54 protein-coding genes, 1 tRNA gene and 1 other RNA gene (1 of these 56 running past the window's edge) are annotated in these 56606 nt (G+C 57.4%); 27 read left to right on the forward strand and 29 right to left on the reverse strand.

Going from position 1 to position 56606, the window contains the following annotated elements; all coding sequences use genetic code 11:
- Positions 1 to 201 precede the first annotated feature (201 nt).
- Positions 202 to 277 (reverse strand) — tRNA-Phe (locus ABLX76_RS18420).
- A gap of 105 nt (positions 278 to 382) precedes the next feature.
- The gene (locus ABLX76_RS18425; RefSeq protein ID WP_064155583.1) at positions 383 to 1096 is read right to left on the reverse strand and encodes a DUF554 domain-containing protein; all 714 of its coding nucleotides are present in this window, start codon (positions 1094 to 1096) and stop codon (positions 383 to 385) included.
- Between the two features lie 419 nt (positions 1097 to 1515).
- Between ABLX76_RS18425 and ABLX76_RS18430 the strand changes: the two genes are divergently transcribed.
- Positions 1516 to 3654 (forward strand): ornithine decarboxylase, encoded by a 2139-nt coding sequence (locus ABLX76_RS18430; RefSeq protein ID WP_261902032.1) that lies wholly within the window; start codon positions 1516 to 1518, stop codon positions 3652 to 3654.
- 43 nt (positions 3655 to 3697) lie between these two features.
- Here the strand turns inward: ABLX76_RS18430 and ABLX76_RS18435 are convergent, their stop codons facing one another.
- From ABLX76_RS18435 to mutY, 4 genes are all read right to left on the reverse strand, one after another.
- On the reverse strand, positions 3698 to 4951 hold the full coding sequence (locus tag ABLX76_RS18435; protein ID WP_023291005.1) for a nucleoside permease: 1254 nt from the start codon (positions 4949 to 4951) through the stop codon (positions 3698 to 3700).
- Between the two features lie 190 nt (positions 4952 to 5141).
- On the reverse strand, positions 5142 to 6224 hold the full coding sequence (mltC, locus tag ABLX76_RS18440) for a membrane-bound lytic murein transglycosylase MltC (RefSeq protein WP_002916629.1): 1083 nt from the start codon (positions 6222 to 6224) through the stop codon (positions 5142 to 5144).
- A gap of 48 nt (positions 6225 to 6272) precedes the next feature.
- Positions 6273 to 6548: an oxidative damage protection protein gene (locus ABLX76_RS18445; protein WP_004105744.1), complete on the reverse strand. Its 276-nt coding sequence runs from the start codon at positions 6546 to 6548 to the stop codon at positions 6273 to 6275.
- A gap of 27 nt (positions 6549 to 6575) precedes the next feature.
- On the reverse strand, positions 6576 to 7634 hold the full coding sequence (gene mutY, locus ABLX76_RS18450) for an A/G-specific adenine glycosylase (protein WP_348875040.1): 1059 nt from the start codon (positions 7632 to 7634) through the stop codon (positions 6576 to 6578).
- Positions 7635 to 7770: 136 nt separating this feature from the next.
- Between mutY and trmB the strand changes: the two genes are divergently transcribed.
- The 4 genes from trmB to ABLX76_RS18470 all read left to right on the forward strand — a co-directional run bounded on the left by trmB (position 7771) and on the right by ABLX76_RS18470 (position 10704).
- The gene (trmB, locus tag ABLX76_RS18455; RefSeq protein WP_004205192.1) at positions 7771 to 8490 is read left to right on the forward strand and encodes a tRNA (guanosine(46)-N7)-methyltransferase TrmB; all 720 of its coding nucleotides are present in this window, start codon (positions 7771 to 7773) and stop codon (positions 8488 to 8490) included.
- A complete protein-coding gene (locus tag ABLX76_RS18460) occupies positions 8490 to 8816 on the forward strand; it encodes a YggL family protein (RefSeq protein WP_023291003.1) in 327 nt (108 codons plus the stop codon). The genes trmB and ABLX76_RS18460 overlap by 1 nt, the downstream gene beginning before the upstream one ends.
- Before the next feature lie 50 nt (positions 8817 to 8866).
- The gene (locus ABLX76_RS18465; RefSeq protein WP_032428990.1) at positions 8867 to 9586 is read left to right on the forward strand and encodes a DUF2884 domain-containing protein; all 720 of its coding nucleotides are present in this window, start codon (positions 8867 to 8869) and stop codon (positions 9584 to 9586) included.
- Positions 9587 to 9696: 110 nt separating this feature from the next.
- Entirely contained in the window at positions 9697 to 10704 is a 1008-nt protein-coding gene (locus ABLX76_RS18470) for a DUF1202 family protein (RefSeq protein WP_048335279.1), read from the forward strand.
- Between the two features lie 178 nt (positions 10705 to 10882).
- On the opposite strand, the gene ABLX76_RS18475 is transcribed toward ABLX76_RS18470, so the two are convergent.
- The 8 genes from ABLX76_RS18475 to ABLX76_RS18510 form a co-directional block, all read right to left on the reverse strand.
- Positions 10883 to 12184 carry a TRAP transporter large permease subunit gene (locus tag ABLX76_RS18475; protein WP_117136308.1) on the reverse strand — a complete coding sequence of 434 codons (1302 nt, stop codon included), beginning with the start codon at positions 12182 to 12184 and terminating at the stop codon, positions 10883 to 10885.
- 10 nt (positions 12185 to 12194) lie between these two features.
- Entirely contained in the window at positions 12195 to 12686 is a 492-nt protein-coding gene (locus tag ABLX76_RS18480; RefSeq protein WP_048298272.1) for a TRAP transporter small permease, read from the reverse strand.
- Positions 12687 to 12732: 46 nt separating this feature from the next.
- Positions 12733 to 13719: a TRAP transporter substrate-binding protein gene (locus ABLX76_RS18485; RefSeq protein WP_060590320.1), complete on the reverse strand. Its 987-nt coding sequence runs from the start codon at positions 13717 to 13719 to the stop codon at positions 12733 to 12735.
- 304 nt (positions 13720 to 14023) lie between these two features.
- Complete coding sequence (gene hemW / locus ABLX76_RS18490) at positions 14024 to 15160, reverse strand: radical SAM family heme chaperone HemW (protein WP_023319135.1); 1137 nt, start codon at positions 15158 to 15160, stop codon at positions 14024 to 14026.
- Complete coding sequence (locus ABLX76_RS18495) at positions 15153 to 15746, reverse strand: XTP/dITP diphosphatase (protein ID WP_023290995.1); 594 nt, start codon at positions 15744 to 15746, stop codon at positions 15153 to 15155. The genes hemW and ABLX76_RS18495 overlap by 8 nt, the downstream gene beginning before the upstream one ends.
- Before the next feature lie 12 nt (positions 15747 to 15758).
- On the reverse strand, positions 15759 to 16049 hold the full coding sequence (gene yggU / locus ABLX76_RS18500; RefSeq protein ID WP_004205183.1) for a DUF167 family protein YggU: 291 nt from the start codon (positions 16047 to 16049) through the stop codon (positions 15759 to 15761).
- Positions 16046 to 16612, reverse strand: coding sequence for a YggT family protein (locus tag ABLX76_RS18505; RefSeq protein WP_002916613.1), 567 nt, complete (start codon positions 16610 to 16612; stop codon positions 16046 to 16048). The genes yggU and ABLX76_RS18505 overlap by 4 nt, the downstream gene beginning before the upstream one ends.
- Before the next feature lie 20 nt (positions 16613 to 16632).
- The gene (locus ABLX76_RS18510; protein ID WP_004205181.1) at positions 16633 to 17334 is read right to left on the reverse strand and encodes a YggS family pyridoxal phosphate-dependent enzyme; all 702 of its coding nucleotides are present in this window, start codon (positions 17332 to 17334) and stop codon (positions 16633 to 16635) included.
- Between the two features lie 16 nt (positions 17335 to 17350).
- Between ABLX76_RS18510 and ABLX76_RS18515 the strand changes: the two genes are divergently transcribed.
- A complete protein-coding gene (locus tag ABLX76_RS18515) occupies positions 17351 to 18331 on the forward strand; it encodes a type IV pilus twitching motility protein PilT (RefSeq protein WP_044524702.1) in 981 nt (326 codons plus the stop codon).
- Between the two features lie 348 nt (positions 18332 to 18679).
- On the forward strand, positions 18680 to 19333 hold the full coding sequence (locus tag ABLX76_RS18520; protein WP_032454048.1) for a LuxR C-terminal-related transcriptional regulator: 654 nt from the start codon (positions 18680 to 18682) through the stop codon (positions 19331 to 19333).
- 51 nt (positions 19334 to 19384) lie between these two features.
- On the opposite strand, the gene ruvX is transcribed toward ABLX76_RS18520, so the two are convergent.
- The 9 genes from ruvX to ABLX76_RS18565 all read right to left on the reverse strand — a co-directional run bounded on the left by ruvX (position 19385) and on the right by ABLX76_RS18565 (position 26962).
- Entirely contained in the window at positions 19385 to 19801 is a 417-nt protein-coding gene (ruvX, locus tag ABLX76_RS18525) for a Holliday junction resolvase RuvX (protein ID WP_004205178.1), read from the reverse strand.
- The gene (locus ABLX76_RS18530; protein ID WP_002916603.1) at positions 19801 to 20364 is read right to left on the reverse strand and encodes a YqgE/AlgH family protein; all 564 of its coding nucleotides are present in this window, start codon (positions 20362 to 20364) and stop codon (positions 19801 to 19803) included. The genes ruvX and ABLX76_RS18530 overlap by 1 nt, the downstream gene beginning before the upstream one ends.
- A 174-nt stretch (positions 20365 to 20538) precedes the next feature.
- Positions 20539 to 21489: a glutathione synthase gene (gene gshB, locus ABLX76_RS18535; RefSeq protein ID WP_004205176.1), complete on the reverse strand. Its 951-nt coding sequence runs from the start codon at positions 21487 to 21489 to the stop codon at positions 20539 to 20541.
- Positions 21490 to 21509: 20 nt separating this feature from the next.
- Complete coding sequence (gene rsmE, locus ABLX76_RS18540; protein WP_086074961.1) at positions 21510 to 22241, reverse strand: 16S rRNA (uracil(1498)-N(3))-methyltransferase; 732 nt, start codon at positions 22239 to 22241, stop codon at positions 21510 to 21512.
- Positions 22242 to 22332: 91 nt separating this feature from the next.
- The gene (endA, locus tag ABLX76_RS18545; protein ID WP_086074962.1) at positions 22333 to 23040 is read right to left on the reverse strand and encodes a deoxyribonuclease I; all 708 of its coding nucleotides are present in this window, start codon (positions 23038 to 23040) and stop codon (positions 22333 to 22335) included.
- A 94-nt stretch (positions 23041 to 23134) separates the two neighbouring features.
- The gene (locus ABLX76_RS18550; protein WP_032428989.1) at positions 23135 to 23635 is read right to left on the reverse strand and encodes a SprT family zinc-dependent metalloprotease; all 501 of its coding nucleotides are present in this window, start codon (positions 23633 to 23635) and stop codon (positions 23135 to 23137) included.
- A 77-nt stretch (positions 23636 to 23712) separates the two neighbouring features.
- A complete protein-coding gene (locus tag ABLX76_RS18555; RefSeq protein ID WP_004205171.1) occupies positions 23713 to 25107 on the reverse strand; it encodes a sugar porter family MFS transporter in 1395 nt (464 codons plus the stop codon).
- A gap of 382 nt (positions 25108 to 25489) precedes the next feature.
- Positions 25490 to 26644, reverse strand: a complete 1155-nt coding sequence (metK, locus tag ABLX76_RS18560; protein WP_004205170.1) for a methionine adenosyltransferase — start codon at positions 26642 to 26644, stop codon at positions 25490 to 25492.
- 159 nt (positions 26645 to 26803) lie between these two features.
- Positions 26804 to 26962, reverse strand: coding sequence for a hypothetical protein (locus ABLX76_RS18565; RefSeq protein WP_032428987.1), 159 nt, complete (start codon positions 26960 to 26962; stop codon positions 26804 to 26806).
- Between the two features lie 382 nt (positions 26963 to 27344).
- Here ABLX76_RS18565 and yqgB point away from each other — a divergent pair, with 382 nt between their 5' ends.
- The 3 genes from yqgB to speB all read left to right on the forward strand — a co-directional run bounded on the left by yqgB (position 27345) and on the right by speB (position 30616).
- The gene (gene yqgB, locus ABLX76_RS18570; protein ID WP_002916578.1) at positions 27345 to 27476 is read left to right on the forward strand and encodes an acid stress response protein YqgB; all 132 of its coding nucleotides are present in this window, start codon (positions 27345 to 27347) and stop codon (positions 27474 to 27476) included.
- A gap of 8 nt (positions 27477 to 27484) precedes the next feature.
- On the forward strand, positions 27485 to 29461 hold the full coding sequence (gene speA, locus ABLX76_RS18575) for a biosynthetic arginine decarboxylase (protein WP_004205167.1): 1977 nt from the start codon (positions 27485 to 27487) through the stop codon (positions 29459 to 29461).
- A 234-nt stretch (positions 29462 to 29695) separates the two neighbouring features.
- Complete coding sequence (gene speB, locus ABLX76_RS18580) at positions 29696 to 30616, forward strand: agmatinase (protein WP_004205166.1); 921 nt, start codon at positions 29696 to 29698, stop codon at positions 30614 to 30616.
- A 132-nt stretch (positions 30617 to 30748) separates the two neighbouring features.
- Here the strand turns inward: speB and ABLX76_RS18585 are convergent, their stop codons facing one another.
- Positions 30749 to 32017 carry an OprD family outer membrane porin gene (locus ABLX76_RS18585; RefSeq protein ID WP_023290988.1) on the reverse strand — a complete coding sequence of 423 codons (1269 nt, stop codon included), beginning with the start codon at positions 32015 to 32017 and terminating at the stop codon, positions 30749 to 30751.
- 377 nt (positions 32018 to 32394) lie between these two features.
- The gene (locus ABLX76_RS18590; protein ID WP_348875044.1) at positions 32395 to 33153 is read right to left on the reverse strand and encodes a M48 family metallopeptidase; all 759 of its coding nucleotides are present in this window, start codon (positions 33151 to 33153) and stop codon (positions 32395 to 32397) included.
- A gap of 279 nt (positions 33154 to 33432) precedes the next feature.
- Here ABLX76_RS18590 and tkt point away from each other — a divergent pair, with 279 nt between their 5' ends.
- The 7 genes from tkt to ABLX76_RS18625 all read left to right on the forward strand — a co-directional run bounded on the left by tkt (position 33433) and on the right by ABLX76_RS18625 (position 41901).
- On the forward strand, positions 33433 to 35424 hold the full coding sequence (tkt, locus tag ABLX76_RS18595) for a transketolase (RefSeq protein WP_044524697.1): 1992 nt from the start codon (positions 33433 to 33435) through the stop codon (positions 35422 to 35424).
- A 385-nt stretch (positions 35425 to 35809) separates the two neighbouring features.
- Positions 35810 to 36838 (forward strand): erythrose-4-phosphate dehydrogenase, encoded by a 1029-nt coding sequence (gene epd / locus ABLX76_RS18600; protein WP_004205289.1) that lies wholly within the window; start codon positions 35810 to 35812, stop codon positions 36836 to 36838.
- 39 nt (positions 36839 to 36877) lie between these two features.
- Positions 36878 to 38041: a phosphoglycerate kinase gene (gene pgk / locus ABLX76_RS18605; RefSeq protein ID WP_348875046.1), complete on the forward strand. Its 1164-nt coding sequence runs from the start codon at positions 36878 to 36880 to the stop codon at positions 38039 to 38041.
- Between the two features lie 97 nt (positions 38042 to 38138).
- Positions 38139 to 39218 (forward strand): class II fructose-bisphosphate aldolase, encoded by a 1080-nt coding sequence (fbaA, locus tag ABLX76_RS18610; RefSeq protein ID WP_008806452.1) that lies wholly within the window; start codon positions 38139 to 38141, stop codon positions 39216 to 39218.
- 190 nt (positions 39219 to 39408) lie between these two features.
- Positions 39409 to 40266 (forward strand): small-conductance mechanosensitive channel MscS, encoded by an 858-nt coding sequence (locus ABLX76_RS18615; RefSeq protein WP_023290985.1) that lies wholly within the window; start codon positions 39409 to 39411, stop codon positions 40264 to 40266.
- 151 nt (positions 40267 to 40417) lie between these two features.
- On the forward strand, positions 40418 to 41053 hold the full coding sequence (gene argO / locus ABLX76_RS18620) for an arginine exporter ArgO (RefSeq protein WP_048298259.1): 636 nt from the start codon (positions 40418 to 40420) through the stop codon (positions 41051 to 41053).
- A gap of 89 nt (positions 41054 to 41142) precedes the next feature.
- Positions 41143 to 41901: an oxidative stress defense protein gene (locus ABLX76_RS18625; RefSeq protein WP_023290983.1), complete on the forward strand. Its 759-nt coding sequence runs from the start codon at positions 41143 to 41145 to the stop codon at positions 41899 to 41901.
- Between the two features lie 54 nt (positions 41902 to 41955).
- Here ABLX76_RS18625 and argP read toward each other — a convergent pair whose 3' ends face one another.
- Complete coding sequence (gene argP / locus ABLX76_RS18630) at positions 41956 to 42849, reverse strand: DNA-binding transcriptional regulator ArgP (RefSeq protein WP_002916497.1); 894 nt, start codon at positions 42847 to 42849, stop codon at positions 41956 to 41958.
- Positions 42850 to 43016: 167 nt separating this feature from the next.
- Between argP and rpiA the strand changes: the two genes are divergently transcribed.
- Both rpiA and serA read left to right on the forward strand, forming a co-directional pair.
- Complete coding sequence (gene rpiA, locus ABLX76_RS18635; RefSeq protein WP_002916495.1) at positions 43017 to 43676, forward strand: ribose-5-phosphate isomerase RpiA; 660 nt, start codon at positions 43017 to 43019, stop codon at positions 43674 to 43676.
- 269 nt (positions 43677 to 43945) lie between these two features.
- On the forward strand, positions 43946 to 45178 hold the full coding sequence (gene serA / locus ABLX76_RS18640) for a phosphoglycerate dehydrogenase (RefSeq protein WP_008806446.1): 1233 nt from the start codon (positions 43946 to 43948) through the stop codon (positions 45176 to 45178).
- An 83-nt stretch (positions 45179 to 45261) separates the two neighbouring features.
- On the opposite strand, the gene ABLX76_RS18645 is transcribed toward serA, so the two are convergent.
- From ABLX76_RS18645 to zapA, 3 genes are all read right to left on the reverse strand, one after another.
- Positions 45262 to 45858 carry a 5-formyltetrahydrofolate cyclo-ligase gene (locus ABLX76_RS18645; RefSeq protein WP_348875048.1) on the reverse strand — a complete coding sequence of 199 codons (597 nt, stop codon included), beginning with the start codon at positions 45856 to 45858 and terminating at the stop codon, positions 45262 to 45264.
- A gap of 99 nt (positions 45859 to 45957) precedes the next feature.
- A non-coding RNA gene (gene ssrS, locus ABLX76_RS18650) (6S RNA) lies at positions 45958 to 46141 on the reverse strand.
- A 41-nt stretch (positions 46142 to 46182) separates the two neighbouring features.
- Entirely contained in the window at positions 46183 to 46512 is a 330-nt protein-coding gene (gene zapA / locus ABLX76_RS18655; RefSeq protein ID WP_004205298.1) for a cell division protein ZapA, read from the reverse strand.
- Between the two features lie 166 nt (positions 46513 to 46678).
- Here zapA and ABLX76_RS18660 point away from each other — a divergent pair, with 166 nt between their 5' ends.
- The 8 genes from ABLX76_RS18660 to ABLX76_RS18695 form a co-directional block, all read left to right on the forward strand.
- On the forward strand, positions 46679 to 47257 hold the full coding sequence (locus tag ABLX76_RS18660; RefSeq protein ID WP_002916486.1) for a YecA family protein: 579 nt from the start codon (positions 46679 to 46681) through the stop codon (positions 47255 to 47257).
- A gap of 23 nt (positions 47258 to 47280) precedes the next feature.
- The gene (gene pepP, locus ABLX76_RS18665; protein WP_004205299.1) at positions 47281 to 48597 is read left to right on the forward strand and encodes a Xaa-Pro aminopeptidase; all 1317 of its coding nucleotides are present in this window, start codon (positions 47281 to 47283) and stop codon (positions 48595 to 48597) included.
- Positions 48594 to 49772 (forward strand): 2-octaprenyl-6-methoxyphenyl hydroxylase, encoded by a 1179-nt coding sequence (gene ubiH, locus ABLX76_RS18670; protein WP_218810592.1) that lies wholly within the window; start codon positions 48594 to 48596, stop codon positions 49770 to 49772. Before pepP ends, ubiH begins: the two co-directional genes overlap by 4 nt.
- Positions 49773 to 49782: 10 nt before the next feature.
- Positions 49783 to 50985 (forward strand): FAD-dependent 2-octaprenylphenol hydroxylase, encoded by a 1203-nt coding sequence (ubiI, locus tag ABLX76_RS18675; protein WP_348875050.1) that lies wholly within the window; start codon positions 49783 to 49785, stop codon positions 50983 to 50985.
- A gap of 422 nt (positions 50986 to 51407) precedes the next feature.
- Positions 51408 to 52502 carry a glycine cleavage system aminomethyltransferase GcvT gene (gene gcvT / locus ABLX76_RS18680; protein ID WP_086074968.1) on the forward strand — a complete coding sequence of 365 codons (1095 nt, stop codon included), beginning with the start codon at positions 51408 to 51410 and terminating at the stop codon, positions 52500 to 52502.
- Between the two features lie 24 nt (positions 52503 to 52526).
- Entirely contained in the window at positions 52527 to 52916 is a 390-nt protein-coding gene (gene gcvH, locus ABLX76_RS18685; RefSeq protein ID WP_348875052.1) for a glycine cleavage system protein GcvH, read from the forward strand.
- A 145-nt stretch (positions 52917 to 53061) separates the two neighbouring features.
- Positions 53062 to 55935, forward strand: coding sequence for an aminomethyl-transferring glycine dehydrogenase (gene gcvP, locus ABLX76_RS18690; protein ID WP_023290978.1), 2874 nt, complete (start codon positions 53062 to 53064; stop codon positions 55933 to 55935).
- Between the two features lie 61 nt (positions 55936 to 55996).
- Positions 55997 to 56606, forward strand: partial view of an SDR family oxidoreductase gene (locus ABLX76_RS18695; protein WP_023290977.1) — the 5' portion only. Its footprint extends 134 nt past the window's final position; the window shows 610 of its 744 coding nt (coding positions 1-610); it begins with the start codon at positions 55997 to 55999; the stop codon falls past the right edge of the window.

The raw sequence follows: 56606 nt of genomic DNA on the forward strand, positions 1-56606 counted from the left end.
AAGCAAAAACCCAGCCATAGGCTGGGTTCTTTAAATAGTGGTGCCCGGACTCGGACTAACGCCGCAGGCGTTGAACAGCGCGCGTGTCGCGCTGGCCCCGAAGGGGTGAGCCGCTGTGCGGCGAATAATCGAACGGAGTTCGATGAAGAGTCCGGATGCAGAAAAGCAAAAACCCAGCCATAGGCTGGGTTCTTTAAATAGTGGTGCCCGGACTCGGAATCGAACCAAGGACACGGGGATTTTCAATCCCCTGCTCTACCGACTGAGCTATCCGGGCAACGGGGCGCATTAAACCGTAATCGCCGCGCCTCGTCAACGAAATTTATCTGTTTTGCAGCAGACTGAACAATCTATCACCACATTGCGCTAAAAGCACGCGTCTTCAGGCAAAAAACAGCGTCCAGGCCGCTGAAATCGGCATCGCCAGCACCAGCGCAGGCAGCATATTCACCACGGCAAACATTTTTATTCCGCAGATGCGCAGCCCGGTGGCCACCAGCAGCATACCGCCGACGGCGCTGAAATCCGCCAGCATCATCGGCGTGGTGAGCGGCATAATGATCGCCGCGCAGGCCGCGAGGGTCAGCTGGATAAGCAGCATCGGCACGCTGATGGCGGCGACGGCAATGCCCAGGGTGCAGGCGAAAATGGTGGCGGTGAAAAAATCAAGAAACGCTTTGGCAATCAGAATGCTGGCGTCGCCGGTCATCCCTTCGCGCATGGCGCCGAAGACGCCGGTGCCGCTGGCGCAGAACAGGACGATAATCGCCACATAGCTCTGAATATAGGAGTCATGAGCCGAGGCCTTTTTCTTACCCTTCGATGACAGCAACTGCTGAAGCTGACTGACCAGCGTATTTATGCCTTTTTCCATATTGCATATTTCGCCGAGCAGCGTTCCCACCAGGGTCGACAGCACCATCACCGGCAGATTGGCGCATTTAACCACCAGTAAAATACCGATGCCTAATGACGCCAGGCCAAAAATTGAGGTCATGGATGTGCGGATCCGTTCCGGCAACCGCTGGCTGAGTAAGGCGCCTAACACGCCGCCGACCAGCACCGCGCTGGCATTAATAAAAGGTCCTGTAACCACGCTGACTCCTGTTAAATATCCCTGATAACCGACTGATTATGACGTTAACCCGCCGTGAAAGCTTGTGTATCCGTGATATAAGTGCATACGGTTTTCATCTTGCGCCTGCCAGGGAAAGGTGCCATGATTGCGCGAATTTTCTCCTCCCTGATATGAGGCCGCCGATGACGACACTGCCATTACCTCGCCAGCGACGCCGCGCACAGATGCGTGGGCTGCCTCATCTTGCTACGCTTACCCCTCCGTTCACCATGCGGTGAAGGACACGTATGCTCACTGTAGGGCAACAGTAAGATCGGACGCGTCTGCTTTTACTGATGTCCGGCGGTCGGAGCTGAATCCGTCAGACCCGGACACATCGTTGGGCAAGGTTTCTCTTGTCTGAGATTTTTACACTCCCGATACGGGCATTTGCGCTTATGAAATCCATGCACATTGCCGCCAGCTGCGAGCTGGTCACCCGCTTGTCCACCCACCGTCGCGTTGTGGCGCTGGACAGTACCGATTTTACCGATGTGGCGGCAGTCGTCATCACCGCGGCGGACAGTCGCAGCGGTATCCTTGCCCTCCTCAGGCGTAGCGGATTTAACCTGCCGGTCTACCTGCTGAGCGAGACGGCGGTCGATAAGCCGGAGGGGGTACAGGCGGTGATCGCCGGTAAAGATCAGGAGTGGCTCGAGCTGGAAGCGGCGGCCTGCGATTATGAAGCGCGTCTGCTGCCGCCGTTTTTCAATACGCTGACCCAGTACGTCGAAATGGATAACAGCACCTTTGCCTGTCCGGGACACCAGCACGGGGCCTTTTTCAAAAAGCACCCCGCAGGCCGTCAGTTCTATGACTTTTTTGGCGAAAACGTCTTTCGCGCCGATATGTGTAACGCCGATGTAAAATTAGGCGATCTGCTGATCCACGAAGGGTCGGCCAAGCATGCGCAGAAGTTCGCCGCGAAGGTCTTTAATGCGGATAAAACCTACTTCGTCCTTAACGGCACCTCGGCGGCCAACAAAGTTGTGACCAACGCGCTGTTGACCCGCGGCGATCTGGTGCTGTTCGATCGCAACAACCACAAGTCAAACCATCACGGGGCGCTGATTCAGGCAGGGGCGACGCCTGTCTATCTTGAAGCCGCGCGCAATCCGTTCGGCTTTATCGGCGGCATTGACGAGCGTTGCTTTGATGAGCGCTACCTGCGGGATCTCATCCGTGAAGCGGCGCCAGAGAAAGCCACGGCCTCTCGCCCGTTTCGTCTGGCGGTGATCCAGCTCGGAACCTATGACGGCACGATCTATAACGCCCGCCAGGTGGTCGATAAAATCGGCCACCTCTGCGATTACATCCTGTTCGACTCGGCGTGGGTGGGCTATGAGCAGTTTATCCCGATGATGGCCGACTGTTCGCCGCTGCTGCTGGAGCTGACCCCGGACGATCCGGGCATTTTTGTCACCCAGTCCGTTCACAAGCAGCAGGCCGGTTTCTCGCAGACGTCGCAGATCCATAAAAAGGATAACCATCTGCGCGGCCAGGCGCGCTTCTGTCCGCATAAGCGGCTGAATAACGCCTTTATGCTGCATGCCTCTACCAGCCCGTTTTATCCGCTGTTCGCCGCACTGGACGTCAACGCCAAAATCCACGAAGGCGAGAGCGGCCGCCGCCTGTGGGCCGAATGCGTGGCGCTGGGCATCGAGGCGCGCAAAGCGATCATCGCCAACTGTAAGTTGATTCAGCCCTTTATTCCGCCGATGGTGGCGGGGCGCCCGTGGCAGGATCACCCGACCGAAGCGATCGCCCGGGAGCGTCGTTTCTTCAGCTTCGAACCGGGCGCGCGCTGGCATGGTTTCGAGGGCTATGCCGACGACCAGTATTTTGTCGATCCGTGCAAGCTACTGTTGACTACCCCTGGCATCGACGCGGAGAGCGGGGAGTACAGTGAGTTCGGCATCCCGGCGACCATTCTGGCGCATTACCTGCGGGAAAACGGCATCGTGCCGGAGAAGTGCGATCTCAACTCGATTCTGTTCCTGCTGACGCCGGCGGAAAGCGCCGAAAAAATGGCGCAGCTGGTGGCGATGCTGGGGCAGTTTGAACAGCATATTGAAGCGGATACGCCGCTGGCCGATGTGTTGCCGACCATCTACAACAAATATCCGGTGCGCTATCGCGACTATACCCTGCGCGAGTTGTGCCAGGAGATGCACGATCTGTACGTCAGCTTTGACGTGAAGAGCCTGCAAAAAGAGATGTTCCGTAAACGGAGCTTCCCGCGGGTGGTGATGAATCCCCAGGATGCCAACCGCGAATTTATCCGCGGCGACGTGGAGCTGGTGCGTCTGAGCGAGGCGGAGGGCCGCGTCGCGGCGGAAGGGGCGCTGCCGTATCCGCCGGGGGTATTATGCGTGGTGCCCGGTGAGGTCTGGGGGGGCGCTGTGCTGCGCTATTTCCTCGCGCTGGAGGAGGGGGTCAATATGCTACCGGGCTTCTCGCCGGAGCTGCAGGGAGTATATAGCGAGACGGATCCGGACGGCATTAAGCGGCTGTATGGCTACGTGTTGAAGGGATAAAAAAACGCCCCGCCGAACAGGCGGGGCGTTTTACTTTTGCCGATCACGCGCTCTGCTGCGCGGCGGTCGGCTGTCTGACGTGTTTGTATTTGAACAGCGCCACGAAGGCAAAAGCCAGCGCCAGCGAATAGCCGGCGAAAATCAGCCACACGCTCTGCCAGTTAGTGATCCCTTCGACGGTAAAGTGCTCCACCACTTTGCCGCTCACCATGCCACCGAGAATACAGCCGAAGCCGTTGGTCATCATCAGGAACATCCCCTGGGCGCTGGCGCGGATTTCCGGGCGCACCTCTTTCTCAACGAACACTGAACCGGAGATGTTGAAGAAGTCGAAGGCGCAACCGTAGACGATCATCGACAGTACCAGCAGCACGGTGCCGAACGGCGTCGGGTCGCCAAAGGCGAACAGGCCGAAGCGCAGCATCCACGCCACGATACTCATCAGCATGACGTTCTTAATGCCGTAGCGGCTGAGGAAGAACGGGATGGTCAGGATAAACAGGGTCTCGGAGATCTGCGAGATCGACATCAGCACCGAGGCGTGTTCGACGATAAAGCTGCCGGCAAACAGCGGATCTTTATCGAAGCTGTGCAGGAAGGTATTACCGAACATGTTGGTGATTTGCAGCTCGGCGCCGAGCATCATTGAGAAGATAAAGAAGATGGCCATGCGCTTGTTTTTAAACAGCGCGAAAGCGTTAAGCCCCAGCATCTCCGTCCAGCTTTGATTACGCTGGGCGTTAGCCACCGGGATCGTCGGCAGCGTCAGGGTGAACAGCGCCAGCAATACCGACAACGTCGCACCGATGTACAACTGCATATGGCTCAGCTCAAAGCCGGAGAAGCTGACGCCCCACATGGCGAAGATAAAGCCGATAGTGCCCCAGATACGGATCGGCGGAAAATCGGTAACGATATCCAGCCCCGCCGACTGCAGGCGATAGTAAGAGATGGTGTTAATCAGCCCCAGCGTCGGCATATAGGCCAGCGAGTTAAGCAGGATCACGAGGAACATTTCGCCCGGCGTGGTGACCTGCGCCGCCAGATACAGCGTCAGCGCACCCACCAGGTGACAAACGGCATACACCCATTTGGCGCTAATCCACTTGTCGGCGACGATGCCGAGCAGCGTCGGCATCAGCACCGCGGCGATACCGAGCGAGCTATAAACCGCGCCGATTGCTGCGCCGTCAAACTTCAGGGTGACAAACATGTATGAGCCAAGCGTGGTAAGCCAGCTCCCCCAAAGACAGAACTGCAGGAACGACAGTATTTTGAGCTGCAGCTTAAGATTCATGTAGTTATCCTCACGAATATGGGCTTGTTATGTTTTTAAAATAACATTAAACCCGTTATTTTGATGCGATTCTATCATTCGCCAAGCGAAGGCTTCTGTTAACTGCCGCAGAAAACCGAAAGATATTGCACCGTATGGCGCAGAAAAAACGCGGCCTCAGCGCGGGGCTGAGGCCGGTGTCAGGAGGGGGTTATTTACGGCGGTAGCTTTTCTGCGCCGTGTTAACTTTATACAGATAGCGGCGCGATTCCGCCGAAGGATGACGGGTAGTCAGGGTCTGGTAGACGTCCCCTGGCGCCATGCTGTTGATGATATTCGCCGCCTGGACTTTATCGCTGGAGAAGACCCGCAGCACGCTGCCGGCGCCGCCGTTATAGGCGGTGATCACCGCGTAGCGACGCGAGGTGGGGTTATCGATGCCGGCGAGGTAGACATTGTTCAGCATCGCCAGGTAGGCGGTACCGGTGTCAATGTTATTCGCCGGGTCGAACAGATAGCTGCGGCTTGGCAGGCCCGATTTACCCTGGGAACGGAAGACGTCTCTGCCGGCGCTGTGCTGGACCACCTGCATCAGCCCCATGGCGTCGGCATGGCTGACCGCATAAGGGTTAAAGGAGGATTCGGTCTGCATAATCGCGAGGATCAGCGACTCATCAACCCCATACTTACGCGAGGCCTGACGCACCATGCCGAGGTATTTATGCGCACGTTTGTCGAGGTGGTTCGGCACCAGGTTAATGGTGATGCTGTAGACCACGCGCAGGCCGTTGTTGCGGCTCTTCAGGCGGGTTTGCAGCAGATAGTCGGCAAAGCGCGCGGCGCGCCACTCCCAGCGAATCGATGCCCCGGTGTTATCCACCACCTGGCCATAGAGGAACGGCTCTTTGGAGATCTGAATGTCATCGACATCGGAATAGAGGTCGATGGAGTTGGGGTCATCGCCCATCAGCAGGGTTTTGACGATCGCCTGGCGCAGTCGTCCGCGCGGATCGGTGCCGGCGATGGTCTCGACGGTGATTGTCCCTTCATCGAAGTTGATGTGGCTGCGGGTTTGATACTGGTCGGTGTATTTGACGTAGTCCTTCGGCCCGGCGAGCAGGACTTCGTTGTACCCCCAAATGTTCTCGATGTTGTGGGCAAACTGGCCCATCAGGATATCAAAACCGTTGGTATCCTTGACCCAGGCCTCGTTGTATTCGGCGCCTTTTTTATTGGAGCTGGAACACGAAACGAGCAACGGCGCAATCAGCGCGAGCGCTAAGTATTTTTTCATCATTCCGGGCGTGCGTGTTGTGTTTGTTTTTAAAAGGCCGCAGGGCCCTTACTGTTTTTCCGGCGGCGTATAGCCTTCGATGTGCACGTCTTTCCCTTCAAACAGGAACTGCACCATCTCCTGCTCCAGCAGCTTGCGGTGCTCCGGGTTCATCATGCTGAGCTTTTTCTCGTTGATCAGCATGGTCTGCTTGTGCTGCCACTGCGCCCAGGCTTCTTTGGAGATTTCGTTGTAAATGCGCTTCCCGAGTTCGCCCGGATACAGCTGAAAATCCTGGCCGTCCGCTTCACGCTGCAGGAAGGTACAAAAAATGGTTCTGCTCATAATCAATCCTCTTTGATAGCCGAAAATTTATACCGGCGTTCCGGCTTTTAACTGTTGCAACAAACGCTCCACGGGGGCCGCCAGACCGACCGACGGCGGCTGCGCTAAGTTATACCAGAGTGCGTTGCCTTCATCCATGCATGCGCCAGATGAGTGCACTGTAAGCCACATCGGCACAATATCCAGATGGAAATGGCTGAAAGTGTGGCGAAAAGCGGTGAGCTGCGTCAGATTATCGGCCTTAATCTGGCGCTGTGCCAGCCACTCGCGCAGGCCCGCTTCGTCGGCAAACTGCGGAAAACAGAACAATCCGCCCCACAGGCCCACCGGCGGACGCTGGGCGAGAAACACCTCGTCGCCGTGCTGCATCAGCAGAAAATAGCCGGTGCGTTCCGGAATGGTCTGCTTCGGTTTTTTGCCCGGATATTCTGCCCATGAATGATTGGCGTAGGCCACGCAGCCGTTGCTCAGCGGGCACAGTTCGCACTTCGGCTTCGAGCGGGTGCAGACCATCGCCCCGAGATCCATCATCGCCTGGTTAAAGCGCTCCACGCCCTTCGCCGGCGTGACCGCTTCGCTGATCTCCCACAGCCGTTTTTCCACCTCTTTTTTCCCCGGCCAGCCGCTGACAGCATAGCAGCGGGCGAGCACGCGCTTCACGTTGCCGTCGAGAATCGGATAATGCTGACCGAGCGAAAGGGATAAAATGGCCCCCGCCGTTGAGCGCCCGACGCCGGGAAGCGCCGCCACTTCGTCAAAAGTTTGCGGGAATTCGCCGCCGTGCTGCGTCGCCACCTGCTGCGCCGCTTTGTGTAAGTTGCGCGCCCGCGCGTAGTAACCCAGTCCGGTCCACAGATGCAGCACCTCATCCAGCGGCGCGTTGGCGAGATCGACCACCGTGGGGAAACGCGCCATAAAGCGATCAAAATACGGGATAACCGTGGTCACCTGGGTTTGTTGCAACATCACTTCGGAGAGCCATACTTTGTAGGGCGTCTTGGCGATTTGCCAGGGCAGGGTTTTACGCCCGTATTTGTCGTACCAGTCCAGGACCTGGGCTGAAAATTGCGTGGCGAGAAAAGTCAAAGCTACGGCTCCGGGATCGCGATTACAGGGTGGCAGATTGCAGCACAAGGCCGAGTGGCTGTAAACCCTTGCATCCGCCGGGTAACTTTGGATAATGCCCGTTTTCCGAACACTTTCACTAGCAGACCTAACTTTTATGAAAAACGACGTCATCTCTCCGGAATTTGATGAAAACGGCCGTCCGCTGCGCCGTATTCGTAGCTTCGTCCGTCGCCAGGGCCGCCTGACGAAAGGGCAGCAGCATGCGCTGGATAACATTTGGCCGGTGATGGGCGTTGAATTCAACGATGCGCCGCTCGATTTCGCCGCCCTGTTTGGCCGCGAAGCGCCGGTCACTCTCGAAATTGGCTTCGGGATGGGCGCCTCGCTGGTGGCGATGGCAAAAGCCAAACCGGAGCAGAATTTCCTCGGCATCGAAGTACACTCCCCGGGCGTCGGCGCCTGTCTGGCCTCGGCCGAAGAAGAAGGTGTGCAAAACCTGCGCGTGATGTGTCACGATGCGGTGGAAGTACTGCACACTATGATTCCGGATAACTCGCTGAATATGGTGCAGCTGTTTTTCCCTGACCCGTGGCACAAAGCGCGCCATAATAAACGTCGTATCGTGCAGCCGCCTTTCGCCGAGCTGGTGAAAAGTAAACTGAAGCTCGGCGGCGTCTTCCATATGGCGACCGACTGGGAAGCCTATGCCGTCCATATGCTGGAAGTGATGTCCTCGCTGGAAGGATACCGTAACCAGTCGGCAAGCAACGATTACGTACCGCGCCCGGAATCGCGCCCGGTAACCAAATTTGAACAGCGTGGCCATCGTCTCGGCCACGGCGTATGGGACTTAATGTTCGAGAGGGTGAAATAATGGCCAAGAATCGTAGCCGTCGTCTGCGGAAAAAAATGCATATCGACGAGTTTCAGGAGTTAGGCTTCTCCGTCGCCTGGCGTTTCCCGGAAGGGACCAGCGAAGAGCAGATCGACCAGACGGTCAACGATCTGATCGAAGAGGTGATTGAGCCGAACAAGCTGGCCTTTGACGGCAGCGGCTATCTCTCCTGGGAGGGGCTGATCTGCATGCAGGAGATCGGTAAATGTACCGAAGAGCATCAGGCCATCGTGCGCCAATGGCTGGAAGCGCGTAAGTTAGAGGATGTGCGCACCAGCGAACTTTTTGACGTCTGGTGGGACTAAGTTTGACAAGGGTCGGCGACTGCCGGCCCGTTTTGTCTTAAGGGAGTTTTATGATGCGTAAAACGCTGCTGGCGGTGGCGCTCTCCGTCACCGCTTTGTCTGCCCATGCAGACTACCAGTGTAGCGTCACGCCGCGTGACGATGTGATCCTCACCCCGCAGCAGGTCCAGGTGAAAGGGGAAAATGGCAATCTGGTGATCAAACCGGACGGTAACCTGACCTTTAACGGCAAGGCCTATGCCCTCAGCGCCGCCCAGCGCGAGCAGGCCCAGGATTATCAGGCCGGTCTGCGCAGCAGCCTGCCGTGGATTGACGAAGGCGCGCGTTCGCGAGTCGAAAAAGGCCGCAAGGCGCTGGATAAAATCATTACCGAACAGGTCGGCGCCGACAGCAGTATGCACGGTCGTCTGACTAAGCTGGACGCGCAGCTGAAAGAACAGATGAACCGCATCATTGAGCGCCGCAGCGATGGCCTGACCTTCCACTATAAAGCCATCGACCAGGTGCGCGCCGACGGCCAGCAGCTGGTGAATCAGGCGATGGGCGGCATTCTGCAGGACAGCATTAACGAGATGGGGGCGAAAGCGGTGCTCAAAGGCGGCGGCAACCCGCTGCAGGGCATTCTCGGCAGCCTCGGCGGTCTGCAAACCGCGATTCAGGACGAGTGGAAAAACCAGGAGGCCGATTTCCAGCAGTTTGGTAAAGACGTCTGCAGCCGAGTGGTCTCCCTTGAGGACAGCCGCAAAGCGCTGGTGGGCTCGTTAAAGTAAGCGACATCCCGCTACCTGCGTCCGCAGGTAGCAAAATCAGATTTCATTTATCCTGCCTGCGGTGGCGAACGCCTTATGATGCCTGCTGTATTCATAAAAGGAATTTGCTGATGAAAGAGGCATGGAAAACGCTCACCGTCCTGATGATCGCTTCCCCTTGTTACGTGCTGGCGGATGCCAACACGCCAACAGACGACGTGGTAAAACAGCAGTTTGCTGAACAGACTGGCGGGGTTATGCGCTTGCAACGTGTGACGCTAAAGCAGCTCGACGCCAGGGGAAATCAGGCGACCTATATGCTGGAAGGCGATATGGCCGCCGCGGAAGATCTCTATATTCGCGTCGGCGTCGCGGGAGATTACTTTTTTTATGAGCGAGTCTGGACCAGGGGGCGGCCGGTAAAGTTCTCCGCCATGATGACCGCGGTAGGGACCAAAGACTCCGGCTGGCAGACCGAATTCTTTTCGCTGCAGATGGCGGCGAAGAGGGGCGGGAGAACCTTTAAGGAAATCGGAGGGGATGAAAGTAAAACCCTGATCGTCAATGACCACAAATTTATGGCGCAATTTGCCAAAATTGACGCCAGCTTTGCCGCCAGCAAAGCCACGATGAAGACGCTGCAAGGGCAACAGGATGCGCTGAAAACCGAGATCGCCGCGTTAGAGGAGCGGATTAACCGTTCATGGGGTACGGATGCGAACGGCAAGCCGCTCGATCGCAGCGACGTGCAGCAGGCGATGCTGGAAAAAATGTATGAAGTAGACCGGCAAAACGATCCGCTGAAATTCGAGAATCATTACTACAAAACTATCTATGAACCCGCCCTGACCGCCTGTCAGAAAAAAGCGGTTTGCGATGCCGGGCCGCTGCGCGCCGAGCGCGATGCTGTGCTGAATGAGCAGAAGCGTAACTATTATCGCCAGCATAAAGAGATGAGTGAAAATATCAAAGCGGAGATGGCCGCGCGCGATAAAAAGATAGCGCCGCTGCAGAAGCAAAAAGGCGAACTGAGCGCTCAGCTGATGGCGCTGGAGATACGCTATCGGGATTTGGCTCGCGACGAAAAATACTGGCAGGAGGGGCTGGAGAAGATGCGCCGCGACGGGGTCCTTAAGTAGCCGAATCAGGTTCGGAATGGCCCGGCTGCGCCTGGCGGGTATAGTGACACAATGTTCTGATACTGAAGATTTTTGCCTGACGGGCAGGGCGCTAAGCGCCGCCCGGGCAGAAGCGTTAGCACGGGGGCTAACGCTCGTTTTTCCTCAGGGAGGAGAGCCCCTTCTCCTGGGCAAAACCCTACATCAGCCCCAGCAGCTGTGGAATAAACAGCGAGATCGGCGGGATATAAACAATCATCATCAGCGCGATCAGCAGGGCGGCGTAGAACGGCAGCAACGGTTTGATGAGCTGCTGAATTTTCACCCCTGAAATGGAGCAGCCGACAAACAGCGCGCTGCCTACCGGCGGGGTCAGCAGGCCGATGCACAGGTTAGCGACCATCATGATGCCGAAATGAACCGGGTTCATGCCTAAATCCTCAGCAATGGGCAGAAATATCGGCGTGAAAATCAGCACCGCAGGGGTCATATCCATAAAAATGCCGACGATTAGCAGCACAATGTTAATCAACAGCAGGATCACTACCGGGTTTTCCGACACCCCCATTAGCGCATCGCTTATCATGTAGGGAATGTCGGCGTTGGTCATCGCCCACGACATGCCCACGGAAAAGCCAATCAGCAGCAGCACAATAGAGGTCATGACTACCGATTCCAGAATCAGCTTCGGCAGATCGCGCCACTTCACTTCCCGATAGATCAGTACCGACAGGATAAAGGTGTAGACCACGGCGATGGCAGAGGCTTCCGTCGCGGTAAAAATGCCGCCAAGGATCCCGCCCATCACAATGATGACCAGCAGCAGGCTGGGCAGTGCGTCGAAAAAGGCCTTTGCCGCCTGGGCGCAGGTCGGCCGTTCGGAAACCGGATAGCCGCGGCGTTTAGCGATGCAGCCGCAGACCAGCATGATGGACAGACCCATCAGAATGCCCGGCAGATAACCGGCCATAAACAGCGAGGCGACCGAGACGCCGCCAGCTGTCAGGGAAAAGACGATAAGGACGTTTGACGGCGGAATAAGCAGACCCGTGATGCAGGATGAGACGTTTACCGCTGTGGAAAAGGTCGGATCGTAGCCTTTCTGCGTTTGAATGGGATTCAGCGTCCCGCCTACCGCCGCGGCGGCGGCGACGGCTGAACCGGAAATCGAGCCGAACATCATATTGGCCAGCACGTTGACGTGGCCCAGAGAGCCCGGCACGCGTCCGACCATCACCTGCGCCAGATTGATTAAACGTATGGCAATCCCGCCGCTGTTCATCAGGGTTCCGGCAAAGATAAAAAAGGGGATAGCCAGCAGCGCGAAGTTATCAAGCCCGTTCGCCAGGCGTTGAGACACGGTAATCACCGCGATATCCCAGGGAAACATCAGCAGCATCGAACCAACGGTAGCGATACCGATGGCGAAGGAGATGGGAACGCCAATAAAAACCAGAATAAAGAAAGCGCCAAACAGCGTCAGTGCAATATAGCTATCCATGAGTTGCTCCTTATTCTGCATGTTTGATGTTTTTCAGGCCGTTACTGATAAAACACAATGCGTAAAACATCATCATGAAGCCGGTGAGCGGCAGGATCAGATACACGTAGCCCATGGGGATCTGCATCGCGGCTGAGACCTGGGCGGTCGACAGCGTTTTTGCAATCAGTTTTACGCCGCCGGTCACAATCACTGCGCCGGCAAACAGCAGGATCAGCAGGTTAATGATGACGCTGAAAAGCGCCTGCCTGCGGGGAGAGAGCGTCATGGTGAGTAAATCAATCGCCAGGTGACGCTGGGCGCCGACCGTATAGGCCGCGCCCAGTAGCCCGACCCAGATCATTAAGAAGCGCGCCAGCTCGTCGGTCAGGGTGCTTGGCTGGTTGAGCACGTAGCGGCTGAATACCTGCCAGACGACGCAGACAACCAGCGCAATCATTACAGCGACAGAGAAGGCGGCGATGGTGCGGTCCACCGCCAGCTTAATGCGGTTAAGTATCATCGTTGATTTCCTGGTGCAAACGGGCCAGCGGCCGGCCCGTTAAAGGTTATTCCGCGGCAGCTTCAAATTTGGCCAGCAGGGCGGCCTGGCTGGGATCTTTTTTAAAGTCATCGTATAGCGGCTGCACGGCGGCGCGGAACGGCGCTTTATCTACTTTGACTATTTCTCCGCCCAGGGCTTTGGCCTGCGAGCGGGTATCGGCATCGATCTTCCGCCACAGCTGTTGCTGATAAATCTCTGAGGCTTTCGCCGCTTTGATCAGAATGTGCTGCTGATCCGGCGTCAGTTTGTCCCAGGTTTTGCTGGAGATAACGAGGAAGTCAGGGATGGAGGCGTGCTCATCTTCAGAGAATACTTTCGCGATTTCGATATGGCGCGTCTGCACCCAGGAGGGAACGTTATTTTCCGCGCCGTCTACCACCCCCTGCTGCATGGCGGTATAAACTTCACCGAAGGAGATGGGGGTCGGGGAACCGCCCATTAATTCGACCATTTTTAACGTTGTCGGACTGGCCTGGACGCGGATCTTCAGTCCTTTTAAATCTTCTGGTTTAGTAATGGGCTTTTTGGCATAAAAGCTTCGCGTCCCGGCGACAAAAGCGGAAAGGGCAAAGAATCCTTTCTCTTTCGTCGAGTTCATTATTTCCTTGCCCACCTCGCCGAAGACGACTTTATTGAAGTGATTCTGGTCGTTAAACAGGAAGGGTAAATTATAAATGGCGTAAATATTATCGAAAGACTCCAGATCGCTGGCGGAACCTTTGGTCATATCCAGCGCGCCATTTTGTAATAACTCCATGGTCTCGCGCGCGCTGCCCATCTGACTACTGGGGTAAATACGAATCTTCATCTTACCGTCAGAAAGCTGGTTTACCTCTCTGGACATCTCCTCCAGCGCCTGATGCACCACATGGCTGCGCTCAAGGTTATGTGCCAGTTTTAACGTGACTTTTTCAGCTGCGACGGCCCCTGCGGAGAGTAGGGCCAGTAAAGCTATACCTACCAGAGAACGATAAAAAGGGTATTTTTTCATGAGTTGGCTCCATGCACTTGGGATAATTGGTCAATATCTTTAGCATCATGCTTTATTTCTGTATGACATATTATCTTTGTTGTCGTACATCTTTAAGCTACCTGACTCACACTTTCTGGCAATGAGGTAAGGAAATAACCGATCTTATTGCTGGATTGATATTTGGCTTGTATTAATTAATGCAAATTAATTTGAGGGTGGAATATTTAATAAGAATGAATCGGATATAATAAGGTAGATATGGCGGAGGAATCGAGTTATTCCCATTCCCGCACTCTGCCTGGCGGGAATGGGATAACGATATTTATTCGCTAAGGAATAGTTCGAGAAGAGAATTTAAAAACAGCTTTCCATGCTCGGTGATCTGCCAGTTCTGCTCGTCTTCCTGCAGATAGCCCTGAGCTATCGCCGCGTCCAGCTGCGGACGGATCGCCGCTTCATCAAGACCGGTATAACGGCGGAATTCCGCGCGCGGCGCGGCCTCCAGCAGGCGAAAACGGTTCATAAAGAACTCAAACGGTTTATCCGCCTCTTCCACATCATGCTGACGTTCGAGGTAGCGGCCTTCCATATAGCCGCGCGGGTGGCGGGTTTTGGCGGTACGCAGAATGCGCCCGTCCGGGAAGGTTATCTTGCCGTGCGCACCGCAGCCGATGCCAAGGTAGTCGCCAAAGCGCCAGTAGTTGAGATTATGCTGACACTGATAGCCCGGTTTGGCGTAAGCGGAAGTCTCGTACTGCTGGTAGCCGGCGGCGCTCAGCAGCTGATGCCCCTGCTCGAAAATATCCCATAGCGCGTCGTCATCCGGCAGCACCGGCGGCCGGGAGCCGAACAAGGTGTTCGGCTCAATGGTCAGCTGGTACCACGAGAGATGCGGCGGGTTGAGAGCAATGGCCTGACGCAGATCGTCCAGCGCCTCCTCCAGAGACTGGTCCGGCAAACCGTGCATCAGGTCGAGATTGAAACTGCGCAGGCCCAGGCCGCTGGCGAGGCGTGCCGCGCGTTTGGCCTCTTCCGGGCCGTGGATCCGCCCCAGCCGCTGCAGCTTCGGTTCGCTAAAGCTTTGTACGCCGATGGAGATGCGATTCACCCCGGCGCGCTGGTAATCAACGAAGCGATCGGCCTCCACGGTGCCCGGGTTGGCTTCCATGGTGATTTCCGCCCCGGCGGCCAGCGGCAGGCAGGCGCGGACGCCATCGAGCAGGGTTTGCATGGCCGGGCCGGACAGCAGGCTCGGCGTACCGCCGCCGATAAAAATGGTGCCTATTTCCCGTCCCTGGGCATACTGCGCATCGGCCCGCAGATCGTTCAGCAGATGCTGGACGTAGTCATCGTGCGGCACTTCGCCTTTCAGCGCATGCGAATTAAAGTCGCAGTACGGGCATTTCTGCACGCACCATGGAATATGGATATAGAGACTCAGCGGCGGCAAATTAGCCATTACGTAATGCTTCCAGTAACAGTTTCAGCGCCTGCCCGCGATGGGAAATAGCGCTCTTTTCTTCACGGCTCAGTTCGGCCGCGGTTTTTCCTTCTGACGGGACGAAGAAGATCGGGTCGTAGCCGAAACCGCCCTGACCCGCGGCTTTCCGGGCGATCACCCCAGGCCAGCTGCCGTGGCACACCAGCGGCGTGGGATCCTCGGCATGGCGCAGATAGACCAGTACGCAGTGGAATTGCGCCTGGCGCTGGTCGTCCGGCACGTCCTGCAGGGCATCGAGCAGTTTCTCAAGGTTCTGCTGGTCGCTGGCGTCGACGCCGGCATAGCGGGCGGAGTAGATGCCCGGCGCGCCGCCCAGGGCATCGACGGCCAGACCGGAATCGTCGGCGATAGCCGGCAGGCCGGTGATCTGCGCCGCATGACGCGCCTTCAGAATCGCGTTTTCAATGAAGGTCAGGCCGGTCTCTTCCGCAGACTCGACGCCCAGCTCGGTCTGAGCGACGATATCGAGACCAAAATCTTCCAGCAGCGAGGCCAGTTCGCGCACTTTACCGGCGTTGCCGGTAGCGAGGACGACTTTTTGCATGATGAATCCTGTTTATTCAGTTAGCGCCGCGACCGCAGTCGGGATCTGTTGTGGGGCGATGATTTTAACTTGCTTATGGCGGCCCAGCTCGCCTTTTTCAATCAGTACCTGGCTTTTGGCGACGCGGAACTGTTTGGCGAGAAATTTCACCAGATGGGCATTGGCCTGGCCATCAACGGGCGGGGCGGTAATGGCGACTTTGAGCTCGTCGCCATGCACGCCCACGATGCTGTCGCGGCTGGCCTTCGGCTGAATATACAGCCTCAGCACCAGCCCGTCAGCGCAGCTTTCAACGGCACTCATAGCGCCATCCACAGCCCCGGCAGCAGTACGTTACCGGTGGCCTGCAGCACCTCGGCGATACCCATATTGATCACGTACAGCAGCAGCACCAGCACCATCGGCGAGAAATCGATACCGCCCATCGACGGCAGCAGGTTGCGGATAGGGCGCAGCAGCGGGTCCGCCAGCTGCATCAGCACATACTCCACCGGGCTGCGTCCCTGGCTGACCCAGCTCATGATCGCCATCAGCAGGAGCACCCAGAAGATCAGCGAGCCGATGGTTTTCAGCAGAATAAGCAGAGCGGAGATCCAGATGATCGGCTGGAAGGTGATCACCATAAACAGTACGATCGCTTTGATGACGCAGAGGATGAATGCCACCAGCAGCGAGGCGCTGTCAATCGGCCCCATTGCCGGGATAATCCGGCGCAGCGGCCCGACAATCGGCTGCGTGGCCTTTACCACAAACTGCGAAAACGGGTTGTAAAAGTCGCAGCGCGCCCACTGCATCCATACGCGTAACAACACGACCATCGTGTAAAGCTCAATGACCGTTGAAAGCAGGAAAGTCAACGTCTTCATGGCGTTCCTCAGATTCCTTATTATTTGCTGTAGTCGCGCGCACCAAAAATGGCCGTGCCGATGCGCACCATTGTGCTTCCCGCCGCGATAGCGGCTTCCATATCGTCCGACATTCCCAGAGACAACGTATCGACCGTGGGGTACCGCGTTTTTAACCGCGCAAATGCTACCGCCATTTGCTGGGCGACGGCAAACTGCCTTACATATTCTGACTCAGGCGCGGGGATCGCCATCAGGCCGCGCAGCTCCAGATGAGGTAACTCAGCGATCTCCGCCGCTAAAGCATCGAGCGCTTCCAGCGGGATGCCGGATTTACTCTGCTCATCGCTAATGTTGATTTGAATCAGTACCTTCAGCGGCGGCAAATGCGCCGGGCGCTGCTCGTTCAGGCGGGTGGCGATTTTCAACCGATCGACGGTGTGGCACCAGTCAAAATGTTCGGCCACCAGCCGGCTTTTGTTGGACTGAAGGGGGCCAATAAAGTGCCACTGCAGACCGCTGACGCCTGCCTGCTGGAAATGGTTGATCTTCTCCACGCCCTCCTGGACGTAGTTTTCACCAAATGCCCGCTGGCCTGCCGCGATGGCTTCTTCGATCGCGCTCGCAGGTTTCGTTTTACTCACTGCAAGCAATGTCACTTCTTCTGGCGCACGCCCGCAACGGGCGGCGGCACCGGAGATTTTGTCCCGGACCTGTGCCAGGTTATGCGCAATATCGTTCATATTCCGAGGATGAGTTATGAAGCTGGAAGAAATCGTAGCCCTTAGTGTAAAGCATAATGTCTCCGATCTACACCTGTGCAATTCCGCCGCACCGCGCTGGCGGCGGCAGGGCAAGCTGGAGTCCGCTCCCTTTCCCGCGCCGGATATCGCGGATTTACTCAACGACTGGCTCGATGCCGCACAGTTCCAGCACTGGCAGGAGCACGGCCAGATTGACTTTGCGCTGACTCTGGCCTGCGGTTCGCGGCTACGCGCCAGCGCTTTCGCCCATACGCGCGGAATATCGCTGGTGCTGCGCCTGCTGCCCGTCCAGTGCCCGCGTCTGGAGACGCTGGGCGCGCCGCCTGCGCTAAGCGAACTACTGGCGGAAGAGAGTGGCTTGCTGCTGGTCACCGGGGCGACGGGCAGCGGCAAGTCGACTACCCTGGCGGCGATGGTCGGGCATCTCAACCAGCATCTTGATGGCCATATTCTGACGCTGGAGGATCCGGTGGAGTTTATTCATCACAGCGAGCGCTGCCTGATCCAGCAGCGGGAGATTGGCCGTCACTGTCCTTCGTTCTCCGCGGCGCTTCGGGTGGCGCTGCGCCAGGATCCGGATGTGATCCTGCTTGGGGAATTACGCGACAGCGAAACCATCCGCCTGGCGTTGACGGCTGCGGAAACCGGGCATCTTGTGATGGCGACATTACACACCCGCGGCGCGGCGCCGGCGGTGGAGAGATTGATCGATGTCTTTCCGGCAGAGGAGAAAGATCAGGTTCGTAGTCAGCTGGCCGGAAGCCTGTGCGCGGTGCTGGCGCAAAAATTATTACCCGCACGTCAGGGCGGCAGAGTTGCGCTATACGAGCTTCTGGTCAATACGCCGGCGGTGGCGAATTTGATCCGCGAAGGAAAAGTGCACCAGTTGCCCGGTGTTATGCAGACCGGGATGCAGGCCGGAATGCTGACATTTACCCAGAGTTTTCAGCAACGTGTGGCCGCAGGCCAGCTGTAAGGGGGGCGTGAAGCGGGTTGGGTGGTTAAAATGATGTGTTAACTGAATGTTTAAATGCTGTTTCTGGAAATTATTTGATAATACAAATAATCTTTCTGAATAAATTCAAATAAGACATTCAGCTGAGATATTTCGACAGTGAATACGCATTTCCAGGAAAAAAGTTTGATTACCTTTTGACAGCTTTGCGGTATTCGATTTATGCTGTTTACGGGAATAGGATGATTCTCATGGAATAACGTTTCAATTTGTAAATTGCTAAGGCTATTTATAAATTCATGACTGATTGTATATTTTTTTATTCATTTAACCACCATGACGGTGGATAGCAGCTAAGGAGAGTTTTAAGTGATTAATTTAAATGGAAATTCATCATCTTCTCGTCAGGTTACATTTATTACCCACCCGTCAATCCAGAGTAAAGCCTTTGCCAGCTATCTCAGCGAAACCCTGATGGCACCGGTAGTTTTACAAAATATTAATAAACCGCTGGCGCAGCGACTGGCGAAAGACTCTGTAATATTATTTGATATCGCCGTTTCAAATAAGAAATTAAACGGGGTGTGGCGAGATATTATTCGGCTGCAGTCAGATAATCCCCGCTTGCTGATTATCAACAGCGCGCAAAAGTATGAGTTATACGAAATGGCGCAGTGGCCGGCTTTATATGGCGTGTTCCGTCATGACGATGATGAATCGCGCTTAATTGAGGGCGTCAAGGCCGTGCTGAACGGCGAACAGACGGCTGAATTGAGCGTGATGCACCCGGCGATGTACGCTGCGGACCATACATCGGCGCCGGTTGAAAACTCGCCGCTGACCGAACGAGAATGCGAGATCCTCAACGAACTGCGCTGCGGCGCGACCAACCTGGATATTGCCCGCGCGCTGTTTATCAGCGAGAACACGGTGCGGACGCACCTGTATAACGTGTTCCGTAAGCTGAGCGTTAAGAATCGCACCCAGGCGGTGAGCTGGGCTAACGAACATCTGCGCCACTAGGCGGGAGGATCTGCGCCGTTAGCGGTTCGCCGGCGGCGCAGAAGACAGAGCTTAAAAGCTCTGCTCGAAGTAGCTTTCCAGAATGACCACCGCAGAGGCCGAATCGACGCTGCCTTTATTCAGCGCCCGATAGCCGCCGTGTTCGAACAGGCCCGCCCGGGCCTCAACCGTACTCAGACGTTCATCGTGGAGAAGGATCGCGACGCCAAAGCGGCCATGAATTTTGTTGGCGAAATTACGTGCGCGCGCCGTCAGCGGTTGCTCGGTGCCGTCCATATTCAGCGGCAGGCCGACGATTACCGCCTCAGGCTGCCACTCCTTAAGCAGTTTTTCGATGATATTCCAGTCCGGTTTACCGTCCTGCGCCTTCAGCGCCGGCAATGGCCGGGCGGTGGCGGTGATGCGTTGCCCCACCGCCACACCGATGCTTTTCGTCCCGAAATCAAAGCCGAGAAAGGTTCCGCTCATCATGCATGCCCCGCGACGCCTGGCATCGTCACGATGTCGATGCCAATCAGTTTAGCCGCCTCGCGCCAGCGATCGGCGATGGGCGTACGGAAAAGAATATTTTGGTCCGCCGGGGCGGTGAGCCAGGCATTATCTAAAATCTCCTGCTCCAGCTGCCCTTTCTCCCACGAGGAGTAGCCCAGCGCAACCAGCACGTTGCCCGGCTGCCGGTCGGTGCCTAAGGTTTCGAGGACATCCCGCGAGGTGGTGATCACCGTGTTATCCGAGATACGGATGCTTGAGGAAAAGTCAGAGGGCGGGGTATGTAAAATAAAGCCTCGGTCTTCCGCCAGCGGGCCGCCCAGCATCACCGGTTTATCCAGGCGGATCTCCGGATTACGCGGCTCCGGGACAATTTTGAGCTTCTCAAGGATCCCTTCCACCTGCAGATTTTCCAGCGGCTTATTGATAATAATGCCCATGGCACCCTCGTCGTTATACTCGCAGATATAGACCACGGAGCGGCGGAAAATGGGGTCCTGAAGCGCAGGCATGGCAATCAGAAAGTGATGCTGTAAATTCATTGTCAGAGGTTCTGTTCCTGGTTCAAAAAGCAACACCCAGTATGCGGGCAAAGTAGAATGGTGTCGATGCACTTTATCTGGCAGGCGCCTGAGCGGCGCCTGGCTGGAAGGGTTTCACCAGCGCGGCGATCCGCGCTCGCTGTGCCCTGAGCGGACGTTCGTCCGCCGTAGTGCTTATCGGGCGAGACGTCTTTCGATAGCGTCCATCAGCATGCCGGTGATCGAAATATCCGGGAAGGCGGCTTCGATCTCACGTACGCAGGTGGGGCTGGTGACGTTAATTTCCGTCAGACGGTCGCCGATGATATCCAGGCCGACGAAGATAAGACCTTTGGCCTTCAGCGTCGGGCCGACGCGGCGGGCGATGTCCCAGTCGCTTTCGGTTAGCGGGCGGGCTTCGCCGCGGCCGCCGGCGGCCAGATTGCCGCGGGTCTCGCCGCCCTGCGGAATGCGCGCCAGGCAGTAAGGCACCGGCTCGCCATCCACCACCAGCACGCGCTTGTCGCCATCTTTAATGGCTGGCAGATAGTTCTGCGCCATGCAGTAGCGGCTGCCCAGCTCGGTCAGCGTCTCGGCGATCACCCCAAGGTTCGGATCGCCGGCTTTGACGCGGAAAATAGAGGCGCCGCCCATGCCGTCGAGCGGCTTCATGATGATATCGCCGTGCTTTTCCCAGAAGGCTTTCAGCTGGGCTTTATTACGGGTGACCAGCGTTTCCGGGGTCAGCTCTGAGAACCAGGCGGTGAACAGCTTCTCGTTACAGTCGCGCAGGCTCTGCGGCTTGTTGACGATAAGCGTGCCTTTCTCTTCCGCTCGCTCCAGAATATAGGTCGCATAAATAAATTCGGTATCAAACGGCGGATCCTTACGCATCAGAATGACGTCAAGATCCGCCAGCGGCAGGTCCTGTTCGCCGGTGAAGTCATACCATTTGTCGTAGTTCTGTTCGACGCTCAGCGTGCGCGTCCGGGCGCGGGCTTCGCCGTTGATCAAATAGAGGTCGTTCATCTCCATGTAATGGAGTTCATAGCCGCGACGCTGCGCCTCCAGCAACATAGCGAAGCTGGTGTCTTTCTTGATGTTGATGGTTGCGATGGGATCCATCACGATGCCGAGCTTGATCATGGTTCTTCTCCGTTAACGCCTCAACCTAAGTCGCCAAAACGCACCTGCAGGGCGGTGATGGCGGTGAGCGCAGTAGTCTCTGTACGCAGAACGCGCGGTCCCAACAGGATATCAGTAAACTGGTATTTCGCGGTCATCGCTATCTCTTCAGCCGACAGCCCGCCTTCCGGGCCAATCAGCAGCCGGACGCGTTCAACCGGCAGCGGCAGCGTGTTAATGCTGGCGCTGGCGCGCGGGTGCAGGTTGAGCTTCAGCCCGCTGTCCTGCTCGGCGCACCACTCCTCCAGCTGCATCGCCGGACGAATTTCCGGTACCACGTTACGACCGCTCTGTTCGCAGGCGGCAATAGCGATTTTCTGCCACTGCTGGATCTTTTTCTGCAAACGTTCAGCGTCCAGTTTAACGCCGCAGCGCTCGGAAAACAGTGGCGTTATGAGGCTTACCCCGAGTTCGATCGATTTCTGGATGGTGAATTCCATTTTTTCGCCGCGGGACATCACCTGGCCTAAATGGATATGCAGCGGCGATTCCCGATCGTCGGGTTCGCCACTGAGGACTTCAACCGCGACGTTTTTCTTACCGGCCTCGGTGATGACGGCGTCAAACACCTGGTTATTGCCGTCGAAGAGCTGAAGGTGCTGACCAGCGGTCATGCGCAGGACGCGGCCGACGTGGTTGGCCGCGTCATCGCTCAACGCGATCAGGCTGCCGACAATGAGGCGTTCTGGATGATGGATGCGAGGAATGCGCATGCTTGATATTCCGTTCTTTGCGCAGATGCCAGCTTCCCGCCATTGGGCGGGAAGCACAGGGCTGCAAATTAACAATTGCCGCTAGTGTAGGTTAGCTCTTTTGCGCCTGGCAAGCCTGCAGGACATACGGATTATGGTTGCCCTGTACTTTCGCGATGCGTTCATCGCGTTCACACTCCCAGGCGGTGACCGGGTACTGTTTATTCCAGGCGGTAAACAGCTGAGTTTGCTGGCGGGAAAGATTCAGCTGGTAGCGGTCGCGCATATAGAAGTAGGTGCGGGCGATGGCGCCGCGTGCGCGGGCAGGGGGCTCGGCGATTTTATCTTTAAAATCGACCTTCATGGTGCACTGGCCGTACTGGCCTTCACCGCCGTTCCACTGGCTGTACATAAAGTTGCCGCGATCGCCATTCACTTCTCCCACCGCCGGCTGCAGATTGTGCATGTCGCTTTCCATCTTGCGGTACTCCGGATCTTTGGCGCAGTTTTTACGTCCACCATCCTGCCAGCACTGGCGCTGATGGCCGAACTGCCACGCCGGCACCACGTGTTCCCACTCAACCCGGCTGGCGCGGTTCTCATTTTTACGCACTTTATAGCCGCAAGATTCCAGATCGATAACGCCTTTTTTACCCTGCCAGTCAATTTTACAGCCGCAGTAAAAGTCGCCGGGAACGTCGGCGTTTACTTTGACGCCAGCGGCCTTGGCCTGGGAAAAGCTGGTAATTTCGGCGGCCGCAAGCGGGCCACTCACTGCCGTGCACAATACTGCAACGGCTAAAACATGCATACGGGACATCGTTCACTCCGTGTCAAAACGAGCCCGCAACGTAGCGAATGAGGGTGCCGGATGCAATCAGTCAGATCAGAAAGTTTCTAATTAATTCCAATGGTTATTTTTCAGCCACCAGCAGATCGCCGCAGCGCACGCAGCGGTAAGTGGCTTCGCCGCGCACCACCCGGTTATGGCGACGAACGGTGAGCTGATGCTGCTGGCAGCGGCAGCGGTAGGGGAAGGTATTCTGGCGGACCGAATCAAGTTCAAAACGGTGGGTGCGACGCGCGGGAACGCCCAGGACGCTCTCCATCATCCATTTCCACTCTTTGCCGTGCGGGGCTACCCGGCCAAAGTGTTGCCACACCAGCAGGTGCGCCAGCTCATGGGGCACCACTTCATCGATAAACTCCTGCTGATTCTCCAGCAGCAGCACCGGGTTTAAACGAATTTCGTTTTTCTCCAGCCAGGCGGTGCCGGCGGAGGTACCGCGCTGCTGGTAGACCAGCGTCGGCTCCGCGTAGCGGCGTTCCAGCTTGAGGTTCGCTTTGGCGAGATGCTCCCGCAGGCTGCGCATCACGGCCTGCTGAATAGCGATGGGAATACGGGGTGTTTTCATAGCGCCAGAGGATAGTGCGGCGGAGGGGGGAGAGCAAGAGGAAGCTTCCTCCCGTGAGGGGAGGAAGCTCAGGCGGGTTAATCGCGGGCGCCGATCTCGCGCAGCGGACGACCCTGCATCAGGTTGCGTTCGATATGTTCCAGCGAGACGTTTTTGGTTTCCGGGATCAGCCACAGCGTCAGCAGGATAAACAGCACGTTCAGACCGCCGTACACCCAGAAGGTGTTGGCGCTGCCCAGCGAATTGAGCATGGTCAGGAAGGTGGCCCCGACAATCATGTTGGCAATCCAGTTGGTCGCCGTGGAGCAGGTGATACCGAAGTCGCGGCCTTTCAGCGGCTGGATTTCGGAACACAGTACCCAAATCAGCGGGCCGGCGCTCATGGCGAAACCGACGATAAACATCAGCAGCATCAGGACGGCGATGTACTGGGCGGTTGAGGAGTGAATGCCGATGTGCATCATGCTGCCCAGCACGCCCATCCCCGCGGCCATGACGATAAAGCCAAGGATCAGCGTCGGTTTACGGCCCCAGCGGTCGACCAGACCGATGGCGATAAAGGTAGCCAGCACGTTAGTCAGGCCGACGATCACCGTCCCCCACATCTGCTCGGTGGTGTTGGCATAGCCCGCCAGCTCAAAGATCTTCGGCGCGTAGTACATGATGACGTTCATCCCGGTGAACTGCTGCATCACCTGCAGCAGAATGCCGAGGAACACCGCGCGGCGGAAGTTGCTGTTGTCTTTAAACAGCGACCAGCCGGACTGTTTTACCTTCAGGCTTTCGCGGATCTCGTCGAGCTCGCGTTTCGCTTCGGCGCTGGTATCGCGCAGGCGCAGCAGCACGCGCTCGGCATCGACAAAGCGACGTTTAGCGGCGAACCAGCGCGGGCTGTCCGGCAGGAAGATAACGCCGATCAGCAGCAATACCGCCGGAATAATGATTACGCCGAGCATCCAGCGCCATGCGCCGCTGTAGCTGAAAGCGGTGTCGGAGAGGTAGGCGCCAAGAATACCGATGGTGATCATCAGCTGGTACATGGAAATCATACTGCCGCGAATTTTCTCCGGAGCGATTTCCGACAGATACAGCGGCGCGGTGTAGGAGGCGACGCCCACCGCCAGGCCCAGCAGCACGCGGGAAACCAGCAGGATCTCGACGTTTGGCGCGGCGGCGGAGAACAGAGAGCCGGCGACGAAGAGGATGGCGCCGATCATCAGGCTCTTTTTACGGCCCAGTTTGAAGGAGAGCCAGCCGCTGCCGACCGCACCGACGGCGGCGCCGAACATCATGGAGCTGACCACCCACTCCTGAGTGTGGGCGGAAATCTGGAACTCATTGGCAATAAAGGGTAAGGCACCCGCAATAACACCGATATCAAGGCCGAACAGCAGGCCAGCCAGCGCGGCGAGGAAACAGACGAAGAACGTCATGGTCTTGTTTGAACGCCCTTGTTTTTTGTTGTCAGGCATAACGCCCTCCAGTTGAGTTATTGATTCTGTCGATGGTTAGCGTAGGACACTCGTCGGTAAAAAAACGTGATTATAGTCACGGCTGTGTAATCGTTTCCACAAAGGTAAAGAAACGTAATTCATTAAATGCTTTTTAAATCAGCAATATAAATAAGGATAGACGACAATTTTAAAAACGGTAATCAGAGTTAACCGAAACAATATGTAACATTGTGAAAAATGCGCGCATGAGAAGGCGCTTGCAGGCAGCAATCGACCATTGTCATGATGTAATCGCTTTCATTACATCGCCGCGGTTCGCTGAAGCAGGGCATGGGAGGGTGGGTAACGGACATAAAAAGGCCAGCGCGAGGCTGGCCTTGAAGAGTGGAAGCGGGGGAGATTATTTCAGACCAGCCGCTTCACGCAGCAGGGCCGCTTTGTCGGTTTTTTCCCATGGGAAATGTTCGCGACCAAAGTGACCGTAGGCAGCGGTTTCTTTGTAGATCGGGTGCAGCAGATCCAGCATCTGAATCAGGCCGTACGGACGCAGGTCGAAGAACTCGCGCACCAGCAGGGTCAGCTGTTCAGAAGGCACTTTTTCTGTACCAAAGGTTTCCACCATGATGGAAGTCGGCTCTGCAACGCCGATGGCGTAGGAAACCTGAATTTCGCAACGGTCAGCCAGGCCTGCGGCAACGATGTTTTTCGCCACATAGCGCGCCGCATAGGCTGCGGAACGGTCAACTTTAGATGGATCCTTACCGGAGAAGGCGCCGCCGCCGTGACGAGCCATGCCGCCGTAGGTATCGACGATGATCTTACGACCGGTCAGACCGCAGTCGCCCATCGGGCCGCCGATAACGAAACGGCCGGTTGGGTTGATGAAGAATTTAGTGGACGCGCTCAGCCATTCGGTTGGCAGAATCGGTTTGATGATCTCTTCCATCACCGCTTCCTGCAGCGATTTCTGGTCGATATCTTCCGCGTGCTGCGTGGACAGCACCACCGCGTCGATGCCGACGATTTTGCCGTCGTCATACTGGAAGGTCACCTGGCTTTTCGCATCCGGACGCAGCCACGGCAGGGTGCCGTTTTTACGTACTTCAGCCTGGCGCTGCACCAGACGGTGAGCGTAGGTCACCGGCGCCGGCATCAGCACGTCGGTTTCGTTGGTGGCGTAGCCAAACATCAGCCCCTGGTCGCCTGCGCCCTGTTCCAGCGGATCGGCACGGTCAACGCCCTGGTTGATGTCCGGAGACTGTTTACCAATGGCGCTCAGTACGGCACACGAGTTGGCGTCAAAGCCCATATCGGAATGCACGTAGCCAATTTCGCGGACGGTGTTGCGGGTGATCTCTTCGATGTCAACCCATGCGCTGGTGGTGATTTCGCCGCCTACCAGCACCATGCCAGTTTTGACATAGGTTTCACATGCGACACGCGCTTTCGGATCCTGCTCAAGGATCGCATCCAGCACGGCATCGGAGATTTGGTCAGCAATTTTGTCAGGATGCCCTTCTGATACGGACTCAGACGTAAAAAGGTGTTTTGCCATATTTTATTTCACCTGTGGACGATTCGGATAGCTCATACTGTTGTGTAATGTGGCTTTGGTGGATAATCAGCGCAAAGCCGCGCAGGTAGCGACACGAGCAGTCTGAGTGTTAATCAGTATAGACGGATTAACTTCTGGACGGCTATTTTAGGTCAAATCTTAAGCCCATTTCCAGCCTTTTTTGATGGCGGTCGCATTTATCGGAAAACTCGCCTGGCAAATTTTCCTGACAACCGCGCAAACCTGCACATTTTTATTTTGCTTTTTACCCCGCTTCTCGGTATAAAACGCCGCGCGCGGCTCATTAAAAAAGCGCACGGGGATCTCCCCGTGGTGCCACTTCCAGCCGGGTTAAGCAGTCTGTATTTACAGAATCTCGCAACGGCATAGCGCCTGTTGCCCGGTATGTATAGCTTTGGCTTGTCGCCGACCCTGACCCAGGGCGGTGTGGAGGTGATACCAGATAATGAACCAACGTTTTTCGCTTGATTCGTCGCGTCGTTCTGTCGCGCGTCAGCACTCCGCAACCTGCATCTCTCTCATGCAAACCAGCCGATGTTCACCCCATCTCGGCGCTTCTCAGGATTCCAGGGCCGGTCGGTCGTCAGAAAACTGAACAAGGGCGCTCTTGCCTGGCAAGAGTTTTCTCGTGGTTTCTCCGGACTGTCATACTCTGTTCGGCTACGTGTTTTACGATGATATGAATAAGAAACCGGTCGCGCAGTCGCAAAACCAGCAGATAGTGCTGGGCTTTAGGACTGTTCATGGGTTGTTATCGCATCTTTGGACTGCGATAGTAGTTAACTGTCTTACACTTATTATTAAAAATTGAGGTTCGCTATGTCTGACGACATGTCTATGGTTTCGCCTTCGTCAGCAGGCGAACACGGTGTACTACGTTCCATGCAGGAGGTAGCGATGAGCTCCCAGGAAGCCAGCAAGATGCTGCGTACTTATAATATTGCCTGGTGGGGCAATAACTATTATGACGTCAACGAACTGGGCCACATCAGCGTTTGCCCGGATCCGGACGTCCCGGAAGCGCGCGTTGACCTCGCTGAATTAGTCAAAGCGCGCGAAGCGCAAGGGCAACGCTTGCCGGCGCTGTTCTGCTTCCCGCAGATCCTGCAGCACCGCCTGCGCTCAATCAACGCCGCATTCAAGCGCGCGCGCGAATCCTACGGCTATAACGGCGATTACTTCCTGGTCTACCCGATCAAGGTGAACCAGCATCGTCGCGTCATCGAATCGCTGATCCATTCTGGCGAGCCGCTGGGTCTGGAAGCCGGTTCGAAAGCGGAACTGATGGCCGTGCTGGCGCACGCCGGGATGACCCGCAGCGTCATCGTCTGTAACGGCTATAAAGACCGCGAATACATCCGCCTGGCGCTGGTGGGCGAGAAGATGGGCCACAAGGTCTATCTGGTCATCGAGAAGATGTCGGAGATCGCCATCGTGCTGGAAGAGGCCGAGCGCCTGAACGTGGTGCCACGCCTTGGCGTGCGCGCGCGTCTGGCCTCACAGGGGTCCGGTAAATGGCAGTCTTCCGGCGGCGAGAAGTCCAAGTTCGGCCTCGCGGCGACCCAGGTTCTGCAGCTGGTGGAGATCCTGCGTGCCGCAGGACACCTCGACAGCCTGCAGCTGCTGCACTTCCACCTCGGCTCGCAAATGGCAAACATTCGCGATATCGCCACCGGCGTGCGTGAATCGGCGCGTTTCTACGTCGAGTTGCATAAGCTGGGCGTCAATATCCAGTGCTTCGACGTCGGCGGCGGCCTGGGCGTGGATTATGAAGGCACCCGCTCGCAGTCTGACTGCTCGGTGAACTACGGCCTGAACGAATACGCTAACAATATCATCTGGGCCATCGGCGACGCCTGCGAAGAGAACGGCCTGCCGCACCCGACGGTGATCACCGAGTCCGGCCGCGCGGTGACCGCGCACCACACCGTGCTGGTTTCCAACATCATCGGCGTGGAGCGCAACGAATACACCGAGGCGACCCCGCCGGCGGAAGACGCCGCGCGCCCGCTGCAGAGCATGTGGGAAACCTGGCTGGAGATGCACGAAACCGGCAATCGCCGCTCGCTGCGCGAATGGCTGCACGACAGCCAGATGGACCTGCACGATATCCATATCGGCTACTCCTCCGGCACTTTCAACCTGCAGGAGCGCGCCTGGGCAGAACAGCTGTATCTGAACATGTGTCATGAAGTGCAGAAGCAACTCGACCCGAGCAACCGCGCCCATCGCCCGATTATTGATGAGCTGCAGGAGCGCATGGCGGATAAAATCTACGTCAACTTCTCGCTGTTCCAGTCGATGCCGGATGCGTGGGGGATCGATCAGCTGTTCCCGGTGATGCCGCTGGAAGGGCTTAACAAGTCGCCGGAGCGCCGCGCGGTGCTGCTGGACATCACCTGCGACTCTGATGGCGCCATCGATCACTACGTGGACGGCGACGGGATCGCCACCACCATGCCGATGCCGGAATATGACCCGGAGAACCCGCCGATGCTGGGCTTCTTTATGGTCGGCGCCTATCAGGAAATCCTTGGCAACATGCACAACCTGTTCGGCGATACCGAGGCGGTAGACGTGTTCGTCTTCCCTGACGGCAGCGTTGAGGTTGAGCTGTCCGACGAGGGCGATACCGTGGCGGATATGCTGCAGTACGTGCAGCTGGATCCAAATACGCTGCTGACCCAGTTCCGCGATCAGGTGAAAAACACCGGCCTCGACGACGCGCTGCAGCAGCAGTTCCTCGAAGAGTTCGAGGCGGGTCTGTACGGGTACACTTATCTGGAAGACGAGTAACCGCTGATGCCCGGTGGCGTTGCGCTTACCGGGCCTGCGTATGGCGGCCGCCTAAGGCGAAGCCGTCATCCGGCGGAAGGCGATACTCACTTGAACCCGTATGCATTACCGGCGATAATTCACGCCAATAAGCGATTTATCTATCAAACCCTTCCTCGTCGGGCCTAACGACGCGGAGGGGTTTTTTTTATACTTATTTTTTACGTTCCACGACTGTGAAAAGAGGTCATATCCATGAGCACTTTAGGTCATCAATACGATAACTCCCTGGTATCCAATGCCTTTGGCTTCCTGCGTCTGCCGATGAATTTCATGCCCTACGACAGCGATGCTGACTGGGTGATCACCGGCGTCCCGTTCGATATGGCCACCTCCGGGCGCGCGGGCGGCCGTCATGGCCCGGCGGCGATTCGTCAGGTTTCCACCAATCTCGCCTGGGAGCACAACCGTTTTCCGTGGAACTTCGACATGCGCGAACGCCTGAACGTGGTTGACTGCGGGGATCTGGTGTACGCCTTCGGCGACGCGCGCGAAATGAGCGAGAAGCTGCAGGCCCACGCCGAGAAGCTGCTGGCGGCCGGCAAGCGCATGCTCTCCTTTGGCGGCGATCACTTCGTTACGCTGCCGCTGCTGCGCGCCCACGCCAAGCACTTCGGTAAAATGGCGCTGGTGCACTTCGATGCCCACACCGACACTTACGCCAACGGCTGCGAGTTCGACCACGGCACTATGTTCTACACCGCGCCGAACGAAGGGCTTATCGATCCGAACCACTCCGTACAGATCGGTATTCGCACCGAATTCGATAAAGATAACGGTTTCACCGTGCTTGATGCGGGCCAGGTTAACGACCGCAGCGTCGATGACGTGATTGCCCAGGTGAAGCAGATCGTTGGCGATATGCCGGTGTACCTGACCTTTGATATCGACTGCCTGGATCCGGCGTTTGCGCCAGGAACCGGTACCCCGGTTATCGGTGGGCTCACCTCTGACCGCGCGATCAAGCTGGTGCGCGGTCTGAAGGATCTGAACATCGTCGGGATGGACGTGGTGGAGGTCGCCCCGGCCTACGATCAGTCCGAAATCACCGCCCTGGCGGCGGCGACCCTCGCGCTGGAGATGCTGTACATCCAGGCGGCGAAGAAGGGCGAATAACCCGAGGTCACCCCAACCCTCTCCCTTCCGGGGAGAGGGTACCGCACGGCACAGGGGGTTAATCAAGGCGCCGGACGGTTGCTCCTGCGGGCCGGGAGAGGGCCGACCCGCAGGAGAGGGTTCATCAGGTGCTTAAAACACGTTAAATGGATATTCGACGTAGAACCGCACTTCATTACCGCTGACGTTATAGTCGCTGGCGTTGCTGGAAACCCGCAGTACCGAATAGCGAAGCCTGAATTTCAAATCTTTCGCCGCCCCGTTTTGCACCTGGTATTGAACCTGGTTGAACCATTCATGTTCTTTGCCGTTGCTGGTCTCTGACGTTTTAATGTTATCCCCGCGCACGTAGGCGGTGGTCCAGGTCAGCCCCGGTAGCCCCAGCCCGGCAAAATCCAGTCCATACGATGCCTGCCAGGAGCGTTCATCTTCCCCGTTAAAATCAGACCAGTAGGAGTTGGCCAGCCAGATGGTGTTCCCGCCATCGCCGACGCCGCCCTGGTTCTGGTAGCCGCCGTAGTGGTAGCCGGTGCTGCCGCTGCTTTGCTGGTAAGCGACCTTAAAGGTATGGATATCCCAGATGTAGCTGGCGGCCAGGCTCCAGATACTGTTGCTGCGTCCGGTGTCATTGGCATCGGCATATTGCTGATCCAGGCGTGAGTGATAGCCGTTGAAGTCGAGAACCAGCTGTTGGTTGGCGGCGAACGGCTGCTGATAGTTCAGGCCGAGATACTGTTTGTTCAGCACATCTTCGACATGCGACGCGTACAGCGCGCCGCTGAGCTGGTCATTGAACCGGTAGCTGGCGCCGCCGAAGGACAGGCTTTTCAGACCGCTGTTATGGCTGTCGTCGCTTTTACGCTGCTGATCGGTCAGGTAGCCGGCGTTAATTTCCAGACCGTCGATTTCGCGTGAGGTCAGCATGGTGCCGGTATAGCTCTCGTAGAGCAGGCGCGAGTCGTCGGCGTAGACAATAGGCAACATCGGGCGCTGACTGCCGTAGCTGAGCACGGTATTCGAAAAGCGCATTTTGCCGGTGGCGCCGAATTTCGCGAGGTCGGATTTTGCCCGGCCGTCGTCATCCTGGGCGAAAAAGTCAATGCCGCCCGCGCCGCTGCGGCCGCGGCCACCGTCGAGGCGCACGGCGTACTGGGCGATGCCGTCCACGCCGAAGCCGACCGGCCCCTCGGTAAAGCCGGATTCGAAGGTGGCGATAATTCCCTGGCCCCATTCGGCTTTATCCGGCAGCCCATCGCGATAATCGCGTTTGATATACGCGTTACGTAAAAAGAGATCCAGATGGCTGTCTTCAATAAAGCCCTGGCTGGTAGATTGTTGGCTGGCGAAAGCCGGTGCGGCGGCAATAATGCCAAGTGCGATGAATGATAATTCTTTTTTCACTGAGGGCACTTCTCTGTCTGTCGATATATTCAAGGGAATCACTGCAATCGCAATATTCTCCTGAAATAATGTCAAAAGCAATCATTGTGTGAGCAATGGTATCGGCAGGAAACAAGCGGTGTGGCGCATGCTGGCCAGGTTTGGCGAAGAGGGGTGGACTATTTAATATTTGGTCTAACCCGCTTCTGAAAGGCGGATTGTGTACGCCGTTTTTCATTTGCCAAATAATATTTTGCTGAGTAACAGCATATAAAATAATTGGCTGCGACGAGGTGAAATAATAATTAACGGTTTGTGCGCTTAAGTTATCAATTGATGCGGCTAAATATTTTTACTGGCAGATATAAAAGGGAGGCAGTCATGCCTCCCGCTGGCGATTATTTAATCCCGTCGGCCTTCATGCGATCGCGAATATGCTGGGCGCGCGCTTCTGAGGCCGGGTGATCGTCAAACATCGAGCTCTGACGGCCGGCTTCCAGCTTGGCCAGTTTCTCGAAGCTGGTGGCCAGTCCCGACGGATTGATGCCGCGCTTACGCAGCAGGTCGTAAGAGTAGTCATCCGCTTCCGATTCCTGGCGCTGGGAGAACTGCGAGTTCACCAGTTTTTCACCCAGATCGCCGAGCTGCGACTGGGACAAGCTGCCGACGATGCCGCCGGCGGAGGCCGCTGCCGCGCGCACGGCGTTGGTGCCCAGGGCGACCTGCATGCCTTTCTTCACATGGCCCAGCGCGACGTGGCCCATTTCATGGCCGATCACCGCCTCGACTTCATTATCGTTCATCAGATCCATCAGCCCGCTGTAGACGCGGATGCAGCCGTTGGCCATGGCGAAGGCGTTGACATCCTTGGTCTCATAGACCTTGTAGTTCACGGGCTGACCATTGATGTTATCGCCCAGCGCGGCCGCGATTTTGTTCAGCCGCTGGCTGTATTCACTGCTGGCCGGGGCGATTTTCGCTTTGGCGTCCATCTCTTTACAGGCCTGGTCGCTTAAGGTTTTCACCTGCGCGTCGCTGAGAGAGTATGCCTGGAAGGCTTCGGCCCCTGAGCTGAGCAGACCGTTGGAGTCCATGTTCTGACATCCGGTGAGCGTTGCTGCGACCCCAAGAGCAAGTACGGTTGAGCGAATTTTCATTTTTTATCTTCCACAATCTTATGGTTGTTTATCCGACAATACGGCGACGGCAGGGAACCGTATTCTGCGTAAATTATAAAGAGTATCGCAGGATGCGGGCGAGCGGATTCCGGCGTAGCACAACCTGTTCCAGAGATTTCTTAAAGGGCAAAAGGATGCTCCATGTACATGACTTGTCGCTTGGGTTACATTGTTCACACTTTTTTCCGGCGTAGCCCAAAACGCGCTCTCGTCAAGTCGTTAAGGGCATGGCCTTCAACAGTCCGAACTGGAGTCAAAATGTCCTCACGTAAAGAGCTTGCTAACGCTATTCGTGCGCTGAGCATGGACGCTGTACAGAAAGCCAAATCCGGCCACCCGGGTGCCCCGATGGGTATGGCTGACATTGCCGAAGTGCTGTGGCGTGATTTCCTGAACCATAACCCGAACAATCCGGCCTGGGCTGACCGTGACCGTTTTGTACTGTCCAATGGCCATGGTTCGATGCTGATATACAGCCTGCTGCACCTCACTGGCTACGATCTGCCGATTGAAGAGCTGAAAAACTTCCGCCAGCTGCACTCCAAAACGCCGGGCCACCCGGAAGTCGGCTACACTGCGGGCGTGGAAACCACCACCGGTCCGCTGGGCCAGGGTATCGCTAACGCGGTCGGGATGGCTATCGCCGAGAAAACTCTGGCGGCGCAGTTCAACCGTCCGGGCCACGACATCGTCGACCACTACACCTACGCCTTCATGGGCGACGGCTGCATGATGGAAGGCATTTCTCACGAAGTGTGCTCCCTGGCCGGTACCCTGAAGCTGGGCAAACTGGTGGCCTTCTATGATGACAACGGCATCTCCATCGACGGCCACGTTGAAGGCTGGTTCACCGACGATACCGCCAAACGCTTTGAAGCCTACGGCTGGCACGTGGTGCGCGGCGTTGACGGTCACGACGCTGACGCCATCAAACGCGCAGTAGAAGAAGCGCGCGCGGTCACCGACAAACCGTCCCTGCTGATGTGCAAAACCATCATCGGCTTCGGTTCGCCGAACAAAGCCGGTACCCACGACTCCCACGGCGCGCCGCTGGGCGACGCCGAAATCGCCCTGACCCGCGAAGCGCTGGGCTGGAAACACGCGCCGTTTGACATCCCGTCTGACATCTATGCGCAGTGGGATGCCAAAGAAGCCGGTCAGGCGAAAGAAGCGGCATGGAATGAGAAGTTCGCTGCCTACGCCAAAGCCTTCCCGCAGGAAGCCGCCGAATTCACCCGTCGTATGAAAGGCGAGATGCCGTCTGACTTCGACGCCAAAGCCAACGAGTTCATCGCGAAGCTGCAGGCCAACCCGGCGAAAATCGCCAGCCGTAAAGCCTCTCAGAACGCCATCGAAGCTTTCGGTCCGCTGCTGCCGGAATTCCTCGGCGGTTCCGCTGACCTGGCGCCGTCCAACCTGACTCTGTGGTCTGGTTCTAAGCCGATCAACGAAGACACCGCGGGTAACTACATTCACTACGGCGTGCGTGAGTTCGGTATGACCGCTATCGCCAACGGCATCGCGCTGCACGGCGGCTTCCTGCCGTACACCTCCACCTTCCTGATGTTCGTGGAATACGCGCGTAATGCGGTACGTATGGCCGCGCTGATGAAACAGCGTCAGGTGATGGTCTACACCCACGACTCCATCGGTCTGGGCGAAGATGGCCCGACTCACCAGCCGGTAGAGCAGGTGGCTTCTCTGCGCGTAACGCCGAACATGTCCACCTGGCGTCCGTGTGACCAGGTTGAATCCGCGATTGCATGGAAATATGGCGTCGAGCGTCAGGACGGCCCGACCGCGCTGATCCTCTCCCGTCAGAACCTGGCGCAGCAGGAGCGTACCGAAGAGCAGCTGGCGAACGTGGCCCGCGGCGGTTACGTGCTGAAAGATTGCGCCGGCCAGCCGGAGCTGATCTTCATCGCCACCGGTTCCGAAGTGGAGCTGGCGGTGGCCGCGTGGGACAAACTGACCGCCGAAGGCGTGAAGGCGCGCGTGGTCTCCATGCCGTCCACCGACGCGTTCGACAAGCAGGATGCGGCCTACCGTGAATCCGTACTGCCGAAAGCCGTGACCGCGCGCGTTGCCGTGGAAGCGGGTATTGCTGATTACTGGTTCAAATACGTTGGCCTGAACGGGGCGATCGTTGGCATGACCACCTTCGGTGAGTCTGCGCCGGCTGAGCAGCTGTTCGAAGAGTTCGGCTTCACCGTCGACAACGTGGTCGCTAAAGCGAAAGCGCTGCTGTAATTGCGGTTACGGTGCGGGCTGATGCCCGCCCCCCAACCCTCTCCCACAGGAAAGGGTGCAAACGCCAAAAACGGTAACCCCTGGGTTACCGTTTTGCTTTTACCTCGCCACCCGGCTTTTTTGTATCTGCTATTCCTGAACCATGTAATACGGTTGTAAATTATTCCAGCGAAAATGTGATGTGAGTCATATAGCTGGTTTATTGCGCTGGACAAACATTCCTTTTATTCCTCGTTTGGCTTATTCTAGCTGAAGCGTTTCAGTCGTTTAAATGTTCGACAATTAATCAATCAGTCGCAGTTTGCAGCTGGTAAGGTTTCCCTCAGAGCGTAGCTGGATTACTCTGTCAGCCACCTCATAACAGGGACAGCCTTGCAGGAGATCTATGACCATTCGCATCGCGATTAATGGCTTCGGTCGTATTGGACGCAACGTGGTTCGTGCGCTATATGAATCCGGGCGCCGTGCGGAAATCACCGTGGTGGCTATCAATGAGCTGGCGGATGCTGCGGGCATCGCGCATTTGTTGAAATATGACACCAGCCATGGCCGTTTCGCCTGGGATGTTCGTCAGGAGCGCGAGCAGCTGTTTGTTGGCGATGATGCCATCCGTCTGCTGCACGAGCCGACCATTGCGGCGCTGCCCTGGCGCGAGCTGGCGGTAGACGTGGTGCTCGACTGCACCGGCGTTTACGGGAGCCGTGAACACGGTGAGGCGCACCTGCAGGCTGGGGCGAAGAAAGTGCTCTTCTCCCATCCCGGCGGCAACGACCTCGACGCGACGGTGGTGTACGGCGTCAATCAGGATGAACTCCGCGCCGAGCATCGCATTGTCTCCAACGCCTCCTGCACCACCAACTGCATTATTCCGATCATTAAACTGTTAGATGATGCCTATGGCATCGAGTCCGGCACCGTCACCACCATTCACTCGGCGATGCATGACCAGCAGGTGATTGACGCCTACCATCCGGATCTCCGGCGTACCCGCGCGGCCAGCCAGTCGATCATTCCGGTGGATACCAAACTGGCGGCAGGGATCACCCGTATTTTCCCGCAGTTTAATGACCGTTTTGAAGCGATTGCCGTGCGGGTGCCGACGATAAACGTGACGGCAATTGACCTGAGCGTGACGGTCAAAAAACCGGTAAAAGCATGTGAAGTCAACCAGTTGCTGCAAAAAGCAGCACAAGGTGCATTTCATGGTATAGTTGACTATACGGAATTACCGTTGGTCTCAACAGATTTTAACCACGATCCGCACAGCGCCATCGTCGATGGCACGCAAACCCGGGTCAGTGGCGCGCATCTGATCAAAACGCTGGTCTGGTGCGATAACGAATGGGGCTTTGCTAACCGAATGCTCGACACGACGTTAGCGATGGCGGCTATTGGTTTCAGGTTCGACGCGTAAACGTCGACAAAACTTTATGAATCAACGAGAGGATTCACCATGTCTGTAATTAAGATGACCGATCTGGATCTGGCTGGTAAACGCGTTTTTATCCGTGCGGATCTGAACGTACCAGTTAAAGACGGGAAAGTAACCAGCGACGCACGTATCCGTGCCTCTCTGCCGACCATTGAACTGGCGCTGAAGCAGGGCGCGAAAGTCATGGTTACTTCTCACCTGGGTCGTCCGACCGAAGGCGAGTACAACGAAGAATTCTCTCTGCTGCCGGTTGTTAATTACCTGAAAGACAAACTGTCCAGCCCGGTACGTCTGGTTAAAGACTACCTGAACGGCGTGGAAGTCGCTGCCGGCGAGCTGGTGGTGCTGGAAAACGTTCGCTTCAACAAAGGCGAGAAAAAAGACGACGAAGCGCTGTCCAAAAAATACGCCGCGCTGTGCGACGTGTTCGTAATGGACGCTTTCGGTACCGCGCACCGCGCGCAGGCTTCCACCCACGGTATCGGCAAATTTGCTGACGTGGCGTGCGCAGGCCCGCTGCTGGCCGCTGAACTGGACGCGCTGGGTAAAGCGCTGAAAGAGCCGGCTCGTCCGATGGTCGCTATCGTCGGTGGTTCTAAAGTATCCACCAAACTGACCGTGCTGGATTCCCTGTCTAAAATCGCTGACCAGCTGATCGTCGGCGGCGGTATCGCCAACACCTTCGTTGCCGCTCAGGGCCACAACGTCGGTAAATCCCTGTACGAAGCGGATCTGGTTGATGAAGCCAAGCGCCTGCTGAGCACCTGCGATATCCCGGTTCCGACTGACGTTCGCGTCGCGACCGAGTTCTCCGAAACCGCAACGGCGACTCTGAAATCTGTTAACGACATTAAAGATGACGAGCAGATTCTGGACCTCGGCGACGTTTCCGCACAGAAACTGGCTGACATCCTGAAAAACGCCAAAACCATTCTGTGGAACGGCCCGGTTGGCGTATTCGAATTCCCGAACTTCCGTAAAGGGACTGAAATCGTGGCTAACGCTATCGCGGACAGCGAAGGTTTCTCCATCGCCGGCGGCGGCGACACCCTGGCAGCGATCGACCTGTTCGGCATCGCTGACAAAATTTCCTACATCTCCACTGGCGGCGGCGCGTTCCTTGAATTCGTCGAAGGCAAAGTCCTGCCGGCAGTAGCGATGCTCGAAGAGCGCGCTAAGCAGTAATTCAGTTCAGGCGGGGAAACCCGCCTGTTTTTCAGCGCGCTTAAGGGCTCGCGAACCTTCTTCAACGGTCGAAGATACAGATACAGGACTAAGTAACATGTCTAAAATTTTTGATTTCGTAAAACCGGGCGTCATCACTGGCGACGACGTTCAGAAAGTGTTCCAGGTAGCGAAAGAAAACAACTTTGCACTGCCGGCGGTAAACTGCGTAGGTACTGACTCCATCAACGCCGTTCTGGAAGCTGCTGCGAAAGTTCGCTCTCCGGTTATCGTTCAGTTCTCTAACGGCGGCGCGGCGTTCATCGCAGGTAAAGGCGTGAAAACTGACGTTCCTCAGGGTGCTGCTATCCTCGGCGCTATCTCTGGCGCGCACCACGTGCACCAGATGGCTGAGCACTACGGCGTGCCGGTTATCCTGCACACTGACCACTGCGCGAAGAAACTGCTGCCGTGGATCGACGGCCTGCTGGACGCGGGTGAAAAACACTTCGCCGCTACCGGCAAACCGCTGTTCTCTTCTCACATGATCGACCTGTCTGAAGAGTCTCTGCACGAAAACATCGAAATCTGCTCTAAATACCTGGCGCGCATGGCCAAAATGGACATGACCCTGGAAATCGAACTGGGTTGCACCGGTGGCGAAGAAGACGGCGTGGACAACAGCCACATGGACGCTTCCGCCCTGTACACCCAGCCGGAAGACGTGGATTACGCGTACACCGAGCTGAGCAAAATCAGCCCGCGCTTCACCATCGCCGCTTCCTTCGGTAACGTACACGGCGTGTACAAACCGGGTAACGTCGTTCTGACCCCGACTATCCTGCGCGACTCTCAGGAATATGTTTCCAAGAAACACAACCTGCCGCACAACAGCCTGAACTTCGTCTTCCACGGCGGTTCCGGTTCTTCCGCTCAGGAAATCAAAGACTCCGTTAGCTACGGCGTAGTGAAAATGAACATCGATACCGACACCCAATGGGCAACCTGGGACGGTATCCTGCAGTACTACAAAACTAACGAAGCTTACCTGCAGGGCCAGCTGGGCAACCCGAAAGGCGAAGACCAGCCGAACAAGAAATACTACGATCCGCGCGTATGGCTGCGTGCTGCACAGACTTCCATGGTGACTCGTCTGGAGCAGGCATTTAAAGAGCTGAACGCGATCGACGTTCTGTAAGAAAAATCTGTTTCTTACCCTGAGGCCCGCAGCAATGCGGGCTTTTTTATTAGCTTAACAACAGGATAGCGCGGCAGAAAACTGTGATCCATTTGGCAAAACGTGCACTTATTGTTTACCCTATAACCTGACTGCCCTGTCGCAGGCTGAGTTATTTACTTCCCCCTGGGGGATTCATAAGGAATGTTAAATGGAAGATTTGAACGTTGTCGATAGCATCAACCACGCCGGGACGTGGCTGGCACGCAACCAGGAGCTGCTGCTGAGCTATGCCGTCAACATCGTCGCGGCTATCGCTATCCTGATCGTCGGGATGATCGTGGCGCGCGTCGTCTCTAACACCGTCAACCGCCTGATGCTGGCGCGTAAAATTGACGCCACCGTTGCCGATTTTCTCTCCGCGCTGGTGCGCTATGCGGTTATCGCCTTTACGCTGATTGCCGCCCTGGGCCGCGTGGGCGTGCAGACCGCCTCGGTCATTGCGGTACTGGGCGCCGCGGGTTTAGCCGTCGGTCTGGCGCTGCAGGGGTCACTGTCTAACCTCGCGGCTGGCGTACTGCTGGTGATGTTCCGCCCGTTCCGCGCCGGTGAATATGTCGATCTCGGCGGCATTGCGGGTACCGTACAGAATGTGCAGATTTTCTCCACGACCCTGCGTACCGTCGATGGCAAAATCGTGGTGGTGCCGAACGGCAAAATTATCGCCGGCAACATCATTAACTTCTCCCGCGAACCGGCGCGCCGCAATGAGTTTATTATCGGCGTCTCTTACGATGCCGATATCGACAAGGTGAAGCAGCTCCTGACCTCGATTATCGAATCTGACGATCGTATTCTGCGCGATCGGGAAATGACGGTGCGCCTGAACGAACTCGGCGCCTCGTCGGTGAACTTCGTGGTGCGCGTGTGGAGCAAAAGCAGCGATCTGCAAAACGTCTACTGGGATATCCTCGAGCGCATCAAGCGTGAATTTGACGCCAATGGCATCAGCTTCCCTTATCCGCAGATGGATGTTCATGTGGTGCGCCTGCCGGAAAAAGCCGAGTAAACCACCACTCAGTGACTCAGGCCGGCCATGCCGGCCTTTTTTAATGGCTCATTATTAGCTTCGCTTATTAATGATTAATACTTTCAATTTCCGCTAATAATTTATTCGCGTTATAGTCAGCGCCACTCTCGAAGACAGCGGAAAAATCCTCATGTTTACCTATTACTTTCAGGGCCTTGCCCTGGGAGCGGCAATGATTTTGCCGCTTGGCCCACAAAATGCTTTCGTGATGAATCAGGGCATCCGTCGTCAGTATCACCTGATGATTGCCCTGCTGTGCGCCGTCAGCGACTTGCTGCTGATCTGCGCCGGCATTTTTGGCGGCAGCGCGCTGCTGATGCAGTCCCCCTGGCTACTGGCGCTCGTGACCTGGGGCGGCGTGGCCTTTTTACTGTGGTACGGCTTTGGCGCGCTGAAGACGGCGTTCAGTCAGAATCTTGAGCTCGCCAGCGCCGAGGCGATGCAGCAGGGGCGCTGGAAAATCATTATCACTATGCTGGCGGTCACCTGGCTGAATCCGCACGTTTATCTGGATACGTTTGTGGTGCTGGGCAGCCTGGGAGGCCAGCTGGCGATGGAGCCGAAGCGCTGGTTTGCGCTGGGAACCATTAGCGCCTCTTTCCTGTGGTTCTTTGGTCTGGCGCTGTTGGCCGCCTGGCTGGCGCCGCGGCTGCGTACCGCCAGAGCCCAGCGGATCATCAACATTGTCGTCGGCGCCGTCATGTGGTTTATTGCGTTTCAGCTGGCAAAAGAGGGCGTCGTCCATATCCAGGCGTTGCTCAACTAAGCGTTGTCCGATGGACTTTCCTGCTGTACGCGCTAAGCTTGCTGGCATGCGTCCCGTAAGGGCGATTTAAGTAACATGGAGAAACGACAGTGAAGTTAAAAGTCTTAGCCCTGGCGGCAACACTCGGATTTAGCACGATGGCGGCACAGGCCAGCGAATTGCCGGACGGTCCGCACATTGTGACTTCAGGCACAGCAAGCGTTGCTGCGGTTCCGGATATCGCTACCCTGGCGATCGAAGTGAACGTGGCGGCAAAAGATGCCGCATCGGCAAAAAAACAGGCTGACGATCGCGTTGCGCAATACCTCTCTTTCCTCGAAAAGAGCGGCATTGCGAAAAAAGACATCAACTCGGCGAATCTGCGTACCCAACCTGATTACGACTATCAGAACGGGAAAAGCATTCTGAAAGGCTATCGCGCGGTGCGCACCGTCGAAGTGACCTTGCGCCAGCTGGATAAGCTCAACGGTCTGCTGGATGGCGCCCTGAAAGCCGGTCTGAACGAAATTCGCTCCGTCTCGCTGGGCGTTGCGCAACCGGACGCTTACAAAGATAAAGCGCGTAAAGCGGCGATCGACGACGCCGTGCACCAGGCGCAGGAGCTGGCCGCAGGTTTCCACAGCAAGCTGGGGCCAGTGTACAGCGTACGCTACCATGTCTCTAATTATCAGCCGAGCCCGATGGTTCGCATGATGAAGGCCGCTGACGCTGCGCCGGTTTCCGCCCAGGAAACCTACGAGCAGGCGACTATCCAGTTTGACGACCAGGTCGACGTCGTGTTTGAACTGCAGCCGGCGCAGGCCGCGGCACCGGCGAAACCGGCTGAAGCGCCGAAACCGGCCCAGTAAGCGATAGAAACAAAAAAGCCACTTCAGCGAAGTGGCTTTTTTTATGCCCGCGGTTTAATCCTGACGCAGCACCTTGTGACCGTAGTCGATGAGCGCATCGGTCACCCGCCGCATCATGCGGCTTTCCGGGGCAAAGCGGTGCCAGTAGAGCATACGGCGCTGAAACAGGCCGGGAGTGAGATCGATAAGCTCGCCGCTGTTGAGCTCTTTTTCGATCTGCAGATGCGGGATCATACAGCAGGTAGTGCCCTGGCGCGCCAGCTGGACGAAGGCTTCCGACGAGTTGACGATATGGCAAGGGACGCTGCCCGGCGGCAGGTCGAAGTTTTGCTGCAGAAAGGCCTGATGCATATCGTCCAGATGGTCGAAGGCGACGACCGGCGCTTTCAGCAGCGCCGAACGCGTTACGCCGTTCGGGAAGTAGCGTTGCGCAAACTCTTTTGAGGCGACAAACAGGTAATCGAGCGCGCCGAGCTGATCCACCAGGCAGCTTGGCAGCGCCTGCGGCTGGATACTTACCGCGCCGACCACTTCGCCACGGCGCAGGCGCTCCTGGGTGCGGGTTTCATCTTCCACCTGCAGGTTGAGACGAATAGGGGAGTCCGACAGCACATTAGCCAGCGCCGGCAGCAGCCAGGTCGCCAGACTGTCGGCGTTCACCGCCAGCGACAGCAACAGCGGCGTGGAGCCAGTCTGCTCGTCGCCCAGCCACTCCTCTTCCAGCAGTTCAACCTGGCGCAACAGAGCCAGCAATTTTTGTCCTTGCTCGGTTGGGCGTGGCGGCACGGTACGTACCAGCAGCGGCTGGCCGAACATATTTTCCAGCTGCTTAATACGCTGTGAGACGGCGGACTGGGTAATACATAGCTTCTGCGCGGCGCGCTCAAATCCTCGTTCTCTAATCACCGCGTCCAGCGCTTGTAGTGTCCTGTAGTCCGGTCGTTTCATTATTCTGGCGTGCCCCCATAACTAATCGTTATCTCGCACTATGACATAAATTTTTATTTGATACAGACGAAATTGGTCTGCTCTGTTGTGTGATCTGCATCGCAGGGACATTTCCACTGTCGATGTTCTATAATGCGCCACAGGCATTCACATCTCGGACCATAATTATGACGCAGGATGAACTGAAAAAAGCGGTAGGTTGGGCAGCGCTGCAATACGTACAGCCAGGGACCATTGTGGGCGTTGGCACCGGCTCGACGGCGGCCCATTTTATTGACGCGCTGGGCACCATGAAAGGGCAGATCGAAGGGGCGGTCTCCAGCTCCGATGCCTCCACCGAGAAGCTGAAAAGCCTCGGGATCACCGTCTTCGATCTCAACAGCGTCGATCGCCTGGGGATCTACGTTGACGGCGCGGATGAGATCAACGGTCACATGCAGATGATCAAAGGCGGCGGCGCGGCGCTGACCCGTGAGAAGATCATCGCTTCGGTGGCCGATAAATTTATCTGCATCGCCGATGCCTCCAAACAGGTCGATATTCTGGGCAAATTCCCGCTGCCGGTTGAAGTCATTCCGATGGCGCGCAGCGCCGTTGCACGCCAGCTGGTCAAGCTGGGCGGTCGTCCGGAATACCGTCAGGGCGTGGTGACCGATAACGGCAACGTGATCCTTGACGTGCACGGCCTGGAAATTCTCGATGCTATCGCGCTGGAAAACGCGATTAACGGCATTCCTGGCGTCGTGACCGTAGGGCTGTTCGCCAATCGCGGCGCCGACGTGGCGCTGATCGGCACCGCTGACGGTGTGAAAACCATCGTAAAATAGTCTGTCCGCAGGGAGCCAACCGGCTCCCTCGCAAATATTTTTTCACCTGGTGCAATTTAGTGACTTCTGTCACATTTGTGCAACCATTCTGATTAACGCGCTACCGTTCATTATCTTTCTGGTGTTTTGTCCTGCCATTTCCTTCTGAATGACATTTCTTCAGGACGGCGACGCAAACGTTCATATTGCCGCGATAGTTTTTTTTGATATGTTGCTGAGACGAACTTTCGTTCAGCACGACATCAGTTAAGACAAAACAGGACGGGGAAATGGCTAAGGTATCACTGGAAAAAGACAAGATTAAATTTCTGCTGGTTGAAGGTGTGCATCAAAAGGCAATCGATAGCCTTCGCGCGGCAGGTTACACCAACATTGAATTTCATAAAGGCGCGCTGGATTCCGAACAGCTGAAAGCGTCGATCCGTGATGCCCATTTCATCGGCCTGCGTTCCCGTACCCATCTGACTGAAGAGATTTTCGCCGCGGCGGAAAAACTGGTTGCCGTCGGCTGCTTCTGCATCGGTACCAACCAGGTGGATCTGAACGCCGCCGCGAAGCGCGGTATTCCAGTGTTTAACGCGCCATTCTCCAATACCCGTTCGGTGGCCGAGCTGGTGATCGGTGAGCTGCTGCTGCTGCTGCGCGGCGTGCCGGAAGCCAACGCCAAGGCGCATCGCGGCGTATGGAATAAGCTGGCGGTGGGGAGCTTTGAAGCGCGCGGCAAGAAACTGGGGATTATCGGTTACGGCCACATCGGCACCCAGCTCGGCATTCTGGCGGAATCGCTGGGGATGCATGTCTTCTTCTATGATATTGAAAACAAACTGCCGCTCGGCAACGCCACTCAGGTACAGCATCTCTCCGACCTGCTGAACATGAGCGACGTGGTCAGCCTGCACGTGCCGGAAAACGCCTCCACCAAAAATATGATGGGCGCGGAAGAGCTGGCGCTGATGAAGCCGGGCGCGCTGCTGATCAACGCCTCCCGCGGTACCGTGGTGGATATTCCGGCGCTATGCGATGCGCTGGCGAGTAAGCATCTGGCCGGGGCGGCAATCGACGTCTTCCCGACCGAACCCGCGACCAACAGCGACCCCTTCACTTCGCCGCTGTGCGAATTTGATAACGTGATCCTGACTCCGCATATCGGTGGCTCCACTCAGGAAGCGCAGGAGAACATCGGTCTGGAAGTGGCCGGCAAACTGGCCAAGTACTCTGACAACGGGTCAACCCTGTCGGCGGTCAACTTCCCGGAAGTTTCTCTGCCGCTGCACGGCGGCCGCCGTCTGCTGCACATCCATGAGAACCGGCCGGGCGTCCTGACCGCCATCAACCAGATCTTCGCCGCGCAGAGCATCAACATTGCCGCCCAGTATCTGCAAACGTCGCCGCAGATGGGCTACGTGGTTATTGATATCGAAGCGGAAGAAGATGTTGCCCAGCAGGCGCTGCAGGCAATGAAAGCGATCCCGGGGACTATCCGCGCCCGTCTGCTGTTCTAATCATTTTTGCCTCTCGGGCAGGTCGCGTACCTGCCCGTTTTTTTGTTAATACCTTCCAGGCTGAATTTCTCGTCCCCGCGTACCTACCAACACCAGATTTTCCCCGGGGTGATCACCGCCGGCAGCGGGATATCCCACTCTTCGCTCGGCAGGGTGTCCACCTGCTGGCAGTCATGCGCGTAGCCCACCGGCTGCAGACGATACTGCTGCCAGTTTTGCAGCGTCCGGTCGTAAAAACCGCCACCCATCCCCAGCCGTTGGCCGACGGCATCGAAGGCCACCAGCGGGGTGACCAGCACATCGAGATCAGCGAGCGGCAGCACGTCGCGCACGTCGAGCTTCGGTTCGCGGATCTTCAGGCGATTTACTATCAGTTCGCTCTGCGGATGGTAATGTAAAAACAGCAGGTTACCGGGGCTAAACGGATGCAGCACCGGGAGATAGACTCGCTTACCGGCCCGCCAGAGCTGGTCGATCAGCGGTTGGGTGTCCAGCTCGCCGTCAAAGGAGAGAAACAGCGCCACGGTGTGGGCGAGAACCACCGGCGGCCAGGCCATCATCCGCTCTGCGGCCTGCAGGGCAAACTGCCGCTGTTGCTCAGGGCTGAGCGCGCGTCGACGCTCGCGGATCTGCTGGCGAATGTGCTGGCGGGAGAGCAGGGTATCGGGCTGTAGAGTCATGCAGGTCTCATGGCGAGCAGGCGTAACAATAGAAAACAGTGTAATACAGTGCGGCATCAGCCGAAAACAGGCGTGGGGAAATAATGCGAGGTAAGGAAGGGAATCTCCGAGATGCCGCCGCAGGCTGTAACCCTTGAACCCTTGGTTCAAGGTGAATGTGTCGTCACAGTTTTAAGGCTTCTCGGACGGACCGAGCATGCTCACCAACCGTGGAGCGCCACATTCTTGTGGTATGAAATATCGGCTCAGGGGACTGGCCCGCTTGCAAACATCTCAGAGAAATTTTGTTCCTGGAATTACTCTAACACAGTTAACTGCAAAGTGTTATTCAAACTTCGACCCTGGTCTTTCGCTTATGCGACCTTGCTCAAGCAATGCTTGCTCGATGGTCTGCTGAAGCATCCGAATGCGCTGCTCCATACTGGAAGCGTAGTCGCGGGTCTTCGCTTTTTCCTGAGTCAACTCATAGCTGATGTTCAACGCGGCGATGAAGACCAGCTGCTCAGTATTTGTGACTCTAGTGCGTTCTTTTAAATCTTGCAACCGCTGATTAAGGTCTTCAGCTGCCTGATTCAGGGCATCCCTTTGTTCAGGCGGGCAATTCACTCGCAGTGAACGGCCGAAAATTTGGAGATCTACGGGTTGTGCAGACATGCCACCTTCCTGCTGATTGACTGCGCTGCCTTCACACCCTGACCCGGGTCTGCGAAGGGGCGACACTATAGCTACCCTGGTGCGAAGATACAAGCCCTATTCTGGTTCACCAGGGTCCAAAGTGGTAGCATACCATGAATATTCCTCCCAACGATGACGAATGCTCATGTCTATACAGAACGAAATGCCTGGTTACAACGATGTAGACCAGTTACTGAACCAACAAGGGGTAGGGCTTACCCCGGCCGAGATGCACGGTTTGATCAGCGGATTACTGTGCGGCGGCAACACGGACAGCAGCTGGCAGCCGCTGGTGCACGACCTGACCAACGAAGGTCTCGCCTTCGGCCATGAGCTGGCCCAGGCGCTGCGTAACATGCATTCCGCCATCAGCGACTCACTGGATGACGACGGCTTCCTCTTTCAACTGTATCTGCCGGAAGGCGATGCGGTGAGCGTCTTTGACCGCGCCGACGCCCTCGCCGGCTGGGTCAACCACTTCCTTCTCGGCCTTGGCGTTAGCCAGCCGAAGCTGGATAAAGTGAAAGACGAAACCGGGGAAGCGATTGACGATCTGCGTAATATTGCCCAACTGGGCTACGATGAAGACGAAGATCAGGAAGAGCTGGAGATGTCTCTGGAGGAGATTATCGAGTATGTCCGCGTAGCCGCACTGCTGTGCCACGACACCTTTGCGCGTCAGCAGCCAACCGCACCGGAAGTCCGCAAACCGACATTACACTAACTAAAATTCGTTCAGGGGGCGTCATGACTCAGCAGGAATTTCTCTCGCGTCGCCAGGCGCTGTTGGCGCAGATGCAGCCAGGCAGCGCGGCGCTGATTTTCGCCGCACCGGAAGCGGTGCGCAGTGCAGATTCGGAATATCCCTACCGGCAGAACAGCGATTTCTGGTACTTCACCGGCTTCAACGAACCGGAAGCGCTGCTGGTGTTGATTAAAAGCGATGAAACCCACAACCATAGCGTGCTGTTCAACCGGGTTCGCGATCTGACCGCTGAGATCTGGTTCGGTCGCCGTCTGGGCCAGGAGGCCGCGCCGGCGAAGCTGGGCGTTGACCGGGCGCTGGCGTTCAGCGAAATCAACCAGCAGCTGTATCAGCTGCTCAACGGTCTGGACGCTATCTATTTTGCCCAAGGCGAATATGCCTATGCCGATGAGATTGTGTTCAACGCCCTCGAAAAACTCCGCAAAGGCTCGCGGCAGAACCTGCAGGCGCCGAACTCGGTGATCGACTGGCGGCCCATTGTGCATGAGATGCGCCTGTTCAAATCCGCGGAAGAGCTGGCCGTGATGCGCCGCGCCGGGGAGATCAGCGCCCTGGCCCATACCCGGGCGATGGAAAAATGCCGCCCTGGCATGTTCGAGTATCAGCTGGAGGGCGAAATTCTCCATGAATTCAATCGCCACGGCGCGCGCTTCCCCTCCTATAACACCATCGTTGGCGGCGGCGAAAACGGCTGCATTCTGCACTACACCGAAAACGAATCTGAACTGCGCGACGGCGATTTAGTGCTGATTGACGCCGGCTGCGAGTATCGCGGCTATGCCGGCGACATTACCCGCACCTTCCCGGTGAACGGCAAATTCAGCCAGCCGCAGCGCGAAATCTACGATATCGTGCTGGAATCGCTGGAGACCGCGCTGGAACTCTATCGCCCGGGCACCTCAATCTGCCAGGTGAACCAGGAAGTGGTGCGCATTATGATCACCGGCCTGGTGCGGCTGGGGATCCTCAAAGGCGAGGTTGACGAGCTGATCGCCAACAATGCCCACCGCCCGTACTTTATGCACGGTCTGAGCCACTGGCTGGGGCTGGATGTACACGATGTCGGTCACTACGACACCGACCGTTCTCGCGTCCTGGAGCCGGGGATGGTGCTGACCGTCGAACCGGGGCTGTATATCGCCGCCGACGCCGACGTGCCGGCGCAGTACCGCGGCATCGGCATCCGTATTGAAGATGACATCGTCATTACCGAAGACGGCAACGAAAATCTCACCGCCGGCGTGGTGAAGAAGGCGGATGAGATCGAAGCGCTGATGGCGGCGGCGCGCCAGTCATGAGCGTGCTGATCGTCGGCGGCGGGATGACCGGGGCGACGCTCGCCCTGGCCATCTCCCGTTTGACCGGCGGCGCGCTGCCGGTCCATCTGATTGAGGCGCAGGATCCCCAGTCGGCTCGCCATCCCGGCTTCGACGACCGGGCGATCGCCCTGGCCGCCGGCACCTGCCAGCAGCTGGCGCGCATCGGTGTCTGGCAACGTCTCGCCGAGCGGGCGACGGCTATCCAGCGGGTACACGTCAGCGACCGCGGCCATGCCGGTTTTGTGAATCTGGCGGCGGCGGATTATCGCCTGCCGGCGCTGGGTCAGGTGGTTGAACTCCACGATGTCGGCCAGCGACTGTTTAGCCTGCTGCGCGAGGCGCCGGGCGTGACGCTGCATTGCCCGGCGAAGGTGGCAGCGGTCAGCCGCAGCCAGGAGAGCGTCAGCCTTACCCTTGACGGGGGCGAAACGATCAGCGGCAAGCTGCTGGTGGCGGCGGACGGTTCGCGTTCGTCGCTGGGCGCCCGCTGCGGCATCAGCTGGCAACAGCAGCCCTATGAGCAACTGGCGATTATCGCCAACGTAAGCACCGCGCTGCCCCACGAAGGCCGCGCTTTCGAACGTTTTACCGAGCATGGCCCGCTGGCGATGCTGCCGATGTCGCAAGGGCGCTGCTCGCTGGTGTGGTGTCATCCGCAGTCGCGCCGCGACGAGGTGCTGAGCTGGTCTGACGAACGCTTTTGTCAGGAGCTGCAGCAGGCGTTCGGCTGGCGTTTGGGGCGCATTACCCACGCCGGGAAGCGCAGCGTCTATCCGCTGGCCCTCACCACCGCCAGCCGCGCGGTGTCGCACCGCCTGGCGCTGGTTGGTAACGCGGCGCAGACGCTGCACCCGATTGCCGGGCAGGGCTTTAATCTCGGCCTGCGCGATGTGATGAGTCTGGCGGAGCTGCTCGCTGACGCCCATCTCAGCGGCGAAGATGTCGGCCATTATCCGCTGCTGTGTCGCTATCAGGCGCGCAGAACAGGGGATAAAGCCGCCACCATCGGCGTGACCGATGGGCTGGTGCATCTGTTTGCCAACCGTTGGGCGCCGCTGGTGGTGGGGCGCAATGTCGGTCTGATGGCCATGGAATTATTTACCCCGGCGCGCGATGCGCTGGCGCAGCGTACCCTCGGTTGGGTTCCCCGTTAAGGAGTAGAACGTGCAAAGTGTTGATGTTGCCATTGTTGGCGGTGGAATGGTGGGGCTGGCGGTAGCCTGCGGTTTACAGGGCAGCGGCCTGCGCGTCGCGGTGCTGGAGAAAGCGGAGCCGCAGCCGCTGGCCGATGATGCGCCGCCGGCGCTGCGCGTGTCGGCAATAAACGCCGCCAGCGAAAAGCTGCTGACGAAGCTGGACGTCTGGCGCGAGATCGTTGCCCGACGCGCCAGCTGCTATCACGGAATGGAAGTGTGGGACAAAGACAGCTTCGGCCGCATTAGCTTTGATGACCAGAGCATGGGCTTCAGCCATCTGGGCCATATTATTGAAAACGCCGTGGTGCATTATGCGCTGTGGCAGAAGGCGCAGCGCTGCGCCGACGTTACCCTGCTGGCGCCTGCGCAACTGCAGCAGGTGGCGTGGGGCGAAAATGAGGCCTTTCTCAGCCTGCAGGACGGCAGCATGCTCACCGCGCGTCTGGTGATCGGCGCCGATGGGGCGAATTCGTGGCTGCGCAATAAAGCCGATATTCCGCTGACCTTCTGGGATTACCATCATCACGCGCTGGTGGCGACTATCCGTACCGCTGAGCCGCATCAGGCGGTGGCGCGCCAGGTATTTCATGGAGACGGGATCCTCGCCTTCCTGCCGCTCTGCGATCCGCACCTGTGCTCGATCGTCTGGTCGCTGTCGCCGGCGGAGGCGCAGCGGATGCAGGAGGCTGATGAAGCCACCTTTAGCCAGGCGTTGAATATCGCCTTCGATAATGGCCTTGGCCTCTGCCAGCTGGAAAGCGCACGTGAAGTCTTCCCGCTGACCGGCCGCTATGCCCGCCAGTTCGCCGCCCACCGCCTGGCGCTGGTCGGCGATGCCGCGCATACCATCCACCCGCTGGCCGGGCAGGGCGTCAACCTCGGCTTTATGGATGCGGCCGAGCTTATCGACGAACTGAAGCGTCTGCACGCCCAGGGCAAAGATATCGGCCAGCATCTTTATCTGCGCCGCTACGAGCGCAGCCGCAAGCACAGCGCCGCGCTGATGCTGGCGGGTATGCAGGGCTTCCGCGACATGTTTTCCGGTAGCCATCCGGCGAAGAAGTTCCTCCGCGACATGGGGCTGAAACTGGCCGATACGCTGCCGGGCGTGAAACCGCAGTTGATTCGCCAGGCGATGGGCCTCAACGATCTGCCTGCCTGGTTACGTTAACCGCGTCACACTTCTTTCACCCGGCCTGCGCGCCGGGTTTTCCCCCTCATTTGAAATATTCTAATTTCACCTCTTTTTTCGCATTAGTTTTATTAATGCGTCCTTTTTTTTGTTAAAGAAATTAGGGCTATAAAATCGCATAAAACACCATCATTCCCTAATTCTAGCCGCGGTATTGTTAATTTTATGTGGCGTAAATCGCTTTTTTCCAGTCAATAACTCTGTAGGCTTTTCGGCGGATTTTAGTCATAAGCTAATGTGATGCCCTGAATGAGCTTATGGTTTAGCGCCGGGTTCGGTGGTAAGTTCAGGCAAAAGAGAACGTTTGCGTCGGTGTCCGTCAGCGATGCCGACGCCCCATTTCGTGGCGAAAAATCGCCGACAATCTCGTGGCTGGTTCCGTTTTATTCGATGAGGAAAAGATGGCTCAACAGACTCCGTTGTATGAACAACACACGCTGTGCGGCGCGCGCATGGTGGATTTCCATGGCTGGATGATGCCGCTGCATTACGGATCCCAGATTGATGAGCACCATGCGGTGCGCGGCGACGCAGGCATGTTCGATGTGTCGCATATGACCATCGTTGATTTCCACGGCAGCCGGACCAGAGAGTTCTTGCGCTATTTGCTGGCCAACGACGTAGCGAAGCTCACCACCCCGGGCAAAGCGCTCTACACCGGCATGCTGACCGCCTCCGCCGGCGTCATCGACGACCTGATTGTCTATTTCCTCTCTGAAGATTATTTCCGCCTCGTTGTTAACTCCGCCACCCGCGAAAAAGACCTCGCCTGGATTTCCGAACAAGCTGAACCTTACGGCCTTGAAATCATCGTTCGCGACGATCTGTCGCTGATCGCGGTCCAGGGTCCACAGGCGAAAGCGAAGGCGGCGACGCTGTTCACCGATGCGCAGCGTCAGGCCGTGGAAGGTATGAAGCCGTTCTTCGGCGTGCAGGCCGGCGAGCTGTTTATCGCCACCACCGGCTATACCGGCGAAGCGGGTTATGAAATCGCCATGCCGAACGAGCAGGCGGCGGATTTCTGGCGCGGTCTGCTGGGCGCTGGCGTTAAGCCGTGCGGTCTCGGCGCGCGCGATACCCTGCGCCTGGAGGCCGGGATGAACCTGTATGGCCAGGAGATGGACGAAGGCGTCTCTCCGCTGGCGGCGAATATGGGCTGGACTATTGCCTGGGAACCGGCGGATCGTAACTTTATCGGTCGCGAAGCGCTGGAGATGCAGCGTGAAAAGGGCACCGAACAGCTGGTTGGCCTGGTGATGACCGAGAAAGGCGTCCTGCGCGGCGGCCTGCCGGTACGTTTTACCGATAGCGACGGTAATCAAAAAGAAGGCATTATCACCAGCGGCACCTTCTCGCCGACCCTGGGCTACAGTATCGCGCTGGCTCGCGTGCCGGCCGGGATTGGCGACACCGCGGTGGTGCAAATTCGTAACCGTGAAATGCCGGTAAAAGTGACTAAACCTGGTTTTGTACGCAATGGCAAAGCCATTGTGTGATTTCCCTTTTTTGGAGATGAATTGATGAGCAACGTACCAGCAGAACTGAAATACAGCAAAGAACACGAGTGGCTGCGTAAAGAAGCGGACGGCACCTATACCGTCGGGATCACCGAGCATGCGCAGGAGCTGCTGGGCGATATGGTATTCGTTGATCTGCCGGAAGTGGGCGCCACCGTTGAAGCGGGCGCCGATTGCGCGGTTGCCGAATCCGTGAAGGCGGCTTCCGATATTTATGCCCCGATCAGCGGTGAAATCGTTGCCGTTAACGAAGAGCTGAACAACTCGCCGGAACTGGTCAACAGCGACCCGTACACCGATGGCTGGATCTTCAAAATCAAAGCCAGCGATGAAGCGCAGGTTGCCGCGCTGCTGGATGCGACCGCCTATGAAGCTCTGTTAGAAGACGAATAAATACGTCTCATCCTTCACGCTGCAGGGGCGTTGGCTTCCTGCCGCGCGCATGATTTTGCGTATTCAGGCCCGGTAAGCATCAGCGTTTGCCGGGCAAACCAGTCAGACAATCACGATTCACCGCACGTTTCAGGAACCATCGCTCATGACTCAGACTTTAAGTCAGCTTGAAAACCGCGACGCCTTTATCGAACGTCACATTGGCCCGGACGCTCAGCAGCAGCAAGAGATGCTGAAGACCGTCGGCGCGGATTCGCTTAACGCCCTGATCGGCCAGATTGTGCCGCAGGATATCCAGCTGGCGACCCCACCGCAGGTGGGCGACGCGACAACCGAATTCGCCGCGCTGGCAGAGCTGAAGGCGATCGCCGGTCGCAACAAGCGCTTCAAGTCTTACATCGGCATGGGCTACACCGCCGTGCAGCTGCCGCCGGTTATTCAGCGCAACATGCTGGAAAATCCGGGCTGGTATACCGCCTATACCCCTTACCAGCCGGAAGTCTCCCAGGGCCGTCTGGAATCGCTGCTCAACTTCCAGCAGGTTACGCTGGATCTCACCGGGCTGGATATTGCTTCCGCTTCGCTGCTCGATGAAGCGACCGCCGCCGCCGAAGCGATGGCGATGGCCAAACGCGTCAGCAAACTGAAAAACGCCAACCGTTTCTTCGTCGCCGCCGACGTCCATCCGCAAACCCTGGACGTGGTGCGCACTCGTGCGGAAACCTTCGGTTTCGACGTGATCGTCGATGACGCCGACAAAGTGCTCGATCACCAGGATGTCTTCGGCGTGCTGCTGCAGCAGGTGGGCACCACCGGCGAAATCCACGATTACAGCAAACTGATCGCCGAGCTGAAAGCGCGCAAAGTGATTGTCAGCGTCGCTGCCGACTTTATGGCACTGGTGCTGCTGACGGCGCCGGGCAAGCAGGGCGCGGATATCGTCTTCGGCTCCGCCCAACGCTTCGGCGTGCCGATGGGCTATGGCGGCCCACACGCGGCCTTCTTCGCGGCGAAAGATGAATTCAAACGCTCCATGCCGGGCCGGATTATCGGCGTATCGAAAGATGCGGCGGGGAATACCGCGCTGCGCATGGCGATGCAGACTCGCGAACAGCACATCCGCCGCGAGAAAGCGAACTCCAACATTTGTACCTCGCAGGTGCTGCTGGCCAACATCGCCAGCCTGTACGCGGTATTCCACGGCCCGGCGGGTCTGAAACGTATCGCAGGCCGCATTCATCGCCTGACCGACATTCTGGCCGATGGCCTGCAGAAGAAAGGGCTGAAGCTTCGTCATGCCCACTACTTTGACACCCTGTGCGTGGAAGTGGCGGATAAAGCCGCGGTGCTGGCGCGTGCCGAAGCCCTGCAGATTAACCTGCGCAGCGATATTCACGGCGCGGTGGGCATTACGCTCGATGAAGCGACCACCCGCGAAGACGTGCTCAACCTGTTCCGCGCCATCGTCGGCGACGATCATGGTCTGGACATCGATACCCTGGATAAAGACGTGGCGCTGGACAGCCGCTCCATCCCGGCGGCGATGCTGCGCGACGATGCGATCCTCACCCATCCGGTGTTCAACCGCTACCATAGCGAGACCGAGATGATGCGCTACATGCACGCCCTGGAGCGTAAAGATCTGGCGCTGAACCAGGCGATGATCCCGCTGGGCTCCTGCACCATGAAGCTGAACGCCGCGGCGGAGATGATCCCCATCACCTGGCCGGAGTTCGCTGAGCTGCACCCGTTCTGCCCGGTAGAGCAGGCGGAAGGGTATCATCAGATGATCGCTCAGCTCTCCGACTGGCTGGTGAAACTGACCGGCTATGACGCCGTCTGCATGCAGCCGAACTCCGGCGCGCAGGGCGAATATGCTGGCCTGCTGGCGATTCGCCACTACCATGAGAGCCGCAACGAAGGCCATCGCGATATCTGCCTGATCCCAAGCTCCGCGCACGGCACCAACCCGGCTTCCGCGCAGATGGCGGGTATGCAGGTGGTGGTGGTGGCGTGCGACAAAAACGGCAACATCGATCTCGCCGACCTGCGTGAAAAAGCAGAGCAGGCGGGAGCGAATCTCTCCTGCATCATGGTCACCTATCCGTCGACCCACGGCGTATATGAAGAGACCATTCGCGAAGTGTGCGAGATCGTGCACCAGTTCGGCGGCCAGGTTTACCTTGACGGCGCCAACATGAACGCCCAGGTCGGGATCACCTCTCCGGGCTTTATCGGCGCTGACGTTTCGCACCTCAACCTGCATAAAACGTTCTGCATTCCGCACGGCGGCGGCGGCCCGGGTATGGGCCCAATCGGCGTGAAAGCGCACCTGGCGCCGTTCGTGCCGGGTCACAGCGTGGTGCAGATTGAAGGGATGCTGACCCGTCAGGGCGCGGTTTCCGCTGCGCCGTTCGGCAGCGCGTCCATCCTGCCGATCAGCTGGATGTATATCCGTATGATGGGCGCGGAAGGGCTGAAGCAGGCGAGCCAGAATGCGATCCTTAACGCCAACTATATCGCTACCCGTCTGAAAGACGCCTACCCGGTGCTCTACACCGGTCGCGATGGTCGCGTGGCGCACGAATGTATTCTCGATATTCGTCCGCTGAAAGAAGAGACCGGCATTAGCGAGCTGGATATCGCCAAGCGCCTGATCGACTTTGGCTTCCATGCGCCGACCATGTCCTTCCCGGTAGCGGGTACGCTGATGGTTGAGCCGACGGAATCGGAAAGCAAGGTGGAGCTGGACCGCTTTATCGACGCGATGCTGGCGATCCGCGCGGAGATCGACCGCGTCAAAGCCGGTGAATGGCCGCTGGAAGACAACCCGCTGGTGAACGCGCCGCATACCCAGGGTGAGATCGTTGGGGAATGGAACCATCCGTACAGCCGCGAGCTGGCGGTATTCCCGGCGGGCCTGCACAACAAATACTGGCCGACGGTGAAACGCCTGGACGACGTGTACGGCGACCGTAATCTGTTCTGCTCCTGCGTGCCGATGAGCGAATATCAGTAACGTGCGGAATTAGCTATACTTTTAAAGGCGCTGCGGCGCCTTTATTTTTTGGGAGAAAAGCATGGGGATAGCACTGATTAGCGGCGCGAGCCGCGGAATAGGCCGGGCGACGGCGCTGCTGCTGGCGCAGGAAGGGTATACTGTCGCGGTCAATTATCATCACAATATTAACGCTGCCACCGAGGTGGTGAATACCATTGTTGCCGCCGGCGGCAAAGCCACGGCGCTGCGGGCGGATATCAGTGATGAAGCGCAGGTGATGGCGATGTTTGAGGCGATTGACCGCATGGGCGAGCCGCTGACGGCGCTGGTCAACAACGCCGGGATCCTCTTTACCCAGTGTACGGTGGAGAGCCTGAGCGCCGAGCGCATTAACCGCGTGCTGGCGACCAACGTGACCGGCTATTTCCTCTGCTGCCGCGAAGCGGTCAAGCGCATGGCGCATCAGCATGGCGGCAAGGGCGGGGCGATAGTTAACGTGTCGTCGGCGGCGTCGCGCCTTGGCTCGCCGGGAGAATATGTTGATTACGCTGCGTCGAAAGGGGCGGTGGATACCCTGACCACCGGGCTGGCGCTGGAGGTGGCGGCGCAGGGGATCCGGGTAAATGGCGTGCGCCCTGGCCTGATTTATACCGAGATGCACGCCTCCGGCGGCGAACCGGGGCGCGTGG

This window comes from Klebsiella sp. JB_Kp004 (assembly GCF_040065795.1).
Lineage (GTDB): Bacteria > Pseudomonadota > Gammaproteobacteria > Enterobacterales > Enterobacteriaceae > Klebsiella > Klebsiella quasipneumoniae.

What these genes read in the sequence shown, in the direction of transcription:
- ABLX76_RS18430 (WP_261902032.1), top strand. Translation starts at nt 1,516, where the DNA reads ATGAAATCCATGCACATTGCCGCCAGCTGCGAGCTGGTCACCCGCTTG.
- ABLX76_RS18435 (WP_023291005.1), bottom strand. Translation starts at nt 4,951, where the DNA reads ATGAATCTTAAGCTGCAGCTCAAAATACTGTCGTTCCTGCAGTTCTGT.
- mltC (WP_002916629.1), bottom strand. Translation starts at nt 6,224, where the DNA reads ATGAAAAAATACTTAGCGCTCGCGCTGATTGCGCCGTTGCTCGTTTCG.
- ABLX76_RS18445 (WP_004105744.1), bottom strand. Translation starts at nt 6,548, where the DNA reads ATGAGCAGAACCATTTTTTGTACCTTCCTGCAGCGTGAAGCGGACGGC.
- trmB (WP_004205192.1), top strand. Translation starts at nt 7,771, where the DNA reads ATGAAAAACGACGTCATCTCTCCGGAATTTGATGAAAACGGCCGTCCG.
- ABLX76_RS18460 (WP_023291003.1), top strand. Translation starts at nt 8,490, where the DNA reads ATGGCCAAGAATCGTAGCCGTCGTCTGCGGAAAAAAATGCATATCGAC.
- ABLX76_RS18465 (WP_032428990.1), top strand. Translation starts at nt 8,867, where the DNA reads ATGATGCGTAAAACGCTGCTGGCGGTGGCGCTCTCCGTCACCGCTTTG.
- ABLX76_RS18470 (WP_048335279.1), top strand. Translation starts at nt 9,697, where the DNA reads ATGAAAGAGGCATGGAAAACGCTCACCGTCCTGATGATCGCTTCCCCT.
- ABLX76_RS18475 (WP_117136308.1), bottom strand. Translation starts at nt 12,184, where the DNA reads ATGGATAGCTATATTGCACTGACGCTGTTTGGCGCTTTCTTTATTCTG.
- ABLX76_RS18480 (WP_048298272.1), bottom strand. Translation starts at nt 12,686, where the DNA reads ATGATACTTAACCGCATTAAGCTGGCGGTGGACCGCACCATCGCCGCC.
- ABLX76_RS18485 (WP_060590320.1), bottom strand. Translation starts at nt 13,719, where the DNA reads ATGAAAAAATACCCTTTTTATCGTTCTCTGGTAGGTATAGCTTTACTG.
- hemW (WP_023319135.1), bottom strand. Translation starts at nt 15,160, where the DNA reads ATGGCTAATTTGCCGCCGCTGAGTCTCTATATCCATATTCCATGGTGC.
- ABLX76_RS18495 (WP_023290995.1), bottom strand. Translation starts at nt 15,746, where the DNA reads ATGCAAAAAGTCGTCCTCGCTACCGGCAACGCCGGTAAAGTGCGCGAA.
- yggU (WP_004205183.1), bottom strand. Translation starts at nt 16,049, where the DNA reads ATGAGTGCCGTTGAAAGCTGCGCTGACGGGCTGGTGCTGAGGCTGTAT.
- ABLX76_RS18505 (WP_002916613.1), bottom strand. Translation starts at nt 16,612, where the DNA reads ATGAAGACGTTGACTTTCCTGCTTTCAACGGTCATTGAGCTTTACACG.
- ABLX76_RS18510 (WP_004205181.1), bottom strand. Translation starts at nt 17,334, where the DNA reads ATGAACGATATTGCGCATAACCTGGCACAGGTCCGGGACAAAATCTCC.
- ABLX76_RS18515 (WP_044524702.1), top strand. Translation starts at nt 17,351, where the DNA reads ATGAAGCTGGAAGAAATCGTAGCCCTTAGTGTAAAGCATAATGTCTCC.
- ruvX (WP_004205178.1), bottom strand. Translation starts at nt 19,801, where the DNA reads ATGAGCGGAACCTTTCTCGGCTTTGATTTCGGGACGAAAAGCATCGGT.
- ABLX76_RS18530 (WP_002916603.1), bottom strand. Translation starts at nt 20,364, where the DNA reads ATGAATTTACAGCATCACTTTCTGATTGCCATGCCTGCGCTTCAGGAC.
- gshB (WP_004205176.1), bottom strand. Translation starts at nt 21,489, where the DNA reads ATGATCAAGCTCGGCATCGTGATGGATCCCATCGCAACCATCAACATC.
- rsmE (WP_086074961.1), bottom strand. Translation starts at nt 22,241, where the DNA reads ATGCGCATTCCTCGCATCCATCATCCAGAACGCCTCATTGTCGGCAGC.
- endA (WP_086074962.1), bottom strand. Translation starts at nt 23,040, where the DNA reads ATGTCCCGTATGCATGTTTTAGCCGTTGCAGTATTGTGCACGGCAGTG.
- ABLX76_RS18550 (WP_032428989.1), bottom strand. Translation starts at nt 23,635, where the DNA reads ATGAAAACACCCCGTATTCCCATCGCTATTCAGCAGGCCGTGATGCGC.
- ABLX76_RS18555 (WP_004205171.1), bottom strand. Translation starts at nt 25,107, where the DNA reads ATGCCTGACAACAAAAAACAAGGGCGTTCAAACAAGACCATGACGTTC.
- metK (WP_004205170.1), bottom strand. Translation starts at nt 26,644, where the DNA reads ATGGCAAAACACCTTTTTACGTCTGAGTCCGTATCAGAAGGGCATCCT.
- yqgB (WP_002916578.1), top strand. Translation starts at nt 27,345, where the DNA reads ATGAATAAGAAACCGGTCGCGCAGTCGCAAAACCAGCAGATAGTGCTG.
- speA (WP_004205167.1), top strand. Translation starts at nt 27,485, where the DNA reads ATGTCTGACGACATGTCTATGGTTTCGCCTTCGTCAGCAGGCGAACAC.
- speB (WP_004205166.1), top strand. Translation starts at nt 29,696, where the DNA reads ATGAGCACTTTAGGTCATCAATACGATAACTCCCTGGTATCCAATGCC.
- ABLX76_RS18590 (WP_348875044.1), bottom strand. Translation starts at nt 33,153, where the DNA reads ATGAAAATTCGCTCAACCGTACTTGCTCTTGGGGTCGCAGCAACGCTC.
- tkt (WP_044524697.1), top strand. Translation starts at nt 33,433, where the DNA reads ATGTCCTCACGTAAAGAGCTTGCTAACGCTATTCGTGCGCTGAGCATG.
- epd (WP_004205289.1), top strand. Translation starts at nt 35,810, where the DNA reads ATGACCATTCGCATCGCGATTAATGGCTTCGGTCGTATTGGACGCAAC.
- pgk (WP_348875046.1), top strand. Translation starts at nt 36,878, where the DNA reads ATGTCTGTAATTAAGATGACCGATCTGGATCTGGCTGGTAAACGCGTT.
- fbaA (WP_008806452.1), top strand. Translation starts at nt 38,139, where the DNA reads ATGTCTAAAATTTTTGATTTCGTAAAACCGGGCGTCATCACTGGCGAC.
- ABLX76_RS18615 (WP_023290985.1), top strand. Translation starts at nt 39,409, where the DNA reads ATGGAAGATTTGAACGTTGTCGATAGCATCAACCACGCCGGGACGTGG.
- argO (WP_048298259.1), top strand. Translation starts at nt 40,418, where the DNA reads ATGTTTACCTATTACTTTCAGGGCCTTGCCCTGGGAGCGGCAATGATT.
- argP (WP_002916497.1), bottom strand. Translation starts at nt 42,849, where the DNA reads ATGAAACGACCGGACTACAGGACACTACAAGCGCTGGACGCGGTGATT.
- rpiA (WP_002916495.1), top strand. Translation starts at nt 43,017, where the DNA reads ATGACGCAGGATGAACTGAAAAAAGCGGTAGGTTGGGCAGCGCTGCAA.
- serA (WP_008806446.1), top strand. Translation starts at nt 43,946, where the DNA reads ATGGCTAAGGTATCACTGGAAAAAGACAAGATTAAATTTCTGCTGGTT.
- ABLX76_RS18645 (WP_348875048.1), bottom strand. Translation starts at nt 45,858, where the DNA reads ATGACTCTACAGCCCGATACCCTGCTCTCCCGCCAGCACATTCGCCAG.
- zapA (WP_004205298.1), bottom strand. Translation starts at nt 46,512, where the DNA reads ATGTCTGCACAACCCGTAGATCTCCAAATTTTCGGCCGTTCACTGCGA.
- ABLX76_RS18660 (WP_002916486.1), top strand. Translation starts at nt 46,679, where the DNA reads ATGTCTATACAGAACGAAATGCCTGGTTACAACGATGTAGACCAGTTA.
- pepP (WP_004205299.1), top strand. Translation starts at nt 47,281, where the DNA reads ATGACTCAGCAGGAATTTCTCTCGCGTCGCCAGGCGCTGTTGGCGCAG.
- ubiH (WP_218810592.1), top strand. Translation starts at nt 48,594, where the DNA reads ATGAGCGTGCTGATCGTCGGCGGCGGGATGACCGGGGCGACGCTCGCC.
- gcvT (WP_086074968.1), top strand. Translation starts at nt 51,408, where the DNA reads ATGGCTCAACAGACTCCGTTGTATGAACAACACACGCTGTGCGGCGCG.
- gcvH (WP_348875052.1), top strand. Translation starts at nt 52,527, where the DNA reads ATGAGCAACGTACCAGCAGAACTGAAATACAGCAAAGAACACGAGTGG.
- gcvP (WP_023290978.1), top strand. Translation starts at nt 53,062, where the DNA reads ATGACTCAGACTTTAAGTCAGCTTGAAAACCGCGACGCCTTTATCGAA.